Consider the following 57,671-nt stretch of genomic DNA (forward strand, 5'->3'; position numbering starts at 1 on the left):
GGCAGCGACATCGAGACCGATCCATATCTCCGGCACGCGCTGATGCTACAGACAGCCAGGATGAGACCCCATCCACAGTTCTTGACAATTTCTCACGGCCAGTTGGACTTCGTCCTCAAGTGGCAGCCGACCAACGCCAAGGACAACTCCCAGTCCGGCTACACCGGCAACACGATCCTGGACGGCGCCCGGCCCTCCCTGATCATGGCTCGCGGCTACTACACCCGAACGGTGATCGCGGCCTGGGACTGGCGCGGTGGCGCCTTCACCCGCCGCTGGACCTTCGACACCAACTCCTCCACCAACTCCGGCAAGGGGTACGACGGTCAGGGCAACCACCAGTTGTCGATCGCGGACGTCGACGGGGACGGCAGGGACGAGATCGTGTACGGCTCGATGACCGTGGACGACAACGGCTCCGGCCTCTGGACCACGAAGAACGGCCACGGCGACGCGATGCACGTCGGCGACCTCGACCCGTCGCGTGCGGGCCTGGAGGAGTTCAAGGTGGACGAGGACTCCTCGAAGCCGTCGTCGTGGCTGGCGGACGCGAAGACCGGTGCGATCATCTGGTCCACACCGGCCAACGGCGACAACGGCCGGGGTGTCTCCGGGGACATCTGGGCGGGCAGCGCGGGCGCCGAATCGTGGTCGGCGTCCGAGAGCGGCATCCGCGGCCCCAAGGGCACGGTGGTGTCGACCCGCAAGCCGTCCAGCACCAACTTCCTGTCCTGGTGGGACGGCGACCCGGTCCGCGAACTCCTCGACGGCACCCACATCGACAAGTACGGCACCGCCTCCGACACCCGCCTCCTGACCGGCGCCTCGGTCCACTCCAACAACAGCACCAAGGCGACGCCGTCCCTGTCGGGCGACCTCCTCGGCGACTGGCGCGAGGAGGTCGTCTGGCCGACGTCGGACAACACGGCGCTAAGGATCTACTCGACGCCGTACGAGACGACCACGAGAATCACGACCCTCCTCCACGACACCCAGTACCGCACGGCCCTGGCTTGGCAGAACACGGCGTACAACCAGCCCCCGCACCCGAGCTTCTTCATCGGCGACGGGATGGCGACGGCGCCTCGACCTGCGGTGTACGCGCCGTAGGGCGGCAGGAACGGGGTGCGTGCCGCAGTCGGGTGCGCACCCCGCTCGGTCAGACGACCGTGCAGTTCTGATCGCCCAGCTTGAACGACGTCGGTTTCGTGTTCGCCCCCGACCAACTGCCCGTGAAGCCGAAGCTCACGGACGAGCCGACGGCCACGTTCGCATTCCAGCCGAGGTTCCTCGCGGTCACGGCCGCGGCCGACTGCGTGTAGCCGGCGTTCCACAGCTGACTGACCTTCTGGCCGTCCGGGAAGGACCAGTCGAGTGACCAGCCGTTCCAGGTGGTTGATCCCGTGTTGGCCAGTTGCACATCCGCCTGGAAGCCGCCCGACCACTGGCTCGTGATCTTGTACGTCACCGTGCAGGCGCCTGTGGGAGTGGGATCGCCGCCTCCTCCACCACCGGGGTCGGACGTGTCGCCGTAGATGACGCCCCGGCCGTTCGTCGAGACGTACACCCGTCCGTACACCCGAGGGTCGCCGGTGATCGCCGCGCCCGTCCAACCCCACTGGTGGGCGGCGTCGTTGATGCGGGTCCAGGTCGTGCCCTTGTCCGTCGAGCGGAAGATGCCGCGTACGCCGGCGATCTTCGCGCTGGTGTAGAGGGTCTGGTACGAGGCACCCGGCGCCGCCTTGCCGAAGCCGACCGTGTCGGCCTGGTCGATGCCGGACAGCTTGGTGAAGGTCGCGCCGGAGTCCGTCGAGTGCCACAGTCCGTACGGGCCGTCCGAGGCGCCGCCGGCCAGCCAGATGTCGCCCTTCGTGCCGGGCAGCGCCTTGAAGCGGACGGTGTCGCCGCTCGGCAGGCCGGTGGCGGCGGAGGCGGTGAAGGTCGCGCCGCCGTCGGAACTGACGTAGAACGTGCCCGACTTGAAGCCGTAGAAGGTCTTCGCGTCGACCCGGTCCGATTCGATGACCGCGCCCGCCGGGACACCGCTGGACGCCGACCAGGACGAACCGAAGCCGGTCGTGTACTGCACGCCCGTGCCCGCCGGGCTCCAGACGAAGCGGCTGCCGTCGGACGCCGAGGCGACCGTGCCGCCGCCGCTGACGCCCGAAGGGTCGGCGCCCGCGAACCAGTTGGCGCCGTTGTCCGTCGAGAACGCGATGTGCGGACCGGAGTCGAGGTCGCCGACGCGGACCACCGTGCCGGGGTTCGTCTCGGCGAAGTCCAGGCTGGTGGTCGTGGTGAAGTTCGGGGACGTGTACATCATCGACGGCACCTTGCTGAGGTCCGTGTGCCGGAAACCGCCGATGTCCCCGAGGGCGCTGAGGAGTTGGGCGCCGCCCGACGGGGGAGCGGCGAGGTCGTTCACCGCCGTCTCCTCAAGGCCCTGCACCATGGGCTTCACGGTGAACTGGCCGCCGCTGTCCCAGTTCGTCAGATTCTCCGTGCCGTAGAGCGTCGCGCCCGTCCCGTACATCATCCGCGCGGAGTCGAACGGGTCGATCTCCAGCGACTCCGTCATCCAGCCCAGTTTCGGGGCCTGTTCGGGAGGTGAGGGGTTCGCGCCGAAGGTCAGCCAGGGGGAGGACGAGACGTCGATCGTGTAGCGGTTCGCGCGGTTGGGATACGACGTGTAGTCCCACGCCTTCGTCCAGGTGCCGCCACTGTCCGTCGTACGGAAGATCTGCGTGTCCGGCCACCAGGAGCTGTACGCCGTCGCCATGACCGTGCCGGGATGCTGCCGGTCGATCGTCAGCCCGCTGAACCCGTAGTAGGCGTCGGCGTCCGCGACCGGACTGACGTTGGTCCAGGCTCCGCTCGCCGTCGCGTACCGCCACAACTGGCCCTTGCCCCCGTCGTACGGCCCGCCCTTGTCGCTGTACGCGAGATAGAGGTAGCCGTTCCGCGCGTCCAACACGCCCTTGTGCGCGAGGAATCCGGTGGGCTGCCCGGCGACCCGGGACCAAGTCGCGCCGGCGTCCGTCGAGCGGTACACCGAGTTGGCGGTGTCGGCCACCCCCACGTAAATGGTCCTGGTCGCGCTCCCGGCGCTGCCGGTCGACTCGTCGAAGGTGACCCAGACGATCCCTTGGTTGTCGCTCGCGTACCCACTCGTGTCCGTCGGATCCTGCACGTAGTCACCGACGTTGGGGAAGTTCGTCACCTGCGCCCAGGTCACCCCGGAATCCGTCGACCGCCACAGCCCCTTGCCGCTGGGCGCGCCCAGGTACAGCACGCTGTCCTTGTTCGGATCGACGGCGAGCCGCTCGCCCATGCCCCGGCCGGGCATGTTGCCGCCCAACTTGAAGGGCAGGTCGGTCTTCTGCCAACTGGCGCCCCGATCACCGGACCTGAGCACGGCCCCATTGGTCGGGTCCCAACTGTTCGTGTACGTGCCGACAGCCGCGTACACCTTGTTCGGATCGACGGAGTCGGACGCGAGGCTCACCACACCGGTGTGCCCCCAGTCGTCCCATCCGACCGAGTCCAGCAACGGCGTCCAGGTCTTCGACGACTCCTCCCAGCGGTAGGCACCGCCGATGTCGGTGCGGGCGTAGGCGAGGTTCTTCTCGCTGCGGTTGAAGACGATCCCGGGGACGAATCCGCCTCCGTCGATCCGGGCGTTCTTCCAGGTGTAGGTATCGGCGGCGAGTGCCACGTTCGGGCTGCCGGCGGCGAGGGCAGGCGGGCTGCCCGCGAGCAGTCCGGCCGCGAGGGCCAGAACGGCCGTAAGAATGCGGGTTCTTCGCACGGGGGGTCCTTCCGGAAAGGGGGCGCGCGAGAACCGGGCGGCCCTCAGTGCGGGAGAGGGCCGCCCGGCCGATCGGCTCCGCCGTCAGGTGACGGAGCAACGTACGTGGAGCCTGAACGGACGCTTCCTGGAGAGACGTGACTCGCCACGTCCCTCTTGAGGGGCGCGGGGAACTGCGCGACCAGCCACGCACGGCCCGCAGCCGAAACACGACCTTCCCGAGAAGCGCCCGGCGAGGCAGCTATTCAAGAAGCTCCGCGTACGAACCCATGGCCATGGCGATGTCCGCCTGGGCCCAGAACCGGTGATACGTGAACGACGGCGCCGCGCCACCCGCGAGATACGCCTCGATCTTCGACCAGGCAGGGTCGTTCTTGTAGAAGGACCGCAGCGAGGCGAACGTCGACGAGGAGTTGACGACATCCCCGTTCGGCATCTTCCCGCTCCACCCACTCGGCACATACACCGAGTCGTCGAAGCGGTTGTAGTCGGCCCGCGTCTCCGGCACGGCGACACCGAGCCCGTCCTGATAGTTGGCCCACATGCCGTCCAGCAACGCCTTCGCCACCGACTTCGCCTCCGCGTCACCGGACTTCGCGCCGTAGTACGTCAACGTCTTGGCATACGCGGCAGCCACCCCGACGTCATCCGTGTAGTCGGCGACAGTGACGTGAAGTCCGCTGTTGGCGCCGGGACTTGACGCGTTCCACGTATCGGGCTGCCCCGACCACTGAAGCGTGGACGGAATCCGGTACGTCCCGTCCGGATTGATCGTGGTCTTGGACAACGCCCAGTCGACCCACTTGTCGAGAACCGCCTTGGCGCTCGCGTTCCCCGTCTGCTGGTAGTACTCGGCGACCCGCTCCATCGACCACGCCTGGAAACCGAACCACTGGTTGGACGGCGGGTCGTGGTAGACGGGCTGCTGGTCGTAGTACATGCCGTAGAAGGTCGACGTCCCGGCCGGCGGAGTCGCGTACCGCCCCGCCCAGCTGTTGGTCGCCCCACCCGCGATGGCCCCTTCGTTCGACTGCAGCCAGCGGTAGAACTCCAACTGCCGGGTCAGTGAGGTTCCCCAATCGGCCGCCCCCGTCGACGACTTGGGCTTCAGATCCGCGTACGCGCTGAGCGCATACGCGGCGAGCGGGTTCTGGTACCCGCCGTGCACATGGCTCGACCCGATCCGCCAGGCCCACCCCGCGCTCGTGTCCGTCGCGCCGCCCCACGCGTAGTACCAGGACAGCAGGTACGACGAGGCGTCCTTGCCGGTGCCGGCCGGACAGGTCGACGGGCCCACGCAGTTGCCGATTTTCTTGAAGTACTTGTCGTACATGGCGTAGCGCAGATAGTCGCCCATCTTCGCCGCCTTGCCGACGGTCGCGGAGACGTCACCGCCCTTGCCCTGCGCCTTGGCCCACACGTCCGCCCAGTACGCGGCCTGCACGGCACGCGCGTCGGCGTCCGGGGCGTCGGTGTACTTCCACTGCTTCGCGTACGACGAGTCACCGGTGAACAGGTCCAAGTACCCGTTCGTGCCGCCGTACTTGAAGGCGTCGCAGGTCGGCTGCGGCACCGTCTCCCACACCGACTCCTGCGCGCCGCGCTGGAAGGTGTTGATGTACGACGGTCCGTCGGCCGTGGGTCCGGCCTCGCAGCCGCCGCCGGGTGTGTCGCCGTACCCGTAGACGTTGTCGACGTCCTGGAGCCAGTGCATGCCGTACACGTCGTCCGTGCCGTACGCGCTCTTCAGCTCGCCCGCGATCGGGTCCGAGCCGACCGGGACCGACGGGTCGAGCTTCGCCGGGTACTCGTTCGGAGTGTCCAGTTCGGGCGCGTAGGTCGCCGGTTTCGACGCGTTGTAGAAGGAGTTGGTGGGCTGGTCGGCGTGGGTGGGGATCATGTACTTCTCCATGAGGGCCCACGCGCCGTTGAACTTGGACCAGTCACCGGTGACCTTGCCGTACATGGCCTGGAGCCACAGGAGGTAGCTGTACGCCTCCGACGTGGTCTCGTGGCCCTGGTCCGGCGCTTCGACGATCAGCGTCTCGACCGAGTGGTACGGGACGCCCTCGGGCGAGAAGTAGCCGTTCGCCGGGTTGGTGATCTTCCCGTAGAGATCCAGGAAGCGGGCGTCGTACGCCTTCGAGGCCGCCAGCTCCGTCACCGTGACCGCCGCCTTGGCGTGGCCGGTCGCCGACGACTCGAAGGAGGCCGAACCCGTGCCGGAGGCGTCCGCGGTGATCGTCACCGTCTGCGCCGTGCTCCAGTTGGCGGGCGTGAAGGTGAGCGTCGCGCCGCCGGTGACGGACAGACCGGTGGTGCCGCTCGCGCGGGCCGTCGTCACGGTGACATTGGCGGTCGGCTGCGTCGACAGCTTCACCGTGTACGTGCCCGACTTGCCCTGCTGGACACCGAGTTGGGTGGGAGAGGCGACCACCGCAGGGCCCGAGGCGACCGTGATGCCGACCGGCGTCGACGACGCGGACGCGCCCAGACTGTCGTACGCCTTCGCCACCAGGGAGTGGCTGCCCACGGCAAGACCGGTGGCCGAGAACGTGAACGGCGCGCTGGTGTCGGTGCCGAGCAGGGTCGTGTCGTCGTAGAACTCGACCTTGCTGATCGTCGCGCTGTCCGCGGCGGCGGCCGTCGCCGCGAGCGGGACCGCGGTGCCCTGCGTGTAGACCGCGCCGGCCGTGGGGCTGGTCAGCACGGTGACCGGCGGTTGGTGCGCGCCGACACAACTCGTGCCGTTGATCGCGAAGTTGCTCGGCGCGGTGTTGGTCCCGGAGTACGAGAACTGCGCGCCGGTGGAGACGGCCGCGCCCGCCGCGATCGTCCCGTTGTAGGAGGCGTTCTGCACGGTGACCGACTGGCCGGACTGCGACCAGGTGCCGTTCCAGCCGTTGGAGAGCTTCTGGTTGCCGGAGTAGGCGTACGTCAGCGTCCAGCCGCTGATGGCGTCCGTGCCCCGGTTGGTGAGCGTGAGGTCCGCGGTGAAGCCGGATCCCCAGTCGTTCGCCTTGTAGTCCACGCTGCACTGAACTGCCGCTGCCTGCGCGGGAGTTGTGCCGGTACCGAGCATCGTGAGGGGAAGCGCGAGGGCGGCCACGACGGCGGTCCACAGGCGCCGCGCGCGGCGGCGTCTCCTGCTGGGGTGCATGTGCTGGTCCTCCTTGCGGCTCTGAGGGGGGAGCTCTGAGAGGCGGCTCTGAAGGGGGTGGGGGTCGAGCAGCAACAAGCCTTGAACCAGTGGGAGCGCTCCCATAGTGGGGACGGGGGTGAGAGCGGTCAAGGTGCTTGAAGAGTCGAAAACATTCGACACGGGTGAACTGATGGAAAGTCAGCGAAAGTGTGAGACCCCTCTGTCCTTTGCCGTCACTTGGCGCTAGCTTCGTTGACACCAGTGGGAGCGACTCCATCAGTCGACGCGTCCGTCACGACGCGCCCGAGCTGCAAGGACTCGCTCATGCGACACCCTCCGCGTTCAGTACTTTTAGCCGTATCCGGAGCGGTCGCCCTTGTCGGGGCCATGACCATTCCGGTCGTCACGGCGCACGGAGCAACACCCGCCTGCACGGTGGAGTACGCCGTCACCGGTCAGTGGGACACCGGCTTCCAGGGCTCGGTGACGATCACCAACAACTCGGCGGCCGTGAGCAGTTGGAGCCTCGCCTTCGACTTCGCGAACGGCCAGAAGGTCACCCAGGGCTGGAACGCCAAGTGGTCCCAGTCCGGCACGACGGTGACCGCCGCCAACGAGAGCTGGAACGGCGCGCTCGGCACCGGCGCGAGCGTCGGCGTCGGGTTCCTCGGCTCCCGGTCGGGGACCAACGCCGTACCCACGTCGTTCAAGCTCAACGGGACTACGTGCAACGTCGATGCACAGCCGCCGACCGATCCGACGGACCCGACCGATCCACCGGATCCGGGTGACGGCACCGCACCCGCCCTGCACGTCTCCGGGAACAAGCTCGTGGACGCCGGCGGCGCCACCCGACGCCTCCTCGGCGTCAACCGGTCCGGCGGCGAGTTCATGTGCGTCCAGGGCTACGGGATCTGGGACGGTCCCGTGGACGACGCGGCGGTCAAGGCGATCGCCGACTGGAAGGCCAACACAGTCCGCATTCCGCTCAACGAGGAGTGCTGGCTGGGCCTTTCCAACATCAAGCCCGAGTACGGCGGCGCCAACTACATCGCCGCCGTCAAGGACCTGGTGGCCCGCGTCGAGGCGCACGGCATGACACCGGTCGTCGAACTGCACTGGTCCTACGGCCAGTACACCGGCAACTCGGCCGGCTGCTCCGACGTGCACGCCACCTGCCAGAAGCCGATGCCGGACATGCAGTACACGCCGTCCTTCTGGTCCTCGGTGGCGAGCACCTTCAAGGACGACCAGGCCGTCGTCTTCGACCTGTTCAACGAGCCTTACCCGGACCGCGCCACGTCCACGACCACCCAGGCGTGGCAGTGCTGGCGCGACGGCGGCACCTGCCCCGGCATCTCCTACGAGGTGGCCGGCATGCAGGACCTCGTCGACGCGATCCGCGGCACCGGCGCCGCGAACGTCATCCTGGCGGGCGGGCTGGCCTACTCGAACGACCTCAGCCAGTGGCTGACGTACAAGCCCACGGATCCCAAGGGCAATCTGGTCGCCGCCTACCACGTCTACAACTTCAACACCTGCGCGAGCGAGAGCTGCTGGAACTCCACGCTCGCCCCGGTCGCCGCCCAAGTACCGCTGGTGGCCGGGGAGATCGGCGAGAACACCTGCTCCCACGCCTTCGTCGACCAGGTCATGAAGTGGTTCGACGACCGGAACCTCTCCTATCTGGGCTGGACCTGGAACACCTGGGACTGCTCCTCGGGTCCGTCCCTGATCTCCAACTACGACGGCACACCCACGTCGTACGGCATCGGACTGCGCGATCACCTGCGCGCCCTCAACGGATAGGAAACCCGCACTCATGAGCCGTACCAGAACAGCGATACTCGCCGCCCTGGCGCTGATCGCCGGGGCCACCGGGACGGCGGCCGCCGTCGTGCCGGGCGACGCCGGGATCGCCGCGATCCCGTGCAGCGTCGACTACAAGGTGCAGAGCCAGTGGGACGCCGGCTTCACCGCCGCCGTGACGGTGACCAACAACGGTGCCGCCAAAAGCAGTTGGGCGGTGAAGTGGTCGTACGCCGGAAACCAGAAGGTCACCCAGGGCTGGAACGCGAAGATCAGCCAGAGCGGGGCGGCCGTCACCGCCGCCAACGAGACGTACAACGGGAGTCTGCCGAGCGGCGGTTCGGTCAGTTTCGGGTTCAACGCGTCCTACAGCGGCACCAACGCGCTGCCGACCACGTTCACGCTCGACGGCGTGACCTGCAACGTCGACGACGGGGGCGGTGGACCCACGGATCCGGGCGACCCCGGTGATCCGTCCACCAAGGTCGACAACCCGTACGCCGGCGCCAAGGTGTACGTGAACCCCGAGTGGTCCGCGAAGGCGGCGGCCGAGACCGGTGGCAGCCGGATCTCCAACCAGCCCACCGGCGTCTGGCTCGACCGCATCGCCGCGATCAACGGTGTGAACGGCGGCATGGGTCTGCGCGCCCACCTCGACGCGGCGCTCGCCCAGAAGGGCAGCGGCGAGGAAGTCGTCCAGTTGGTTGTCTATGACCTCCCCGGACGGGACTGCGCCGCCCTCGCCTCCAACGGTGAGCTCGGACCGACGGAGATCGACAAGTACAAGACGCAGTTCATCGACCCGATCGCGGCGATCCTCGCCGACAGCAAGTACGCGGGTCTGCGGATCGTCACGACCATCGAGATCGACTCGCTGCCCAACCTCGTGACGAACACCGGCAGTCGGGCCACCGCCACTCCCGCCTGCGACACCATGCTGGCCAACGGCAACTACGTGAAGGGCGTCGGCTACGCGCTGGCCAAGCTCGGCGCGATCCCCAACGTCTACAACTACATCGACGCCGGCCACCACGGCTGGCTCGGCTGGGACGACAACTTCGCCCCCTCCGCGACCCTGTTCAAGCAGGCGGCGACCAGTGAGGGCGCGACCGTCGACGACGTGCACGGCTTCATCACCAACACGGCCAACTACAGCGCCCTGAAGGAGAACAACTTCACCATCAACGACTCCGTGAACGGCACGTCCGTGCGCCAGTCCAAGTGGGTCGACTGGAACCGGTACGTGGACGAGCTGTCGTACGCGCAGGCCTTCCGTACGCAGTTGGTGTCGGTGGGCTTCAACTCCGGTATCGGCATGCTGATCGACACCTCCAGGAACGGCTGGGGCGGCACCGCGCGGCCCGCCGGGCCGGGCGCGACGACCAGCGTGGACACGTATGTCGACGGCGGGCGCTATGACCGGCGGATCCACGTCGGGAACTGGTGCAACCAGTCCGGGGCAGGTCTCGGTGAGCGGCCGAAGGCGGCTCCGGCGGCCGGGATCGACGCGTATGTGTGGATGAAGCCGCCGGGGGAGTCGGACGGGTCCAGCACCGCCATTCCCAACGACGAGGGGAAGGGGTTCGACCGGATGTGCGATCCGACGTACACGGGGAACGCCCGTAACGGGAACAGCATGTCTGGGGCGCTGGCGAACGCGCCGTTGTCCGGGCACTGGTTCTCGGCGCAGTTCCAGCAGCTGATGCAGAATGCGTACCCGCCGCTCTAGGCTTTGACGGGTGGGTTGAGTTTTGGCTGCGGGCCGGTTGTGGCTGGTCGCGCAGTTCCCCGCGCCCCTTGAGGGGCGTGGGGGTCAGCCTTTCTGGCATAGATCCCGGTGTCTTTGTTGCCGACACGGCAACTGTCGTTGCCGTTCTGTGGTGGGCCGGAGCAGTCTGGAGCCGTATCCGGACGAGAGGCTTCCTTCCATGGCGCACGACCACGGTCACGATCATCACCACCACACCGACCTCGACTGGGCCGCCATGGCGCCGCGGCTCGAAGCGCAGGCCGAGCTGTTCACGTCGTTGTACGAGCGGGCCATGGCCTGGCTGGCCGACAAGCAGACGGAACCCGGGCTGATCGTGGACGCGGGCAGCGGGCCGGGTGTCGTCGCGTGTCTGTTGGCCGAGGCCTTTCCGGGGGCCCGGATCGTCGCCGTCGACGGTGCCGAGCCGCTCCTCGACCGGGCCCGCGACCGCGCCGAGCGGCTCGGTGTCGGTGACCGCTTCGGCACGCTCGCCGGTGAACTGCCCGGTGTTCTGGAGGAGTTGGACTACCCCGCCGATCTGTTGTGGGCCAGCCGCAGCCTGCATCACCTCGGCGACCAGCGGGCCGCGCTCGCCGCCTTCGCCGCCCGGCTCGCGCCCGGCGGCACGCTGGCGCTGATGGAGGGCGGTCTGCCCGCGCGCTTCCTGCCGCGCGACCTCGGCTTCGGCCGCCCCGGGCTCCAGGCGCGGCTCGACGCGCTGGAGGAGGAGTGGTTCGCCGAGATGCGGGCGAACCTGCCGGGCGCCGTGGCCGAGGCGGAGGACTGGCCGGCGCTCATGGCCTCGGCGGGACTGCGCCCGACCGGCACCCGCACCTTCCTCCTCGACCTGCCCGCCCCGGCCAGGGACCGGGCCCGTGCCTACATCGCCGACACCCTCACCCGCCTCCGCGACGGCTTCGGCGACCACCTCGCCCCGGACGACCGCACGACCCTCGACCGCCTCCTCGACCCCGACGACAAGGCGAGCGTCCACCACCGCCCGGACGTCTTCGTGCTGGCCGCGCACACGGTGCACACGGCGGTACGGACCGCGTGAGTCGTACGACGCTCAGCAATCGCCCGGCCGTGCGTACACCGTGAGCCGCGCGCCCCGTAGCCGCCGTGTGCCGCACTCGACGAAGTCCTCCGCCAGCACCTCCCGCTTGGCAGCCTCCTGAGCCGTTCGGTCGACAGGCTCGCCCGCCGGATCGCGCAGAGCGACGATCCGGGTCGCGGCGCGCAGGCGGGCGCGGATGTCCGCCGCCGGCAGCTCCGTGCCGTAGAGCGTGCGGGAAGCGGCCGGGGAACCGGACAGGGCCAGGTCGGGCAGGCCGCGGAAGGGGGCCGGGTCGGGGAGGGACCACACCCGGCGGCGGGACGGGAGATAGACGATACCGTCCGCGCCCTGGCCGGCGCCGCGGACCGCCTCGGCGATCGCGGTGACATCGTCGGTACGGCTGTGCGGGGTGCGCAGGTCCAGGGTCACCGGCAGCAGGGCGAGCACCGCGGCCCCGGCCGCGAGCACGGCGCCGGCGCGGATGCGACCCCGTGCGCGGAACAGCCGGTCGAGGGCCGCACCGACCAGCAGGGCCGTCCCGGCGTGCGCGTAGAGGACGTAACGGTCCACGTACAGCGGTTTGACCAGCGAGAACAGGAGAAGCAGCAGGGGCGGGAGCACGAGGAGGGACAGCGCCGGCGCGATGGGCTCGCGGCGGCCCGCGCGGCGCAGCACCCCTGCGCAGGCCAGCCCGAGCGCCGACACTCCCGCGAAGCCCATATTCGCGCCCGCTCCGATCCCGCCGATCCACGCCACCTGTTCGGTCTGGCGTGTGCTCAGGACGACCAGGGGCGCGAGGCAGACACAGACGCCCGCCATGGTGCGCAGTCCGGCGGCGCGGGCACTCCTCGGCAGCGCCAACAGGTGTGCGGGCAGGGCGAGTACGGCGAACTCGTGCACCGCGCAGGCGGCGAGCGCGACGGCGCCGTAGGCGAACCAGGCCCGTCCGGTGCCCGTGCGCACGGCTCGCAGCAGCAGATACGTCGCCCAGACCACCAACGCGCAGACCAGCGCGTACGAACGGCCCTCCTGGGCGTAGCGCTGCACCGGCGGCAGGAGGACGAAGACGACTCCGGACAGCAGCCCCGTGCGCGGGCCCGCGAGGCGGTGGCCCAGCAGCGCCACCGTCCCGGCCGCCGCCGTGATCGCCAGCAGCGAGGGCAGCCGGAGCACGAGCAGCGGATCCGCCCCGCCGCACAGCGCGAACAGGCCGTGCATCAGCAGGTAGTACAGGCCGTGCACCGCGTCCGCGTGACCCAGCGTCGCCCACAGGTCGGGCAGCGAACGGCGTGCCATGTCGTACGTCACCGCCTCGTCCCGCCACATGCTGCCGCCGCGCGTCAGGCCCCACAGCCCGAGGGCGAGGGAGAGGACGACGGGGACCAGGGGCACGGCCGCGGGGGTGCGCGCGGGCCCGGCGGTGTGGGGGCGGGTGGCTGAGGGCCGGACGGGGGCGGCGAGTTGCTCGGGTGCGTGGATCGTGGCGATGGTCGGCTCCGGTGCGTTGCGGTGGTCGCGAACAGGCATGCGGCATCGCGAGGAGGCAGGCGGGGGTTCGCGAAGCGGCGCGTGTCACCGACGAGTTCAGAGGTCAGCGCGTTGTTGGGCAGCCCCCAACCGGCGCGCCGAACAATTCGACGAGCGGGTTGTTAGCGTGTGAAGCGACCGTGGCGAAGGGGGAACGCACATGGGCCGCAAGGAGAAACCGCTCGATCCGGGGGACGGCGTCGTCCAGCGGTTCGCCTACGAACTGCGCAAGCTGCGCGACGAGGCGAACAGTCCGACGTACCGCGAGATGGCGCGCCGCGCGGGCTACTCGGCCCCGACCCTGTCCGCGGCGGCGGGCGGTGAACGGCTGCCCAGCCTGCCGGTGCTGCTCGCCTACGTCACCGCCTGCGACGGCGATCCGGCGGAGTGGGAGCTGCGCCTGCGGGAGGCCGTCGCCGAGGCCGCCGACGCCCGCGCGAGCGACGACACGGACTCGGAGGGCAGCCCCTATCCCGGACTCGCCCGCTTCGAGACCGGCGACGGCGAGCACTTCCACGGCCGCGACGACCTGACCGCCGAACTGCTCCGGCTCACCGCGCGTACGAGGTTCGCGGCGGTCGTCGGCGCGTCGGGGAGCGGCAAGTCGTCGTTGTTGCGGGCGGGGTTGATACCACGGTTGCGGGAGCCGTGCGGAGCCCACTTCCGGGAGCCGGAGGGAGCCCGCCTCCGGGAGTTGCGGGGAGTCGACTTCCGCGAGCCGGAGGGGGCCGGCTTCCCGGAGTCCGGGGGAGTCGACTTCCGCCCCGCCGCCATCCGGCTCCTCACCCCGGGCCCCCATCCGGCCCGCACCCACGAAGCCCTCTTCACGCCCCACGACTCGCCCGGCGACACCCTGTTGGTCGTCGACCAGTTCGAGGAGGTCTTCACCCTCTGCGCCGACCCGGCCGAACGGGCCCGATTCCTCGGGCAGTTGCTGCGCGCGACCGACCCGGCGTCACGGCTGCGCGTCCTGCTCGCCGTGCGCGCCGACTTCTACGGCCGCTGCGCCGAACACGGGCCGCTCGCCGAGGCGTTGCGGGACGCGACGCTGCTGGCCGGGCCGATGACGGCGAGTGGGCTGCGGGAGGCGGTGGTACGGCCCGCCGCGGCCTGTCGGCTCGTCGTCGAGCGCGCGCTCACCGCCCGGATCGTCGCGGACGTGGTCGACGAACCGGGCGGACTGCCCCTCATGGCCCACGCCCTGCGTGAGGTCTGGCGCCGGCGCACCGGCAAGACGCTCACCCTCGCCGCGTACGAGGCCGTCGGCGGCATCCATGGCGCCGTCGCGCACACCGCGGAGGAGACCTACGCGCGCCGCACGCCCGCCGAGGCCGTCGCTGTCCGGGCCCTGCTGTTGCGGCTGGTGAACCCCGGCGAGGGCACCGAGGACACCCGACGGCCCGCGAGGCGGGCGGAGCTCGACGCCGACGGAACCACCGCCCATGTCCTCGAACACCTCGTCCGCGCGCGGCTGTTGACGGTCGACGGCGACACGGTCGACCTCGCCCACGAGGCACTGATCGGCGCCTGGCCGAGACTGCGCGCCTGGATCGACGAGGACCGCGAGCGGCTGCGCCTGCACCGCAGGCTCACCGAAGCGGCGGGCGCCTGGGCAGAGTTGGGCCGGGACGCGGGCGCGCTGTACCGGGGGAGACGGCTGTCCGAGGCCCGCGAGGCGTTCGGGGACGGACGCGAGGAGCAAAGTGGCGGGCGGACAGGGGAGTTGAACCCCCTGGAGCGCGACTTCCTCGCCGCCGGCGTCGCCGCGTACGAGCAGGGCGTACGGTCCGCCACGCGTGCCGCCCGCCGACTGCGCACGCTCAGCGGCGCGCTCGCCGTACTGCTCTGTCTGGCCGTCGTCGCGGGCGTGGCCGCCTGGCGGCAGGGCGGGGTCAGCGCACGGCAGCGCGACGAGGCCGAGGCCCGTCGGGTCGCCGGACAGGCGGACACGCTGCGCGCCACCGAGCCGCGCACCGCGATGCGCCTGGCCCTCGCCGCGTGGCGCACCGCCGACCTGCCCGAGACCCGGCAGGCGCTCAGGACGGCCGCCGCGCAGAGCGAACAGGACGAGTTCACCCAGCCCGAGGCGGGCGGCCGGGCCCTCAACGCCCCCGTTTGGCTCAGCCGGGACGGCCGGATCCTCTCAACCGTGGTGCACGACAAGGTCCTTCAGTGGGACGTGCCGACCCACCGGCAACTGCGCTCGGTGCCGCGCCGCGGGCTCTCCGCGAACGTGATCGACGTCAGCCCTGACGGACGGCTGGTCGCGTACCGGGACCCGGGCGGCCACGGCGTGCTGATCGGCGGACTCACCGACGGCAGCACACGTCGGCTCGGCACCGCCGCGTGGGACAGCTCCGACGGCGCGTTCGGGCCGAGCGGGCACACCTTCTTCCAACGCCGTCCCGGGCGTGGCGCGGCCGCAGGGCGCGCGACGCTGGAGATGTGGGACACGCGGACCGGACGGGTGCTGCTGCGGTACGAACGGGGCGACGACGACGGCGGGTTGCCGGTGCTGAGCCCCGACGAGCGTTACGTCGCCTGGTGCACGGACGCCGACGGAGAGCTGCGGGTCCTGGACGCCGCTCGGCGTCGCCTGGTGACGACACCGGTGCCCGCGGCCACCGAACGAGCCCTGTGCCGGGGTGACGAGCTGGTGTTCTCCGCCGACGGCCGGGCCGTGGCGACGGCCGCCTCCGACGGGATCGTGACCTGGGACCTCCGCACCGGCCGGGAACGGCCCCGGCTGCCGCTGTCCGGCGTGAACGCCGTGGAGTTCGCCGGTCCCTACGCCCTGACCTGGGGTTCGGGCACCCTCGCGCTGTGGCGCACCGACCTGCCGGATCCGCCGGACGACAGCCTCCGTGAACCACTGCTCACCTTCCCCGTCGCCTCCTCGTCCGTCGGCGACATCCGGCTCGACATCGCGGCCGGGGTGGTGCGCTACAGGGAGGGCGGCCGGACCAGTGTCGTACGGACCTTCTCGGCGCAGGGGTTGACCGGCGGGGCATGGCGGGAGAAGGCGGCGACCGTCGCCGCGTTCGACCGGCGGGGACGGCCGGTACCGCACGCGGCCCGCGCGAAGGACTCCGGACCCGTCGCGGTCGACCCGACCGGGCACACCGCGCTGACCGAGGAGGGCACGCTCGTCGACGCCGCAACCGGCAAGCGGCGCACGGGAGATGGGGGAGTCAAGGGCGAGGATCTGCTGACCGCCGGTGCCTTCAGCACCGACGGGCGGTACGTCGCGGTCGCCGACTTCCAGAACCGCGTCACCCTGTGGGACGCGCACGACTGGCGCCGGATCGCCGTGCTGAAGGCGGCCGGCACCACAAGGCACCAGGCCGCGCTGGCGTTCTCCGCCGACGGTTCGCTGCTCGTGGCCGGGGCGCCGGACGGCTCCGTCAAGGTGTGGGAGACGGCGACGCCCACCCTGCCCGCCGCGACGGTGCCGGCGGGGGACGGGCCGATACTCGCCACGGGCCTCACCCCGGGCGGCTCCCAGGTGCGCGTCGCCACGCCCCATCTGGCCGACCGGGCCCGCCCGTTGGCACCGGAGCGCGCCGCGGCCACGGTGTGCGAACGGGCGGAGGGCGGGTTGAGCAGGACCGAGTGGGACCGGTACTTCCCGTCGGCGGGCTACAAGGACACGTGCGGGACCTGAGGCGGGACGCCCGAGGCCGGACGCCTGTGGCGCCCGGTGTCGGACCGGTGCCCTGTCCGGTGTCGGACCGGTACGCGGCCCGATGCCGGACCGGTGCGCGGCCCGATGTAGGGCTGGCTGCCGTCCTTGACATCGAGCGCGCTCCAACTGATCTACTCCCCCCGTCACTGAGACACAGGGGGTACGCACATGACCGACTCACCGGTCGCACTCATCACCGGCGGCGGCAGCGGCATCGGCGCCGCCGTCGCGCGCCGACTGCTCGACGCGGGACACCGGGTGGCCGTCACCGGCCGCGGGGAGGCCCGGCTGCGCGGCTTCGCCGCCGAACTCGGCGACCCCGACGACCTGTTGACGCTCGTCGGCAACGCGTCCGACTACGACGACGTCCAGACGGCTGTCGCCACCACGATCAAGGAGTTCGGGCGGCTGGACACGGTCGTCGCCAACGCGGGCTTCGCCTCCCACGACACCGTGGCGGAGGGGGACCCGGCCGGCTGGACCGACATGGTGCTGACCAACGTGCTCGGCCCCGCCCTCCTGATCCGGGCGTCGATCGACGCCCTCAAGGAGACCCGGGGCCGGATCGTGCTGGTGGGCAGTGTCGCCGGCTTCGTGAATGGCCCGGGCAACATCTACGGGGCGACGAAGTGGGCGGTGACCGGTCTCGCCGAGAACACCCGGCGTCAGGTCACCGACTGGGGCGTCGGCGTGACGCTGATCGCCCCGGGCCGCGTGGAGACGCCGTTCTGGGACGGGAACGGACTGCCGCCGGGGCAGCTGCTGACCGCCGACCAGATCGCGGAGACGGTCGTGTGGGCCGTCCGGCAGCCCGACGGTGTCGACATCAACACCGTCGTCGTACGGCCGCTCGGACAGCCCAACTGACCTACGGTCCTTCCGGGTCGGCGGCTGCTAGTTGTTCGCCAGGAACTGCTTGGCCAGGCTGTCCCCCAGCGTGACCGCCGCGCTGTGGCTCTCGATGGGGGACACCTTGGAGTTCTTGAACAGGATGTAGGTGACGCCGGAGTCGGTGCCGCCGGTCTCGGGGTCGGGGTCGATACCGAGCGCCTGGGCGGTGGCGTAGGAGGCCTCGCCGATGATCTGCGTGGGACCGGTGTCGCCCACGACGGCGTACTCGACCTTGTTGTTGTAGATCACGGCGACCACGCCGCCGCCCTTGATGCCGGCACTGGAGTAGTTCCAGATGCTGCTGGTGCTGGGCACCACGACGTACGGCAGCGAATCGGCCCGCAGGGGCTGGCCGTTGGACTGGTGGAACGCCGTGTCGTCCTGGTACCAGGGGTCGGTGGACTCACTGCATTTCGCGGTGCGCTGGCCGTCGCAGTCGACGTCCATGTCGGCCTTCCAGAACACGGCGCCGTTCTTGCCGCACACCGGTACCGTGGCCGAAGTCTCCTCGTCCGTGCGGTACTTGCCGTTGGATATCTGCTGACACGACGTCACCTTGGCCAGCAGGGAGGCCGCGCTGACCGAGCCCTCCTGGGTGGACGCCGGACCTGCGGAACCGTTCGCCTGGGCCGGGAGCACACCGGCCGCGAGAAGTGCGGCACCGGAGGCCGCGGCGAGGGTCAGTGTTCGTATGCGCACTGGTGGGGGACCCTTCTGTTAGGAAAGTTTCCTTACCGGGTGCCGTACAAGGTGGCCCCATGGGCGTGTTCGCGTCAACCCCTTCGCGCGTCTTTTGGTACAGACCGGGTCTGCCGTACGGGTGAGGCCGTGACTGTCGCGCGGGTGAGAGCGCGCGAAAGGGCCGCCCGTCCTGGGTGGACGGGCGGCCCTTGAGGGGTCGGGTGCGGTCAGCCGGCGTTGAACGTCGACGGGTCCGGGCCCAGGCGACGGTCCTCGTTCAGTGCGCTGATTGCCGCCAGGTCCTCGGTGTCCAGGCTGAAGTCGAAGACCTCGATGTTCTCCTTGATCCGGGACGGCGTCACGGACTTCGGGATCACGACGTTGCCGAGCTGGAGGTGCCAGCGCAGCACGACCTGGGCCGGGGTGCGGTTGTGCTTCTGGGCGATGGCGATGATCGCCGGGACCTCCAGGAGGCCCTTGCCCGAGCCGAGCGGCGACCAGGCCTCGGTCGCGATGCCCTGCTCCGCGTGGTACTCACGCGCCGCGTGCTGCTGGAGCTGCGGGTGCAGTTCGATCTGGTCGACCGCCGGGATGACCGACGTCTCCGCGATGAGCCGCTTGAGGTGCTCCGGCTCGAAGTTGGAGACACCGATCGCGCGGACCCGGCCGTCGGCGAGGAGCTTCTCGAACGCCTTGTACGTGTCGACGTAGTTGTCCTTGGCCGGGGTCGGCCAGTGGATCAGGTACAGGTCGAGGTAGTCCAGGCCGAGCTTCTCCAGCGATGTGTCGAAGGCGCGCAGCGTGGCGTCGTACCCGTGGTCGGCGTTCCAGAGCTTGGTGGTGACGAACACGTCCGCACGGGGGACGCCGGAGGCGGCGATCGCCCTGCCGGTGCCCTCTTCGTTGCCGTAGATCGCCGCTGTGTCGATGCTGCGGTACCCGGCCTCGAGCGCGGTGGCGACCGCCCGCTCCGCCTCGTCGTCCGGCACCTGCCAGACGCCGAAGCCCAGCTGGGGCATCTCGACGCCGTTGTTGAGGATGATCGGGGGGACCTTGCTGCTCACGAGCTCTCGATCCTTACGGTTGTCGTCAGATGGCACTCCCATGGTCAACGATTACGGGCCGTGATGCATTCCTGACCGCAGAATCCGCGCAGAATCATCTCGAACTGACCGGCGATTCAGTTTCCGAGCCCGAGATTGGCCGGAAAGCATCCGATCTCCTGGGTCCGAACCATTGACCGTGCATCGCCATGCCGGGACTCTGGATCGCGCTGTCGGACGTATCGATGAACCCGGTGCATGCATGTGAACGCTGCCTGTGCTCGGGTTTTGCACGCTCCCAGACCCCCCACTCCCCTGGAGAGCAGGTATGCGCACATGAACGAGAACGTGTTCGCGGCTTCCCGAACGGAGCCGTCGATCAGGAGAACATCGGATGAAAGTGCCCGCCGGCGCAGGCGTCTACGGGCGGCGCTCACGGCGGTCGCGCTCACCACCGCCACCCTGACCGCGCTGCCGGCGGCCGTGCCGGTGTCGGCCGTGGCCGCTTCCGCGCCCTCCGCCACACCCTCCGTCGCCCCCGACTGGTCCACGGCGGTCGTCGACTCGACGATCGCACGCTACACGCCGAGCACCATCGGCGGCTGGTCCTACCCGGTCGGCCTCTACCTCTACGGCCAGTACCTCACCTACCAGCGCACCCACGACGCGCGCTACCTGACCTACATCAAGAGCTACGTCGACCGCTTCGTGAAGAGCGACGGCTCCATCGACCAGTCGTTCAACAGCCTGGACAGCATGCAGGCCGGACGGCTGCTGGTGATCCTGCACCACGAGACCGGCCAGGACCGCTACCGCAAGGCGGCCAAGAAGATCCGCGACCGCCTGACCACCTATCCGCGCACGAGCGACGGCGGTTTCTGGCACGCCGACACCAGCAGCCGGGCGCACCAACTGTGGGCGGACGGCGTCTACATGGTGAACCCCTTCCTCGTCGAGTACGGCAGGGAGTTCGGCGACCGCGCGTACACCGACGACGAGGCCGCCAAGCAACTCGCCGTCTACGGCGCCCACCTCCAGGTCGCGAACGGCCTGCTCAAGCACGCCTACGACGAGTCGAGGACCGTGGGTTGGGCGGATCCGCAGACCGGTCTCGCTCCCGAGCACTGGTGCCGGGCGGTCGGCTGGTACTCCATGGCGATCGTCAACGTCCTCGACGCGATCCCCGCGAACCAGCCGCGCAGGCCTCAACTCCTCGGCATCCTCCAACGGTTGGCGGCCGGCCTGGAGAAATACCAGGACCCGGCGAGCGGACGCTGGTTCCAGGTGATGGACAAGGGTGACCGGGCCGACAACTGGACCGAGACCTCCTGCTCCAGCATGTTCACCTACGCCCTCTCACGCGGCGCCCAACAGGGCTATCTGGACCCGCACTTCGCCACCGTCGCCCGGCGCGGCTACGAGGGCGTGCTGGCGCGGCTGTCGGTCGGCGCCGACGGCCGCACGAACCTGGCCGACATCACCATCGGCACGAACGTCGGCGACTACGCGTACTACATCGCCCGCACCCGGGCCACCAACGACTTCCACGGCCTCGGTGCCTTCCTGATCATGAACGAACAACTGCGGGGTGATTAGTGTCATGAGCACGTCCAGAAGGGCTCTTCTCGGGGCCGCCGTCGGCGGTGCGGCCGGCGCCGTCGTCGGGCTGCCCGCACCGTCGGCCTCGGCCGCCTCCTGGCAGCAGAAGTGGGCCCCCTCGGCGAGCGCCGACGGCCTCGGCGCCTTCGAGACGATCGAGGACGACCGCGCCGACTCGCACCCGGCCGGACAGCCCCACATCCGCGCCACGGGCGCCAACTGGCGCTTCGACATGCACACCGTCGACCGCGACACGTCGACCGACCGGCAGCGTCAGGAGGTCACCGGGCTGCGCAACGGCAGCGGCTCGAACTACCTCAAGTGGACCGCGGGCCAGACCTGGCGGCTCACGTACTCGATGTACATCCCGAGCTCGCTGAAGGCGACCACCACCTTCACGCACATCATGCAGATGAAGCAGCCCGGCAGCGGCACCTCGCCGATCGTCGTGCAGTCCCTGCGCCGGGTGAACGGCGTGCAGACCATCGAACTGAAGCTGGCCATCGACGACATCCTCGTCGGCCGCACCGACCTCGCCCCGCTGCACGACAGGTGGACCGACGTCGACTTCCAGATCAAGGTCGGCAACGGCACGGCGGGCTCGGTCCGTTGGATCCTCACGTCCGGCTCCACGACCGCGATCGACGCGTCGAGGACCGGCGTCGACACCTTCCTCGCCGACCGGGTCCGCCCCAAGTGGGGCATCTACCGCTCCCTCGGCGACACCTCCGGCTCGTTGCAGAACACCTACCTGCTGCTCACCAACCTCCGCGGCTACCAACTCGTCTGAGGAGCCGTCACATGCGACCCCCCACCCCCCGCACCCGTGGCGCGGCGACGATCGTCCTCCTGGTCCTCGCCGTCGTCCTCGGTCTCACTCATCCCACGACCGCTCTCGCGACCCTCCGACAGCCCGCCGCCACCTACGACGTACGCGACTACGGCGCCAAGGGCGACGGCTCGGCCAACGACACCCCGGCCATCAACAAGGCCATCGACGCGGCGAGTTCGGCGACCGGCGGCGGCACGGTCCGCTTCCCGGCCGGCGCCTACAAGTCCAAGAACACCATCCACATGAAGAGCCATGTGACGCTCCAGGTCGACCGGGGCGCCACGATCCAGGGCTCCAGCGCCGACACCTACGACAAGGCCGAGGCCAACCCGTACGACGACTACCAGGACTACGGGCACAGCCACTTCCACAACGCGATGATCTACGGCGACCGGCTGACCGACATCGGCTTCGTCGGCGAAGGCGTCATCGACGGCATGGGCAACCTGATCACCGGCAACCCCAAGTCCGGCGAGGCCGACAAGATCATCTCGCTGACCCGGTGCGACGGGCTGCGGATCGGCGACGGACTCACCCTGCGCCGGGGCGGCCACTTCGCCGCCCTCGTCAACGGCTGCAGGGACGTCACCTCGGACCGGCTGACCATCGACACCGCGAGCGACCGCGACGGCTGGAACATCATCTCCACGACGAACGTCACGGTGACGAACGCCAACATCAAGGCCAACGACGACGCCCTGGTCTTCAAGAGCGACTACGCCCTCGGCGCCAAGCTCCCCAACGGCCATGTCCGGGTGAGCGATTCGTATCTCTCGGCCAGGTGCTGCAACGCCCTGATGTTCGGCTCCGAGACCTGCGGCGACTTCTCGGACTACCAGTTCGAGAAGATCCGCATCGAGGGCGCCGACAAGTCGGGCCTCGGCATGGTCTCGATGGACGGCGCGAAGATCTCCGACGTCCACTACCGCGACATCACCATGACCGGCGTCCACTCACCGATCATGCAGAAGATCGGCACCCGGAAGCGGTGCGGGAACAGCCCCGGCATCGGCTCCATCAGCGACATCACCTACGACAACATCACCGCGACCGGCAACTCCCCGTCGTTCAGCCCGACTCTGTGGGGCGAGACCGGCCACCGGATCCACGGCGTCACGTTCACCAACGTCGACATCACCGTCCCCGGCGGCAACGGCACCATGTCCACCGGCGTGCCGGGCAACGACCCGAACGACTACAACCCCAAGGCCATCGGCACCCGGCCGGCCTACGGCTGGTACCTGCACAACGCCGACGACATCCGATTCACCGACAGCTCCGTGAAGTTCGCGGCGAACGACGGCCGTCCCGCCGTCATCGCCAACGCGGCGAGCGGCCTCCGCTTCACCGGCTTCACCGCCCAGCGGGGCAGCAACTCGCCCTACGACCTCGGCTTCCAGGACGTGAACGGCTACTGCGTGAGCGGCGCCGGCTCGCCGCGCGTGTCCAGCACCGGCTCCACCGAGAACTGCGCGCCCGCGAGCGCCCGCCCGCTCGACCTCGAGAACCCCCGCCAGGACTTCCTCCGCTCCTCCGTCGGCGGCCTCTTCCTGCACTGGGGTCTGCGCACCGCCCCCGCCCACACCAGTTGCACCGGGTGGGAGAGCGATGTCACGGGCGGCGGCTGGACGCCCGACTACTGGGTGAACGAGGCGCGGAAGCTGCACACCCAGTACCTCGTCCTCGCCACCTTCCACAGCCGCCTCGGCTACGCCCGCCCCTGGCCCTCGAAGATCCCGGGCTCCTGCGCCACCAAGCGGGACTTCCTCGGCGAACTGATCACCGCCGCCAAGGCCAAGGGGATGAAGGTCGTCCTCTACATGACCGACGACCCCCAGTGGCACGACGAGGGCGGCCACGAATGGCTCGACTCGGCCGCCTACTCCGCCTACAAGGGCGAGAACGTCGACCTGACCACCCGTGACGGCTTCGGGCGGTTCAGCTACGACAACTTCTTCGAGGTCATGAACCGCTACCCCGACCTCGGCGGCTTCTGGATCGACAACGACAACGCGTACTGGGAGAGCCACGACCTCTACCGGCAGATCTACGACAAGCGCCCGAACTACACGATCAGCAACAACAACGAAGACACGCCGATCATGGACATGATCAGCAATGAGCAGAAGACGGGGATGACCCCGGCCTACGACTACCCGCAGGCCGTCTACACCGCCCAACCCCGCCTGACCGAGGCCGACTTCAAGCTGCCCTCGTCCGGCGCCTGGTGGTACGACGGCTCCGATCCGGCCGTCGACAAGAAGCTCACCCTCGGCCGTCTGGTCACCAACGCGGGCTCGTCCGTGAAGGCGCTGATGGCCGAGACCGCCCAGGTCAACGGCAGGTTCCCGGCCAACCAGGCCGCCTTCAACACCTTCGCCGACTCCTATCTCGACCCGATCCGGGAGTCGTTGCACGGCACCGAGGGCGGCGGGTACATGTACGGCGGCCTCAAACCCGGCTTCTGGAACGACGGCGCGCACGGCGTGACGACGGTCAGCAGGACGGACCCGGACCTGGAGTACGTCCACGTCCTGACCCCGCCGTCCACCAGCACTCTGCGCATCCGTGACAACGGCTACCGCATCGCCTCCGTCACCAACCTCCGTACGGGAGCGGCCGTTTCGTGGTCGCAGTCCGGCGGTGTGCTCACCCTGACCGGCCTCGGCTCCTGGGACCCGTACGACACCGTCTTCAAGGTCACGACCGCCGGCCGGCAGGGCATCCTCGGCGGGGTCAAGGTGAGCGCGAGCGCCTCGGCGAGCGGGCATGCGGCGACGGCCGCCGGGGACGGCAGCTACCTCACCTACTGGGACAACGACAAGACCCTGCCCGTCAACCTCACCTTCGACCTCGGGGCGGCCAGGAAGGTGCAGTACCTCGGGCTCAACCAGCGCGAGGACTCCGTCGCCTACGCCCGCTCCGCCACCGAACAGTCCGCCCGCATCAAGGACTACAAGGTGTTCCTGAGCGACGACGGGACCACCTGGGGGAGCGCGGTCAAGACCGGCCGACTCCCCAGCCGCCGGGGCATCCAGGGCATCGACCTCACCGCCGCGAACGCCCGGTACGTACGCCTGGAGGTCGACACCACCTGGGCCGAGTCCACCGACACCACCCGCTACAAGCGACTGCGGATCGACGAGGCCTGGATCGGCGCGGCGTACGCCACCCCGGCGGCCTTCGGGCCGATGTCGGACAACGGCCAGTCCCTGCGCCCCGCGATGGGCTGGAGCAGCTGGAGCTTCGTGCGCCGCACGCCCACCGAGGCGAAGATCAAGGCGCAGGCGGACGCGATCGTGGCGAGCGGCCTCAAGGACCACGGCTTCGTGTACGTCAACCTCGACGACTTCTGGCAGAAGTGCGACTCCAACGGATTCACCGTGGACTCCTACGGCCGCTGGACCGTCGACACCGCCAAATTCCCGTCCGGCATCAAGGCGTTGGCCGACTACATCCACGGCAAGGGGCTGAAGTTCGGCTTCTACGTCACCCCGGGCATCGCCAAGAACGCGGTCACCGCCAACACACCGATCGAGGGGACCTCGTACCACGCGAAGGACATCGCGGACACGTCGAGGACGGAGAAGAACTACAACTGCAAGAACATGTACTACATCGACTACGGGAAGCCGGGCGCGCAGGAGTTCGTGAACTCGTGGGCGAAGCAGTTCGCCTCCTGGGGGGTCGACTACCTGAAGATCGACGGCGTGGGCAGTGCCGACATCCCGGACGTCCAGGCCTGGGACAAGGCGCTGCGGGCGAGCGGACGGCCCATCAACTTCGCGCTGTCCAACAACCTTCCGATCGCCGACGGGGCCACCTGGCGGCAGCTCGCGAACAGTTGGCGCACCCAGGGCGACGTCGAGTGCTACTGCGGGCCCGGTTCCAACGGCAGCGGCTATCCGCTGACCGACTGGTCCCACGTGTCCGCCCGTTTCAACTCGGCCGCCTCCTGGCAGCCGTACGCCGGTCCGGGCGGCTGGAACGACCTCGACTCGCTGGAGCTCGGGAACGGCGATCAGGTGGGCCTCACCGCCGACCAGCGCCGCTCGCACTTCACGCTCTGGGCGATGGCGGCCTCGCCGCTGCTGCTCGGCACCGACCTCACGAAGCTGGACGCCGTCGACAAGGCGATGCTGACCAACGACCGGCTGATCGGGGTCGACCAGGACGGGGTGGCCGCGAAACGGGTTGTGAACAGTGGTGTCAAGCAGGTCTTCAGCAAACGGGAGAACAGCGGTGCCTACGTGGTCGCGCTGTTCAACACCGGGACGTCCGGCAACTCGACGGTCTCCGTGAACTGGTCGCAGGTGGGATTCACCGGCTCCGGTGATGTCACCGACCTCTGGTCCGGCTCCCACAAGGGCGTGATCGCCGATTCATACAGCGCGACGCTGCGGCCGGGTGAAACACGGCTGATCCGTGTGAACCCGGTCAACAGCGAGCTGAGGGTACTGAGGGGACAATCATGAAACGCGACAGAGTTCTCGCCCGGGCCGTTCCGCTGGCCCTCTCCTTCGCCCTCGCCGTGCCCCTCGTCGGCCTGAGCCAGGGCACCGCGAACGCGGCCACCGACTACCAGGCCGAGGACGCGGCCATCTCGCAGGGCACGGTCGCCACCAACCACACCGGCTACACAGGCACCGGCTTCGTCGACTACACCAACATCAAAGGCTCCTATGTGGAGTTCACGGTGAGCGCGACCGCCGCCGGCAGCTCCGCGCTCACCCTCCGCTTCGCCAACGGCACCACCGTCGACCGGCCGATGGACATCTCCGTCAACGGCACGGTCGTGCAGTCCGCCGTCTCCTTCCCGGCCACCGCCGACTGGAACACCTGGACCACCAAGACCCTCAACGTCCCGCTGACCGCGGGCGCCAACAAGATCCGCGCCACCGCCACCACGGACAACGGCGGTCCCAACCTCGACCGCGTCAGCCTCGCCGCCGCGGCCGACACCCAGGCCCCGACCCGTCCCGGGCAGCCCAGTTGCTCGGACGTCGGCGAGGACGGGCTCACCCTGGCGTGGGGCGCGGCCACCGACAACGTGGCCGTCACGGCGTACGACCTCTACGAGCACGGCAACAAGATCGGGGAGGCGCCCGGGAGTTCGACGTCGAAGGCGCTGACCGGACTCACGCCGAACACCACCTACAACCTGACGGTCATCGCCCGCGACGCGGCCGGGAACACGTCTGCGGCCAGTCCGGTCGTCGACTGCACCACCGCGCCCAGCTCCGACACCACCCCGCCCACCAAGCCCGGCACGCTGTCCGCGACCGACATCACGGCGAACAGCGCCGCGCTCGGCTGGGGCGCCTCGACGGACGACCGCGCGGTCGTCGCGTACGACGTCCGCAGCGACACCACGGTCTACAAGACCGTCACCGGCGGTACGACGACCACGCTGACCGGGCTCGCCTGCAACAGCCCGTACAGCCTGAACGTCGTCGCCCGGGACGCGGCCGGCAACGTGTCCGCGGCGAGCAACACCGTCACCTTCACCACGAAGGCCTGCGCGACGGACGGCGGGGTGCCCTCCTCGGTCGCGTCGCTCTCCACCGGCTGGACCATCCCGTGGGGCACCTACTGGATGCCCGACGGGACGACCGCGCTGGTCACCGAGCGGGACGACTTCCGGGTCTGGAAGGTCACCAAGGACGGCGCCCGGACACAGGTCGGGACCGTGCCCGAGGCGGTGACCACGAACGGCGAGGGCGGACTGCTCGGCGTCGCCGTCGACCCCAAGTGGGAGACCAACCACTACGTCTACTTCATGCACACCGCGTCCGAGGGCAACCGGGTCGTCCGCATGACGTACGACGGCACGAACCTGACCGGCTACAAGATCCTGCTCCAGGGCATCAAGAAGAACCGCTACCACAACGGCGGCCGCGTCGCCTTCGGCCCCGACGGCTACCTCTACGTCTCCACCGGCGAGGCCCAGACACCCGATCTCGCGCAGGACAAGAACTCCCTCAACGGCAAGATCCTGCGCATGACGACGGACGGCAAGGCGGCCCCGGGCAACCCGTTCGGCAACTACGTCTACAGCCTGGGCCACCGCAACCCGCAGGGCCTCGCCTTCGACCGCAACGGCCGGCTGTGGGAGGCGGAGTTCGGCAACAGCTCCAAGGACGAGCTGAACCTGATCAAGCCCGGCGCCAACTACGGCTGGCCCACCTGCGAAGGGACGTGCAGCGTCGCGGGCATGACCAACCCCAAGGCCACCTGGAACGTCAACGAGGCCTCCCCGAGCGGCATCGCCATCGTCCGCAACGTCGTCTACATGGCGTCCCTGCGCGGCGAGCGGCTGTGGCGCATCCCGATCAACGGCGACAACGAGAGCGTCGGCACGCCGACCGCGTACTACGTGGGGACCTACGGGCGGCTGCGCACGGTCACCAAGGTGCCGGGCGCCGACCAGTTGTGGCTGTCGACCACCAACTGCGACAACAACGGAGGTGCGGCGGACGGGGCGGACAAGATCTTCCGCGTGAACATCAGCTGAGCGAGCGCCGGCTGACGGGCCGTTGATCGACGGTGCGTCAGCCGGCGGAGCGTCAGGCCTGGTAGAGCGCGTCGACCTCGTTGGCGTACGCGTTCTCGATGGCCTTGCGCTTCAGCTTCAACGACGGTGTCAGCAGGCCGTGTTCCTCGGTGAACGGCTGCGCCAGTATGCGGAACGTACGGATCGACTCGGCCTGGGAGACGAGGGTGTTGGCGGCCACCACCGCGCGCCGCACCTCCGTCTCCAGGTCGTTGTCGCGCACCAGCTCGGCGGGGGCCATCTGCGGTTTGCCGCGCATCGTCAGCCAGTGCTCGACGGCCTCCTGGTCGAGGGTGACCAGGGCCGCGATGTACGGGCGGTCGTTGCCGACGACGATGCACTGGTTGACCAGGGGATGGTCGCGGACGCGCTCCTCCAGCAGCCCCGGCGAGACGCTCTTGCCGCCGGAGGTCACCAGGATCTCCTTCTTGCGGCCGGTGATGGTGAGGTAGCCGTCCTCGTCGAGCGCGCCGAGGTCGCCGGTGGCGAGCCAACCGTCGTGCAGGGTCTCGTCGGTGGCCTTCTGGTTGTTGAGGTAGGCCTGGAAGACGTTCGGGCCGTGCAGCCAGATCTCGCTGTCGTCCGCGATGTGCACGGTGACACCCGGGATGGGCTGGCCGACGGTGCCGTAGCGGGTGCGGTCGGGCGGGTTGGCGGTCGCGGCGGCCGTCGTCTCGGTGAGCCCGTACCCCTCGTAGATCTGCACCCCGGCGCCCGCGAAGAAGAGTCCGAGCCGTCGGTCCATGGCCGACCCGCCGGACATGGCATTGCGGATACGGCCACCCATGGCCGCTCGAACCTTGGAATAGACGAGTTTGTCGAAGAGCTGGTGCTGCATGCGCAGTCCGGCCGACGGGCCGGGTCCGATGCCCCAGGCCTTCGCCTCCACCGCGTCCGCGTACTTCACCGCGACCTCGACGGCCTTCTCGAACGGACCGGCCTTGCCCTCCTTCTCGGCCTTGCGGCGGGAGGCGTTGAAGACCTTCTCGAAGATGTAGGGCACCGCGAGGATGAAGGTGGGCTTGAACGCCTGCAGATCCGGCAGCAGCGCGGCGGCGTTCAGCTGCGGCTGGTGCCCGAAGCGGACCCCGCCGCGGATCGCCGCGACCTCCACCATCCGCCCGAAGACATGCGCGAGCGGCAGGAACAGCAGGGTCGCCGCCTCGTCGCCCCGCTTCGAGTGGAACACCGGCTCCCAGCCCTCGATGACGGTGTCGGCCTCCCACATGAAGCTGCCGTGCGTGATCACACAGCCCTTGGGGCGGCCGGTCGTGCCCGAGGTGTAGATGATCGTCGCGGTCGAGTCCGGGGTGACCGCCTGTCTGTGCCGGTGCACCACCTCGTCGTCGATGGCGGCACCCGCGTCGTACAGCTCCTGCACCGCGCCCGAGTCCAGCTGCCACAGCTGGTGCAGCTGCGGCAGCCGGCCGATGACGGTGGCGATGGTCATCGCGTGGTCCTCGTGCTCCACGATCGCGGCCGTGCACTCGGCGTCGTAGAGCATCCAGAAACACTGCTCGGCGGAGGACGTCGGATAGATGGGCACCACTTGGGCACCGATCGTCCACAGTGCGTAGTCGAACAGGGTCCACTCGTAGCGGGTACGGGACATGATCGCGACGCGGTCGCCGAACCGGATGCCCTGGGCGAGCAGCCCCTTGGCGAGAGCCAGTACCTCGTCCCGGAACTCGGCGGAGGTCACGTCACGCCACTGACCTGCTTCGTCCTTGCGACCGAGGGCGATGTGCAGCGGGTCTTCCTGGGCACGTTCGAAGACGACATCGGCCAGACCGCCCACCGGCGGTGCCGACGCCAACGGAGGATTGGTGAACTCGCGCAAACCCCGCTCCCCGCCTCTGGTGACGCTCCGCAGCGCCGTGAAAGCTACCCCACCCGGCGACAGGGCGGGAGGGGGTCGGAAGCCGAGCAGTGTTCAGGTACTGGCAGGTCACCGCCGGAAAATGCGCCCACATGCGGAAGGGTCGGACACAAAGCTGACGGTTGAGTAAGTTTCGGCACCGTAATCTCCACCGAATCTGTACGACCCGGCTACGGGGCTCCCAGCCGGGTCACAGGGGCTGCTCCACGCGGGTCCCGACCGCCTCGCGCGCGACCGTGCGAGGGGCTTTGACCAAGGTCAGGACCAGTACGCCCGCCACCGTCGCCGTCACTCCCGCGAGCACCGCCGCCGTGTTCAGCCCCGAGGCGAACGCCGTGCGCAGCGCGTGCTCGGAGAAGGCACCGCGCAGCGCCCCGGCCGCGCCGCCCGCCAGCGCGTGGGCCGCGTCGTGCGGCAGCGTGTCCTGCATACGGGAGGTCAGCACGGTGCCGTACCCGGCGATGCCGAGCGCGTACCCCAGCTGCCGGAAGGTGTTGACCGCGCCGCCCGCCATGCCCGCCCGCTCCTGCGGTACGGCGGCCAGCGCCGCGCCCGCGATCCCGGGCGCCACCAGACCCGTACCGATACCCACGAGGACCAGACCCGGCACCAGCGCGGACGCCGTCGAGCCCACGCCCAGGAACGCCATGCAGAACTGCCCCGCACCGATCACGAGCAGCCCGCCCCCGACGGTGAACCGGGCCGGCACCCCGTGCAGCAGCCGCCCGCCGGCCGCCGCCACCACGAACGACGCCAGCGACAGCCACAGGAAGACGAGCCCGCCGCGCACCGGACTCATCCCGAGCAGCGTCTGCAGCCAGATCGAGTCGTACGCCAGCAGACTGAACGCCGCCGCGTTGAAGGCGAGCGCGCCCACCATGACGCCCGAGAACGCCGGCTTCAGGAACAGCCGCGGGTCCAACAGCGGGTCGGCGCCGCGCAGTTCGACGGCGAGGAAGCCGGCCAGCGCCACCGCGCCGGCCCCGAAGGTGAGCAGGGTGCCCGGCTCGCTCCAGCCCTGCTGTCCGGCGCGCACCGCCCCGTACGTCAGCGCGGCGGCGAAGGCGGCGAACGTCACCGTGCCCGCCCAGTCGACCTTCCGCTCGCGCGAGCCGTGCGACTCCGGCACCACCCGAAGGGTCAGCCACACCGCGATCACGCTCACCGGCAGATTGACGTAGAAGATCCACCGCCAGCCGGGTCCTGCGGTCAGCAGTCCGCCGAGCACCGGTCCCACGGCGGCCGCGGCCCCGCTGACCGCGCCCCACACGCCGAGCGCCACCGAGCGCTGCCGCCCCTGGTAGATCGAGCCGAGCAGCGGCAGCGTCGTCGCGAACATCGCCGCGGCCCCCAGCCCCTGCACCCCGCGCGCGGCGACCAGCATCCCCGGCCCGGTCGCGAGCCCGCACAGCAGCGAAGCCGCCGCGAACACCACCACGCCCACGGCATGCACCCGCCGCCGGCCCAGGATGTCGGCCGCGGCCCCCACCCCGAGCAGCAGCGCGGCCAGCGCCAGCGCGTACCCGTCCATCACCCACTGCAGATCGCTCAATGACGCGTGCAGCGACCGCGCCATGTCCGGCAGCGCGACCACCGCGATCGTGACGTCCAGCAACAACATGAACGTGCCCAGGCACACCGCCGTGAGCGGCCCCCATGTGCGCATGTCCTCAACTCCCTGTTCGACGGATGCGTATCGGTTCGTACGATGAGGAGTGCGCGGTCGATCGGAGCGGTAACCGGTGGCCGGGCGACGGAATCCGACGGGAGCAACCGGTATGCAGATGGAATCCCACACCCTTGACGAGCTCGATCTGCGGGTGCTCAGCGCCCTGGAGGCCGACGCCCGGGCGTCCTTCAGCCGGATCGGCGCGGTGCTCGGTGTCTCCGACCAGACCGTCGCCCGCCGCTACCGCCGGCTCCGCGCCGAGGTCGGGCTGCGGATCGTGGCCGTCCGGGACGGGGTGGCGCTGGGGCAGGACGACTGGACGCTGCGCCTGCGCTGCGTCCCCGACAGCGCCCTGGCCATCGCGGACGCGCTCGCCAAACGGCCCGACACCAGCTGGATCGCGATCGCCTCCGGCGGCACCGAGATCATCTGCGGCACCCGGCCGCGCAGCGCCGGCGACCGGGACGACCTGCTCCTGGGCAAGCTGCCGCGCACCCCGCGGCTGATGGAGATCCGCGCCCACCAGCTGCTGCACCGCTTCCACGGCGGCCCGGTGGGCTGGCTGCGCAATTTCGAGGCGCTCACCGAGGAGGAGCGGGCGGCCCTGCGCCCCGAGCGACTGCCCGACCCCGGACCGGCCCGCATCGACCCGGAGGACGAGCCGCTGCTCGCCGTCCTGGAGCGCGACGGCCGCGCCACCTACCCCGAACTCCAGCGCGCCACCGGCCGCTCCGAGTCCGCCGTCAAACGCCGCCTGGCCACCCTGCTCGCCTCCGGCGCGATCTACATCGACGTCGAGATCCGCCCCGAGGCCCTCGGTTACCCGGTCTCCGCGGTCCTGTGGCTGACCACCACCCCGGCCGCCCTCCACTCCGTCGGCGAGGCCCTCGCCACCCACGACCCCATCGCCCACGCGGCCGCCACGGCCGGCCCCAGCAATCTGATCGCCTCGGTGGTCGTGCGGACCACGGCGGACCTCTACGCCTACATCAGCGGCCCGCTCGGCCGCCTGCCGGGACTCCAGCACGTGGAGGCGACGCCGTATCTGCGCCGGATCAAACAGCTGACGTATCCGAAGCCGGTGCGGTAGCGCTCCGCGGGGCGGCGCGATGTGCCGTCGGCGCGCGGGGCAGGCACCCCGACCTGCTGAGCGCGTCCCGCCCGGGGGCCGGCTCGGCGACGTCCGCGATCGGGCCGGGAGCTCCAGGAGCTGACATCCGCGGGCCGGACGCGAGTGCGTGTCCGTGCGCGGGGCGGGAGCGTCAGGACGTGATGTCCGCGGGCCGGAAGCGAGCCGACGTCCGTGCGCCGGTCGGGAGTTGACGTCCGCCGACCCGCCGGAGGCTAACGCCGGTGCAGCCGGTCCCCGCCGCCCAGGATCGACTGCGCCAGAGCCTCCGCCGGGCCCGACGCGGACGTACGGCGGTGGCCGTGGACCAGGACGAAGTCGACGCGGCCGAGTTCGGGCAGGGCGAAACGGTCGGGGACGCGGACCAGGCCCGGCGGGACCAGGCCGCGGGAGTGGGCCATGACGCCGAGGCCGGCGCGGGCGGCGGCGATGAGGCCGTTGAGGCTGCCGCTGGTGCAGGCGATGCGCCAGGAGCGGCCCTGGCGTTCCAGGGACTCCAGGGCCAGGGCGCGGGTGATGCCGGGCGGCGGGTAGACGATCAGCGGTACCGGGCGGTCCGGGTCCAGGCGCAGTCGCTCCGCGCCGATCCACACCAGCTCGTCGTGCCAGACCAGTTCGCCCCGCGGATCCTCCGGGCGCCGCTTGGCGAGCACCAGGTCCAGCTTTCCGGCGGCCAGTTGCTCGTGCAGCGTGCCCGACAGCTCCACCGTCAGCTCCAGGTCGACCTCGGGGTGGTCGTGCCGGAAGCCCTCCAGGATCTCCGGCAGCCGGGTCAGCACGAAGTCCTCGGAGGCGCCGAAGCGCAGGCGGCCGCGCAGCCGGGTACCCGTGAAGAACGACGTCGCCTGCTCGTGCACCTCCAGGATCCGGCGCGCGAACCCGAGCATCGCCTCGCCGTCCTCCGTCAGCTCCACGGAGTGCGTGTCCCGGGTGAACAACTGCCGCCCGGTCACCTCCTCCAGGCGCCGCACGTGCTGGCTCACGGTGGACTGGCGCAGCCCGAGCCGCCGGGCGGCCTGCGTGAAGCTCAGGGTCTGGGCGACCGCCAGGAAGGTGCGCAGGTGAGAGGGGTCGTACACAGGGAACAGAGTAGCTCGTTATCGCAAAACGTGATGACAGTCAGAGCGGTATGACGGATTCCCGATCAAGGTCCGGAGGAGGACGATGGGCGGGGGACTCCTCGTCCCCGGAACGACCCTGGAACGTCCCCGTCCCGCCGACGGCAATGCGCACGCAACGAGCAAGTGGAGCACCGTGAAACGCCTGCAATGGCCGAGTTGGATGCCGATCGACCCGTACATCCTGGTGTTGCTCGGGACGGTGGGTCTCGCCGCCCTGTTGCCGGCCCGCGGGACCGGGGCGGACGTGGCCTCCGGCGCCTCCACGGCGGCGATCGCCTTCCTCTTCTTCCTCTACGGCGCCCGCCTGTCCACCCGCGAGGCGATGGACGGACTGCGCCACTGGCGGCTCCATGTCACGGTCCTGGCCTGTACGTTCCTCGTCTTCCCGCTGCTCGGCCTGGCCGCCCGCGGACTCGTCCCGGTGCTGCTGACCCACCCCCTCTACCAGGGCCTACTCTTCCTCACCCTGGTCCCCTCGACCATCCAGTCCTCCATCGCCTTCACGTCGATGGCCCGCGGCAACGTGCCCGCCGCGATCTGCGCGGGTTCCTTCTCCTCCCTCGTCGGCATCGTCGTCACCCCGCTGCTGGCGGCCGCCCTGCTCGGCAGCAGCGCCGGCGGGTTCTCGGCCGACTCGCTCGTCGAGATCGTGCTGCAACTGCTCGTGCCGTTCCTCGCCGGACAGGTGCTGCGCCGCTGGATCGGCGACTTCGTCGCCCGGCACAAGAAGGTCCTCGGCCTGGTCGACCGCGGCTCGATCCTGCTGGTCGTCTACACCGCGTTCAGCGAGGGCATGGTCCAGGGCATCTGGCACCAGGTGAGCGCGATCCGGCTCGGCGGCCTCCTCGTCGTCGAGGCCGTGCTGCTCGCCGTGATGCTCACCCTGACCTGGTACGGCGGCAAGGCGCTGCGCTTCAACCGCGAGGACCGGATCGCCATCCAGTTCGCCGGCTCCAAGAAGTCCCTGGCCTCCGGACTGCCCATGGCCAGCGTCCTGTTCGGCGCGCACGCCTCCCTGGCGGTGCTGCCGCTGATGCTCTTCCACCAGATGCAGTTGATGGTCTGCGCGGTGATCGCCAAGCGCCGCTCGCACGACCCGCAGGAGGAGGTCACCCCGGCTCCGTCAGCCGCAGCGTCACGAACCGCGGTCGGTACAGGGTCACGTTCGCGTTGATGCTCGCCGAAGCCCCCACCGTCTCCAACCAGTTGACGTCGTAGCTCAGCACCAGCCGCCCGCCGTCGCTGAGTTCGGGATGCGCCTGCGGGTTGTACGCGGCCACGCCGCCGTGCGGCAGCGCGGGGCTGAAGTCCTTCGTCGGGCCGTGCCAGGGCCCGGTGGGGGAACAGGCCCAGTAGGACGTCACGGTGGTCAGCCCCGCGGCACCCGCGGCCATCGTGAACAGCACGTACGTCCCCTCCGTCCGCACCACCGAGAACGCGCTGCCGACCTTGGCCCCGCGCACCGGCCGCGGTGCGCCGCCCCATCCCGAGCCGTTCCAGTACTTCCAGGCGCCCGGCTCGCCGAGCCGTCCCTCCGGCACCCGCGCCACGTACGCGGAGGAGGCCGGCCGGGACGCGGCCTGTCCGTCGTCGCCGCCGAACACGTACGTCCAGCCGTCCTCCTCGACCAACGTCGTGCCGAACAGCACCCGTTGGGAGGGATCGGGCACCAGCGACTGGTCCAGCACCTTCACGACCGACTCGACGCGCAGGTCGGGCAGCGAGAGCGTGGCGACCTCGGTGGCGGTGGGCACCCCGTAGATCCACGGCGACTGCCCGGCCGTCCGCACCCACAGCAGCACCCGGACGACCGACTCCGCGGAACCGGGGGAACGCGGCTCGACCCGGGCGGCCACCGGCCAACGCCACTGGTCCGGCGCGGGATCGGCGAAGAGCGGAGCGGGCAGCGTCCTCTCCAGCCGGCCCTCGCCGTCCATCACGACGGCCGAGTTGCGCACCAGCGGGGCGCTCGTGTCCCGCCACGCGTACGACTCGCCGACCGGGTTGGGCGGCCCGTGCACCTGGCCCAGATACGTGTCCGAGAACAGCCACAGCAGCCGCCCGTCCGGCAGCCGCACCGAGTGCGTGCCGTCGCCCCCGGTCCAGTCGTCACTGCGGCTCGCGTCGTCGCCGTACCGGGCGAACTCCCCGGTCAGTCCCGAGTCGGCCGACCAGGACCGGATCGCCCGCGCCGCGCACCCGGCCCCGCCCTCCGGTCCGTCGTCGTCCGGGAGGGCGCTGAGCAGCACGGCTCCGAGAACCAGCGCCAGCAGCACACCGAGCCCGGCCCCCACTCGCTGTCGTGCTCGTACGTCGTCGGGCACCCAGGGGACGTTAGTGGCTGTCGCTCGCGTGGTCCATGGGGCGATGGCCGCCCTCGAGGTCCGTGGCGCGGGGTCGGTGGAGCGAGGTCGGTGGAGCAGCGTCCGTCCGCGTGGTCGGTGGAGCAATGTCTGTCCGCTTCACGACGGTTGCCCGCGGCGGCCGCTCAGGGCACCGATGCCGATCCCGTCAAGTCACCGGTGCCGGGCCGGTGTTCGCGAGGACCGGCGTCTCCGAGGACGCCCCGACGCACGGCCGGCCCGCCCTTCTCCGCCGCCCCGTCGATGACCGCGTCTCGTGCGCCGCATCCGCCGACGCAGGACCGGCAGGACCGGAAGCAGCGCCGCGGGCCCTGGACTCGGTGCCGGTGCGACGGTGCCGGCCCTGCGGCAGACCAGGGCGTCGGGGTCGTTCGCGGGGGTCTGGAGGGAGTAGCCATCGGGACAGTCGGGGCCCGGCCGACCGCGCGGCCCGGGCTCGCCCTGCTCTCCTTGGGGCCCCTGGGCGCCCGGGGCTCCTTGACCGCCCCCGCCGCCCGCGGGACCGGCCGGACCGGTGGCGCCGTCGGTTCCCGCGGGGCCCGGGTCGCCGGTCGGACCGGTCGGACCCGGCGAGCCCTCCGGCCCCTCCGGCCCCGTCGGCCCGGAGGGGCCGGGTGCGCCGCTCGGCCCCTGGCCACCGGCGGCGCCGGGCGTCCCGCCCGCGCCCCGGTCCCCCTTCTCGCCCTTCGCGCCCCGCTCGCCGGGCACCGCGGCCGGCACCCGGATCCGGTCGAAGAGGTCGTCGACCGCGTCGGAGGGGTCGGGGGCCGCCGGGGTACCGCCGTGGGCCCGCACCTGGGCCCGCAGCGCGCGCACGTCCCGCGCCAGCGTCGACACGGCCCGGCCCCGGCGGTCGGCCTCGGTCTGCATCTGGTCGGCGCGGCGGTCCCCGGCGTCGATGCGGGCCCACAGGATCACGGCGACGCCGGAGAGGGCGATCAGCACGCAGACGAGGAAGACGCTGCGCCAGCGCGACGCGAGCAGCCGCTCGAAACGGGACCTCACCGCGCACCTCCGAGCCGGTCGATGTCGATCCTGAGCCGCGCGATCTCGGACTGGTCGGCGGCGTGCAGGGTGGCCAACTCGGTGATGCGCGTGTCCCGTTCGGCGACCTGCCGTTCGAGGCGGTCCCGCTCGGACTGCAGCTTCTCGGTCAGGCTGGAGTAGCCGCTGAGGGCGTTCTCGCCGCGCTTGCCCAGATACGCCACCACGGCCGCCCCCAGCACGCCCGTGGCCGCCAGCAGCGAGCCGAGCAGGGTGGTGCCGGCATCCAAGTGACTGCCTCCTACTCGTACGACGGGTCGCACACGACGCGGCCCGTTGAACTCAACAGAGGTAACGAGCCATGTGCCGGACGGGTGTGCCGGGGGTACGGACTACGTCGGACGGGTGGTGAGGGGGTGTCGGAGGTGACGCATAGATGCAGATTTCCGCTGCGGAGGCGTGAGACAACACGGTTCACCGCAACCCGGTTGATCAACTGAAAGATCCGTCAGATCGGTCGATAGTCACCAATCCGCACGGGCGGCCGTTCCGAATCCTCCAGCGTCAGGGAAGTTGGCATGGAGGACGGACGGAATGACACCTAACTCAAGGAGCGGTGCGGGGCGCAGGGGCCTCGCCACCCTCATAGCGGGTGCGCTGGCCGCCGGGGGACTCGCAGCCGCCGGTGTGGCCACGCTGGAACCGGGGGCGGCCTCCGCCTCCAGTCACCGGGAGGCCCCGCTGATCGCGGGAAACCCCCGGTACGACAACACGGACGTGTACGCGTTCGTGAGTCCCGACAGCCCGAAGACGACGACGATCATCGCGAACTGGATCCCGTTCGAGGACCCCTCGGGCGGCCCGAACTTCTACACGTTCGCGGACGACGCCCAGTACGACATCCACATCGACAACAACGGTGACGCGCAGGGCGAACTGCTGCTGCGCTACACCTTCAGGACCCACACGAAGAACAAGAAGACGTTCCTCTACAACACCGGCCCGGTCACCAGCCTGGACGACCCGGACCTGAACGTCACGCAGACCTACGACATCGAGTTGCTCAACCTGCACAACCAGCAGGTCGTCTCGAAGAAGAAGCTCGCCGACGACATACCGGTGGCTCCGTCGAACGTCGGCAAGGCGTCGATGCCGGACTACGGCACGCTGCGCGGCCAGGCCGTCCGTCAACTCGCCGGTGGGGGCCAGACGTTCGCCGGCCAGGCGGACGACCCGTTCTTCCTGGACCTGCGCGTCTTCGACCTGCTGTACGGCGGGAACCTCTCCGAGGTCGGCAACAACACCCTCAAGGGCTACAACGTCAACTCGGTCGCCCTGCAACTGCCCACCGACATGATCACCCAGTCGAAGCAGCAGCCGGTCGTGGGCATCTGGTCGACCACCCAGCGCAAGAACGCCCAGGGCTCCTACGAGCAGGTCTCACGGCTGGGCAACCCGCTGGTCAACGAGGTCGTCAATCCGCTGAAGGACAAGGACAGGTTCAACGCGGACTCGCCGTGGAACGACGGCCAGTTCCTGAAGAACGTCACCAATCCGGAGCTGCCGAAGCTCCTGGAGGCCATCTACAAGATCAAGGCGCCCGCGGAACCGCGCAACGATCTCGTCGACGTCTTCCTCAAAGGCGTCAAGGGCCTCAACCAGCCGCCGAACGTGCGGCCGGCGGAGATGCTGCGCCTGAACACCTCGATCAAGCCGACCGCGAACCCGAAGCGGCTCGGTGTGCTCGACGGCGACAACGCGGGCTTCCCGAACGGGCGTCGGCTCACCGACGACGTCGTGGACATCTCGCTCCAGGTCGTCGAGGGCGAACTGGTGGGCGCCAAGAACGACTTGGGGGACGCGGTCGACGCCGACGACCAGAAGGTCGGTGACTCCTTCCCCTACCTGGCCCAGCCCGTCTCGGGTTCGCGAGGTCCGCTCGCCAAGGGCACGACCGGTGGCAATGACGTCCGCAACCAGCTGGGCGACAGCCTGGAGCCGGCCGGCTCCACGGACGGCACGCCCAACACCGGCCTGATCGCCGCGTCGGCGGGCGCGGGCGCGGCGGGGATCCTGCTGATCGGCCTGGGTCTGGCGTGGTGGCGCCGGCGCATGCAGTAGACGAACTGACCGTCAGGGAGGGCGAGAAAGGGCGGGGGCCGGTGAGACCGGCCCCCGCCCGCTGCCGCGCCGGGCCGCCCACTTCCGTACTAGGTGCGCAGCACGACCTTCCCCAGATTCCCCCGCGACTCGATCACCGCATGCGCCCGCGCCGCGTCCGCCAACGCGAACTCCCCGTGCACGGCGGGCCGTAGCGCCCCCGCCGCGAACAGCGCCCACAGCTCGCGCCGCCACCGTTCGTACAACTCCGGCCGCCCGCGCGCGATCCGCGCCATCTGGAAGCCGATCACGGACTTGGCGCCCACGAGCAGGTCGTACGCCTGGATCGTGCCGCCGCCCGAGCTGTACGCCACCAGTCGCCCGCCGGGGGCCAGGGCGCCGACCGCCGGGGTGAGCAGCTCGCCGCCCACCGCGTCGAGGGCGTAGTCGACGGGTTCGCCCCAGCTCTCGTCGGCGTAGGCGATCACCTCGTCCACGCCGAGCGAGCGCACGAAGGCGGTTTTGGCCGGGTCGGACACGGCGGCCACCACCCGGGTCGCGCCCCGAACTCGGGCCAGCTGTACGGCGAGGTGACCGACTCCGCTCGCCGCGGCCGTGACCAGGGCCGACTCGCCCGGCTCGGGGTGCGCGGCGGCGAGGGCGCCGAGAGCGACCAGGCCGCTGCGGACGAGGGCGACCGCGTCGACGGCGGAGGCGGTCTCCGGGATCGGGGAGGCCATCGCCTCGTGCAGGAGCGCGAAGTCGGCGTAGCCGTGCCCGAAGCACAGGCCCGTGACCCGGTCGCCGGCGCCGAAGCGGTTGACGCCGGCGCCCACCGCCACGACCTCGCCCGCGATCTCGCCGCCCAGCGGGATCGGTTCGGCGGCCTCGGTGACCTTGCGGATGACCGGGAGCGTGACACCGATCGCCTCGCAGCGGACGAGGAGTTCACCGGGGCTCGGTTCGGGGACGGGGGCGTCCTCCAGGAACAGGGGGCCGCCGGTGGACTCGTAGCGGATGCGGCGCATCGCACCTCCGGGTGTCGCGGGTGTCGCGGGTGTCGACAGTGGCGTGGGGATCGTTGGGGCTCCCCACGGTTTCGTTGGGAGCCCCAACGGTAGACATGATTCATTGGGAAGTCCAACGACTTCTCGCTACCCTGTCCCCATGCCCGAAGCGCCCCTCGTCGCCATCCGCTCCCTGCCCAGCTGGCTGCTCGGCCGTGCGGCCGCCCACGGGCGGACCCTGGTGGCCCGGGCGCTGGCCGCCGAGGGGCTGAAGATGTGGCACCACGTCGTGCTCTCCGCCGTCCGCGACCTCGCCCCCGTGGCCCAGGCCGACCTCGGCCGCGGTGTGGGTCTCGACCCCAAGGACCTGGTCGGCGTCCTCAACGACCTCCAGGCCGCGGGCCACATCGTGCGCGAGCCCGATCCCAAGGACCGGCGCAAGAACGCGGTGTCCCTCACCGTGCAGGGCGCCTGGCTCCTGGAGCGCTGCGAGCGGGCCGCCCGCGCGGCCAACGACGAGCTGCTCGCCCCGCTCTCGGCCGCCGAACGCGACCAGTTCATGGACCTGTTGATCCGGATTTCCGGTACGGACGGCTGACGACGGATAACGTTCCGTCATGACCGCACCCCTAGCGCTCGACCCCGCGCGCAGCGCCCTCGTGCTCGTCGATCTGATGGACCGGATCGTCGCGCTGCCCCTGGAGCCCCGCAAAGGCACCGAAGTCCTGCACGCCGCCGAGGAGTTGACGACCGCCTTCCGAGCGGCCGGCGCACCCGTCGTGCTGATCCGGGTCGAGCGGCCCGGCGTCGCCGAACAGCCGGCCGGCAGCGAACTGGTGGCGGGGCTCGCCCAGGACGGCGACATCGAGGTCGTGAAGCGGACCATCGGCGGCTTCCAGAGCACCGACCTGCACGACCGCCTCCATGAACGCGGCGTCCGCACACTGGTGTTCGGCGGTATCGCCACCAACCTCGGTGTCGAGTCCACCGCCCGCGCCGCCGGAGACCTCGGCTACGACCTCGTCTTCGTCGAGGACGCCATGGCCGCGCTGACCGGCCCCGAGCACGACGCGTCCGTACGGCTGGACTTCCCGCGCCTGGGGACCGTGGTCACGGCGGCGGAGGTGCGGTTCGTGGCCTGAGCCCCCCCCGGAGCGCGGACGGCGACTCAGACCAGCGTCCCGCCGCCGTCCACCGTGACGACCGAGCCGGTGCTGTACCCGCCGCGCATCAGGTACAGGTACGCCTCGGCGATGTCCGCGGGCTCGCCCACCCGGCCGACCGGGAGCGACGCGGCAGTGGACGCGTACAGCCCCTCGCGGTCCTCCTGGGCCAGGTCCCGCCACAGCTCGGTGCGGACCACGCCGGGGGAGACCACGTTGACGCGGACCGGGGCCAGCTCCAGGGCCAGGGCCCGGGTGAGCGACTCCATCGCCCCGCACAGGCTCGCCGCGACGGTCGTGCCCGGCATCGGACGCTGCCCGGCCGTACCCGTCGTCAGGACGACGGAGCCGCCCGGACGGATCGACGGGGCGCCGTGCTTGACCGCCGTGTACGCGCCCCACAGCCGCGTGTCCAGGAAGCGCCGGGCCCGCCCCAGGTCCGACTCGGCGAGACTCCCCATGAGAATGGACTCGCCGGCCGTGTAGACGAGGTGGTCGAAGGCGCCGACCCGCGCGAAGAAGCCGCGTACGGAGTCCTCGTCGGCCGCGTCCAGGACGTGTCCCTCGGCACCGCCGGGCAGCCGCTTCAGCGCCGCGTCCACGCTCTCCTGCCGGCGCGAGGCGACGACCACGTCCGCGCCCTCCTGGACGGCGGCCTCCGCGACCGCCAGCCCGATCCCTCCCGTACCCCCGATGACGACGATCCGCTGTCCCTGCACGCTCATGACGTGTTCCTTCCGTGGTGTCAGGACTCCTGACGTCCTGACGTCGTCCAGCCTGTGGCCGACCGGGTCCCGCCGTCCAAGACCTCTTTCAGCTGTGGCGATACCCTGGAGGCATCGCCGAGGGAAAGGGCGGGCGGCATGGATCTCGACCTGCGCAAGGTCCGCTACTTCGTGGCGGTGGCCGAGCAGCTGCACTTCGGTCGGGCCGCCGACGGGCTGCACATCGCGCAGCCGGTGCTGAGCCGGCAGATCCGGGCGCTGGAGAAGGACTTGGACGCCACGCTCTTCGAACGCGACAGCCACGGCGTCATGTTGACCGGAGCCGGACGCCAACTCCTGGAAGACGCACGAGCGTTGCTCGCCGTCGCCGAGGCCGCTCGCCGCCGGACCCACCGGGCCGCGCGCGGACCGCGCCGGTTCGTCGTCGGCTTCCGGGCGGGTGTCGTCGTATCGCACGCCGTACGTGCCTTCGGTGCCGCGCACCCCGATGTCGCCGTCGAGGCCCGCCGGGTCGAGTGGGACGACCAGGAGGACCTGATCCTCGACGGCACCGTCGACCTAGCCTATCTGCGCCGGCCGATCCGGGAGCGGGGACTGAAACTGCTGCCGCTGTTCACCGAGGCACGGGTGGCGATGCTCCCCGCCGATCACCGGCTGGCCGGCAAGCAGGAACTGTTCACGGCCGACCTCGCGGACGAGCCCCGGCTGCGTTACGTCGACGCCGGTCCCGACCAGGTGCCGATCCGCACGATCGAGGAGAAGTTCGAGCGTGTGGTGGCGGGCCGGGGCATCACCCTGGTCCCGGTGTCGGTCGCCGAGCAGTACTCACGGCCCGACATCACCTATGTGCCGGTCGCGGACGCGGAGCCCGACGAGGTGATCCTCGCCTGGGACGCGTCCCGCCGGTCACCGCTGATCTCGGCGTTCGCGCAGGTCGCGAACGTCTGAGACGGGGCCCCTGCGGCGCAGGGGGCGCTCCCCGCCGGTCGGGGCCCCGCCGCCGTGTCGCGGAGAGCCGGTCACGCCTGGGCGGCCGCGGTCCGCAGGGCGATGCGGTGCTCGCCCGCGTACACGTTCATGGAGCTGCCCCGCAGGAAGCCCACCAGGGTCAGACCGGTCTCCGCCGCCAGATCCACCGCCAGCGAGGACGGCGCCGAAACCGCCGCCAGGACCGGTATCCCGGCCATGACCGCCTTCTGCGCCAGCTCGAAGGAAGCCCGCCCCGACACCAGAAGGAGCGTCCGGGACAGCGGCAGGTTCCCCTGCTGGAGGGCGCGGCCGACCAGCTTGTCGACCGCGTTGTGCCGGCCCACGTCCTCCCGGATGTCGACCAGCTCACCGTCCTCGGTGAACAGGGCCGCCGCGTGCAGCCCCCCGGTCCGGTCGAAGACCCGCTGGGCCGCGCGGAGCCGGTCGGGGAGGCTCGCGAGCAGGTCGGGCTCCACCCGGACCGGGGGAGTGTCGGCGATCGGCCAGCGGGCCGTCGTCCGCACCGCGTCGAGGCTCGCCTTGCCGCACAGGCCGCACGACGAGGTCGTATAGACGTTCCGTTCCAGCGTGATGTCCGGGATCCGTACACCGGGGGCCGTCCGCACGTCCACCACGTTGTACGAGTTCGAGCCGTCGACGGTCGCGCCCGCGCAGTACACGATGTTCTGCAGGTCGCTCTGCTCGGCGAGGACGCCCTCGCTGACCAGGAAGCCCGCGGCCAGCGCGAAGTCGTCGCCCGGGGTGCGCATGGTGATCGCGAGCGGTTTGCCGTTCAGCCGGATCTCCAGCGGCTCCTCCGCGACCAGCGTGTCCGGTCGGGTGGAGACCGCCCCGTCCCGGATGCGGATCACCTTGCGTCGTTCCGTGACTCGTCCCATGTCGTGCCTCAGTCCCGGTTCTGTACGTGCTGGTAGCCGAAACGGCCCTTGATGCAGAGGTTGCCGTGGGTCACCGGGTTGTCGTGCGGCGAGGTGACCTTCACGATCTCATTGTCCTGCACATGGAGTGTGAGGTTGCAGCCCACTCCGCAGTACGCGCACACGGTGGTCGTCTCGGTCTGCTCGGACTCGTTCCACGTACCCGCCGCCCGCATGTCGAACTCCGACTTGAACGACAGCGCGCCCGTCGGGCACACCTCGATGCAGTTGCCGCAGTACACGCACGCGGAGTCGGTCAGCGGGGCGTCGTGCTCGACCGCGATCCGGGCGTCGAAACCGCGCCCGGCGACGGAGATCGCGAAGGTGTTCTGCCACTGGTCGCCGCACGCGTCCACGCACTTGTAACAGAGGATGCACTTGTCGTAGTCGCGCACGTACAGATCGTTGTCGACCCTCGGCTCCTCGGCGAGACGGGCCGCGTCCGGGCCGAAGCGGTCCGGTTTCGCCTCGTACTCCTTGATCCACCCGGCGACCTGCGGGGTGGTCGACAGGTCGACCGAGGAGGCCAGCAGCTCCAGGACGATCTTGCGGCTGTGCCGGGCGCGTTCGGTGTCCGTGCGGACCTCCATGCCCGGCTCGGCCCTGCGCGAGCAGGCCGGGACCAGGGTCCGGGAGCCCTCGACCTCGACGACACAGACCCGGCAGGCGTTCTTCGGGGTGAGCGTGTCGCCCTGGCAGAGGGTCGGCACGTCCTTGCCCGCGGCCCGGCAGGCGTCGAGGATCGTCGCGCCCTCGGGTGCCCGGACGCTCTCCCCGTCGATCGTGAACTCCAGCAGCCGGCGGGGAATCCCCAGCGGTGTCACGGTCATTCGTACGCCCCCAGACGGTCGATGGCGGATTCCACGGCGTTCCACGCGGTCTGTCCCAGACCGCAGATCGAGGCGTCCCGCATCGCGCGGCCGACCTCTCGCAACAGGGCGATGTCATCGGCGGCGGCCGCGCCCGTGCGCTCGGCGATCCGGTGCAGCGCCTCCTCCTGCCGCACGGTCCCGACCCGGCACGGCACACACTGCCCGCACGACTCGTCGCGGAAGAACTCGGCGATGCGGAGCAGCAGTCGGGGCAGCGGGACCGTGTCGTCGAAGGCCATGACGACTCCCGAGCCGAGCGTCGTCCCCGCCTCCCGGGTGCCTTCGAAGGTGAGCGGGATGTCGAGTTCGTCCGGTCGTACGAAGCCGCCGGCCGCGCCGCCGAGCAGCACCGCCCGCAGCCCGTCGCGCACGCCGGCCTTCGTCAGCAGCTCACCGAGCGTGGCGCCGAAGGGGAGTTCGTAGACGCCCGGCCGCTCCACGCTCCCGGAGACACAGAACAGCTTGGGCCCGGTGGACCGTTCGGTGCCGATCGCCGCGTACGCCGGTGCGCCCATGGTCAGGATCGGCAGTACGTTGACCAGCGTCTCCACGTTGTTCTCGACCGTCGGCTTGCCGAACAGGCCCTTCTCCACCGGGAAGGGCGGCTTGGCGCGCGGCTCGCCCCGGTAGCCCTCGATGGAGTTGAACAGGGCGGTCTCCTCGCCGCAGATGTAGGCGCCTGCACCGCGCCGGATCTCGATGTCGAAGGCGTAGCCCTGACCGAGGATGTCATCGCCGAGGAAGCCGCGCGCGCGTGCCTGCGTGATCGCGTGCTCCAGGCGGCGCAGGGCGCGCGGGTACTCGCCGCGCAGATACAGGAAGCCCCGGTGGGCGCCGGTCGCGTACGCCGCGATGGTCATCGACTCGACGAGCGCGTAGGGGTCGCCCTCCATGAGGACGCGGTCCTTGAAGGTGCCCGGCTCGGATTCGTCCGCGTTGCACACCAGGTAGTGGGGGTGGTCGGGCTGCGACGCCGTGGCCTGCCATTTGCGGCCGGTGGGGAAGGCGGCGCCGCCCCGCCCGACCAGGCCGGAGTCGGTGACCTCGCGGATGACCCCGGCCGGACCCAGCTCGAAGGCCCGGCGCAGGGCAGTGTAGCCGCCGTGGGCGCGGTAGTCGTCGAGGCTCGACGGGTCCACGACACCGATGCGGCGCAGCAGGATCAGTTTCTCTTCAGGAGCCGAGGCCTGCGGCACCGCCAGCTGGGCCGACGGCTCCTCGCGCGCCGAGTCCGGAGCGCTCGCGGCGAGCACGGCCTCGTGGACGGTCGCCGGCGCCGAGACCGCCGTACGCACCGGGTCGCCCGCCTTGACCGCGAGGGCGGCCGGGGCCCGCTCGCACAGGCCCAGGCAGGGGCTGCGCTCTACGTGGACGCCGCTGCCGGGGCCGAGGCGGGACTCGATCCCCGCGCACAGGTCCGCGGCCCCGGCCGCCGCGCAGGCGAGGTCCGTGCAGACGTGCAGGACGGTGGCCGGACGGGGCTTGACGGAGAACATGGCGTAGAACGTGGCGACCCCGTACGCCTCCGCCGGCGGCACCGTGAGCCGGCGGCAGAGGTAGTCGAGGGCGCCGTCGCTGATCCAGCCGATCCGGTCGTTGATCGCGTGCAGCCCCGGCAGCAGCAGGTCGCGGCGGTCCCGGGCGGCGCGCCCGCCACGGGCCCAGCGCAGGTCCGCGACGCGCATCTCATCGCGGGCCGCGCCCTCCCAGGAGGACTCGGGAGGGCCCAACAGGGCTTCCACGGCCGCCCGTTCGTCGTCCGTCGGTTTGCTGTCACCGAAGTGCAGGTCCACTTACGTCACCTCACGATCGTCGCCACGGGAAGCTTCTCGATCCGGATCGCCGAGGCCTTGAACTCCGCCGTCCCCGCGATCGGGCAATTGGCCTCGATCGTCAGCTGGTTGGTGTCCACCTCGTCGGGAAAGTGCATGGTCATGAAGGCGAGCCCCGGCCGCAGCGCGGTGTCCACCCACACGGGCGCCCGCACCGAACCGCGCCGCGAGGACACCTGGACCTCCTCGCCGACCACGACCCCGTAGCGCTCGGCGTCCTCCGGGCACAGCTCGATGTACTCGCCGCGCCGCAGCGGGGAGGCGAAACTGCCGCTCTGCACACCGGTGTTGTAGGAGTCCAGGCGCCGCCCGGTGGTCAGCCGGATCGGGTACCGCTCGTCCGTGAGGTCGACCGGCGGGTCGTGCAGCACGATCCCGAAGGGCGCGAGCCGCCCTCGTTCGGCCGGGTCCGATTCCCACAACCGGCCGTGCAGATAGGTCGGTTCGATGTCCTCGGTGCTCGGGCACGGCCACTGGATGCCCTGGTGCTCGGCCAGCCGCTCGTACGTCATCCCGTAGTGGTCCGGGGACACCGAGCGCAGCTCGTTCCAGACGGCCTCGGCGTCGGCGTACTTCCAGTCGTGGCCCAGGCGCGCCGCCAGCTCGCAGAGGATGTCGATGTCCTCGCGGGCCTCGCCGGGCGGGGTGACCGCACGCCGGACCCGCTGAACCCGCCGCTCACTGTTGGTCGTTGTGCCGTCGGTCTCCGCCCAGCCGGCGGTGGCGGGCAGGATCACGTCCGCCAGCTCGGCCGTCTTCGTCAGGAAGATGTCCTGTACGACGAGGAAGTCCAGCTCCCGCATCCGCCGTACCGCCTGCTCGCTGTCGGCCTCCGACTGCGCCGGGTTCTCGCCGATGCAGTAGACGGCCTTGAGCGTGCCCTCCTCCATCGCCTCGAACATCTCGGTGAGGTTCAGCCCGTAGTGCGGCTGGATGACGGTGTCCCAGGCCGACTCGAACTTGAGGCGGGATTCCGGGTCGAGGATGTCCTGGAAGCCGGGCAGGCGGTTGGGGATCGCGCCCATGTCGCCGCCGCCCTGGACGTTGTTCTGTCCGCGCAGGGGCTGCAACCCGCTGCCGTAGCGGCCCACATGGCCGGTCAGCAGGGAGAGGTTGATGAGCGCGCGGACGTTGTCGGTGCCGTTGTGGTGCTCGGTGATGCCGAGGGTCCAGCACAGCTGGGCGCGCTCGGCGCGGGCGTAGGCGTGCGCCAACTCCCTTATGGCGGCGGCCGGTACGCCGGTCACCTTCTCGGCGAGGGACAGCGTCCACGGCTCGACGAGCGCCTTGTACTCCTCGAAGCCGCTGGTCGCCCGCTCGATGAAGGCCTCGTTGGCCAGGCCGGCGTGGATGATCTCGCGGCCGATCGCGTGGGCCATCGGGATGTCCGTGCCGACGTTGAGACCGAGCCAGCTCTCCGCCCACTCGGCGGTGGAGGTGCGGCGAGGGTCGACGGCGTACATCCGGGCGCCGTTCCTGATCCCCTTCAGGACGTGCTGGAAGAAGATCGGGTGCGCGAAGCGCGCGTTGGAGCCCCACATCACGATGACGTCGGTGTGCTCGATCTCCTCGTACGAGGAGGTCCCGCCGCCGGAGCCGAACGCGGCCGTCAGGCCCGCCACACTCGGGGCGTGACACGTCCGGTTGCAGGAGTCGACGTTGTTGGTGCCCATGACCACGCGGGCGAACTTCTGGGCCACGTAGTTCATCTCGTTGGTCGCGCGGGCGCAGGAGAACATGCCGAACGCGTCACGGTTGCGGGCGAGTCCTCGGGCCGCCCGGTCCAGGGCCTCCTCCCAACTCGCCTGCCGGAAGGGCTCGTCACGGGAGTCCCGCACGAGCGGGTGCGTGAGGCGGGTGTAGGTCTTCGGCTGCCGCTTCCTCATACGACGCTCCTCATGGGGCGCTCCTGGCTCCTCATGCCGCGCTCCTGAGCGCGAGCAGGTCCGAGATGGCGTGCACGGTGCGCAGGGTGGGCACCTCCATGCCGGTGATCTCCGCCAGCTCGACGACGGCCGCGAGCAGCACGTCGAGTTCGAGCGGCTTGCCGCGCTCCAGGTCCTGGAGCGTGGAGGTGCGGTGGTCGCCGACCTTCTCGGCGCCCGCGAGCCGGCGTTCGATGGAGACGCCGACCTCGCAGCCCAGCGCCTCGGCGACGGCGAGCGTCTCGGCCATCATGGTCTCGATGACCTTGCGGGTGCCGCCGTGCAGACACATCTGCCGCATGGTGGCACGGGACAGCGCGCTGATCGGGTTGAAGGAGATGTTGCCGAGCAGCTTGAGCCAGATGTCGTTGCGCAGGTCCGGCTCCACCGGGCACTTCAGGCCGCCGGCCACCATGGCCTCGCCGAACACCGTGCAGCGCGTCGAGACGCTGCGATCGGGCTCGCCGACGGAGAACCGGGTGCCTTCCAAGTGCCGTACGACTCCCGGCCCTTCGAGTTCGGTGGCCGCGTACACCACGCAGCCGATGGCCCGCTCGGGCGCGAGCACCGCACTGACCGCGCCGGCCGGGTCCACGCTCTCGACGCGGTGGCCGTCGTAGGGGCCGCCGTGTCGGTGGAAGTACCACCAGGGGATGCCGTTCTGGGCGGCTATCACCGCCGTGGTGTCGTGCAGCAGTGGCTCGATCAGCGGCCCGCACGCCGCGTACGAGTTGGCCTTCAGGCCCAGGAACACATAGTCGACCGGGCCGATCTCGGCCGGGTCGTCGGTGGCGTGCGCGTGCGCGGTGAAGTCGCCGCGCGGGCTGAGCACTCGTACTCCGTGCTGCCTCATGGCCGCCAAGTGCGGTCCACGGGCGACGAGATGGACGTCGGCGCCGGCGCGGTGGAGCGCGGCACCGACGTAGGCGCCGATCGCACCGGCGCCGAGAACTGCGACTTTCATGACGGGGGAGCTCCGTTCGGTCGAGGGTACCGAGGAACTTTTGATGTCTGTCGACGGAATATTGTCTACAGTATGGGACTTGGGGCGGCAAGGGTTCGCGCACGACCTGACCGAGCCTTGGACACCGGCTGCCGGTACGACCGTTCGTCGCGTGTCGCATACCGCTCACCGCATACGGTCGACGCGCGGCTTTTCAACTACCGCCGTACTGCTTACCGTCCGGGATCATGAGTCCCCCCGTCGCACCCGCCGGCTGGAGCCGGTGGCTCGTTCCCCCCGCCGCTCTCTCCGTCCATCTCTCCATCGGCCAGGCCTACGCCTGGAGCGTGTTCAAGCCACCGCTCGAATCCTCGCTCGGGCTGAGCGGCACGCAGAGCGCGCTGCCCTTCCAGCTCGCCATCGTCATGCTGGGTCTGTCGGCCGCGTTCGGCGGCACGTTCGTGGAGCGCAACGGACCGCGCTGGGCGATGACCGTCGCCCTGGTCTGCTTCTCGTCTGGCTTCCTGATCTCCGCGCTCGGCGCGGCCACCGAGCAGTACTGGCTGATCGTCCTCGGCTACGGCTTCGTCGGCGGCATCGGCCTCGGCATCGGCTACATCTCGCCCGTCTCCACCCTCATCAAGTGGTTCCCGGACCGGCCCGGCATGGCCACCGGCATCGCGATCATGGGCTTCGGCGGCGGCGCGCTCATCGCCTCGCCGTGGTCCACACAGATGCTGGAGTCCTTCGGCAGCGACAGCTCCGGGATCGCGCAGGCGTTCCTCGTGCACGGTCTGGTGTACGCCGTGTTCATGTCGCTCGGGGTGCTCCTTGTGCGGGTCCCGCGCACCGAGAAGCCCGTCGAGGGTGCGCCGAGCGCCCTCCAGGGGCCGCAGGTCTCCGCCCGCAACGCCGTACGCACCCCGCAGTTCTGGTGCCTGTGGGTGGTGCTCTGCATGAACGTGACCGCGGGCATCGGCATCCTGGAGAAGGCCGCCCCGATGATCACGGACTTCTTCGCGGACACCTCCACCCCGGTCTCCGTGTCCGCTGCCGCCGGCTTCGTCGCGCTGCTGTCCGCGGCCAACATGGCGGGCCGCATCGGGTGGTCGTCGACCTCCGACCTGATCGGGCGCAAGAACATCTACCGCGTCTACCTGGGCGCCGGCGCCGTGATGTACGCGCTGATCGCGCTGTTCGGCGACTCCTCCAAGCCGCTGTTCATCCTGTGCGCCCTGGTGATCCTGTCCTTCTACGGCGGCGGTTTCGCGACCATCCCGGCCTACCTCAAGGACCTCTTCGGCTCCTACCAGGTCGGCGCGATCCACGGACGGCTGCTCACCGCCTGGTCCCTGGCCGGTGTCCTCGGACCGCTGATCGTGAACTGGATCGCCGACCGGCAGGAGGACGCCGGCAAGCACGGCTCCGCCCTGTACGGGCTGTCCTTCATCATCATGATCGGCCTGCTGGTCGTCGGTTTCGTCGCCAACGAACTCGTCCGGCCCGTCGACGCCCGCCACCACATCCCCGCCCCGAGGGAGGAGACCGTCGATGTCGAACGACAGCAGTCAGAGTCCGCCTGACCGGCGCCCGCTGATCGCCTTCGCCTGGCTGTGGGTGGGGGCGCCGCTCGTGTACGGACTGTACGAACTCGTACAGAAAGCGACACAATTGTTCACCAAGTGAGTGCCCCGCTCACCGGGTGATTGTTCGGGAGGGGTTCGGGCGTCCGGCTCTAGGCCATGCGGCTGACAGAAGCCGACAACAGGGGCGCCCGAATCCTGTCGCCTTGGCTGCCGTCGTACCGGTGAGTCACTCCCCAGACTGGAGGATCCCGCAACTCAAGGCGACAACGAGGGGACCACCGAGATGAACGGCACGCGCATCGCCGCCGTCGGTCACTACCAGCCCGCGAAGGTACTCACCAACAAGGAACTCGCGGGCATGGTGGACACCAGCGACGAGTGGATCACGTCCCGGGTGGGCATCCGCACACGACACATCGCCGGTCCCGACGAGCCCGTCGACGAGCTGGCCGCGCACGCCGCCGCCAAGGCGCTCGCCGGCGCCGGGCTCTCGCCCGCCGACATCGACCTCGTCCTGGTCGCCACGTCCACCGCCGTGGACCGCTCGCCCAACATGGCCGCGCGCGTCTCCGCCCGGCTCGGCATCCCCTCGCCGGCCGCGATGGACGTCAACGTCGTGTGCGCGGGATTCACCCACGCCCTCGCCACCGCCGACCACGCGGTCCGTGCGGGTGCCGCGACGCGGGCCCTGGTCATCGGCGCCGACAAGATGTCCGAGGTCACCGACTGGACCGACCGCACCACCTGCGTGCTCGTCGGCGACGGCGCGGGCGCCGCTGTGGTCGAGGCGTGCGGGCCGGGCGAGGAGGCCGCCATCGGGCCGGTGCTGTGGGGCTCGGTGCCCGAGATGGGGCACGCCGTGCGGATCGAGGGCCAGCCCGCCCGGTTCGCGCAGGAGGGGCAGAGCGTCTACCGCTGGGCCACCACCCAGCTGCCCGCGATCGCCCGCAAGGCCTGCGAGAAGGCCGGGCTCGCGCCCGAGGAACTGGCCGGAGTCGTCCTCCACCAGGCCAACCTGCGGATCATCGAACCGCTCGCCGAGAAGATCGGCGCGGTGAACGCCGTCGTCGCCCGGGACGTAGTGGAGTCCGGGAACACCTCGGCGGCCAGCATCCCGCTCGCTTTCTCGAAGCTGGTCGAACAGGGCGCGCTCAGCACCGGCGACCCGGTCCTGCTGTTCGGCTTCGGCGGAAACCTGTCGTATGCCGGTCAGGTCGTCCGCTGCCCCTGACCTGGAAGTTCTCGCGGATGTGACGCAGTCGACGCCCGAACTCCCTGGCCGCTGTGCGCCGTAGACTGTAGACGAAAGACAATTCATACTGGCTTTCCGGCTGCAGTTGCCCCGCGCTGCCCAGGAGGGGGACGGACCGATGTTGTCGACAGGACTGCCGCAAGGCGCGGTGCCCAAGCTCGAACGGCCCGGCCCCTTGCGTGACCGCGTCTACGAGGCGCTCCTCGAACTGATCACCACGCGCGCCCTCCAGCCCGGCCAGCACCTGGTCGAGAGCGAACTCGCCGGGCATCTCGGCGTCTCGCGACAGCCGGTGCGGGAGGCGTTGCAGCGGCTGAACACCGAGGGCTGGGTCGATCTGCGGCCCGCCCAGGGCGCGTTCGTGCACGAGCCGACGGAGGAGGAGGCCGACCAACTCCTCACCGTCCGCACCCTGTTGGAGGCCGAGGCCGCCCGCCTCGCCGCCGCCAACGCGGGCAGCACCGGCATCAAGGTCCTCGAAGAGCTGTGCGCCGAGGGCGAGAAGGCTGTCGCCGCGGACGACGTGGACGGCGCCGTCGCGATGAACGCCCGCTTCCACGCGAAGGTGATGGAACTGGCGGGCAACACGGTCCTCGCCGAACTGGCCGCCCAGGTCGACCGCCGGGTCCGCTGGTACTACACCCCGATCGCCCGCCAGCGCGGCCACGAGTCGTGGATCGAACACCGGGCCCTGATCGCGGCGATCTCGGCCCGGGACGAACAGCGGGCGACGGCACTGATGCGGGAGCACACGGAGCACACTCGACGGTCGTATCACGCGCGGAGCAAGTGAGCGGGGCCGGAGGCAACGGCCAGGATGCCAGGGCGGGTTCAGACGCTGGACGAGGTGATCCTGGCGGGACCGCCCGTCACTTCCCCGAGGACTCGGTCCGCGCGCTCGCGAGCTGCACCCACGTGCCCATCTCGCGCTGCTCTATCCGGGTCACGCCGGCGGCGAGCACCTGGTCGCGGGTGGCGGGGTCGTCGTACGGCTCGGCGCCCGTGCGGTAGAGCCTGCGTTCCGCCTCGACGGCTTCGCGGGCCTCGCTGAAGCGCAGGTAGTCGTCCTGCCAGTGGAAGACGGCACGCAGGCCGGTGATCACTACCACGACACCACCCAGGACGGCGGGCACCTGCGCGTTCGAGGGGGCGATGACGGCGGAGACCGGGATCGCCGCGGAGAGCAGGAGTTGCAGAGCCTCGGTGAGCCGGAAGTAGCGGCGGGCCTTGATCGCCGCCGAGCGGTACCAGTCGTACGAGCCGTTCGCCACCTTCATCGCGTAACCGGGCTCGGTGCCGACGACGGTTCCGGCGTCGGCCTCGCCGGTGCCGATCCGTCCTGGCGATGGTTCCTGAGTCATTCGCGCTCCCCCCAAGCACTCCTGCACCGCAGCCAAAGGGTAGCCAACAACGGCCCTTTTCAACCCTCTTGGGGCCGGGAGACGTCCCACTTCCCTTTGTCCTCTCAGTGGAGAAAGTCGTCGGTAATTCGTGCACAGCTTCTTCCCAGGTTCGGCGCCCGCTGCTACGTTCCCCTCGAAAGCCCGAACAGAGGCGGCCGATTGAGGCGGGGAGGGGCCAGTGAGACGCATGACGGCACGACCCGCCAACGCCCATCAGGCCAGGCTCCTCAAGCTGTTGCGTGACGGAGGTCCCAACTCCCGTGCGCAGCTGGGCGATCAGATCGATCTGTCACGGTCGAAGCTGGCCGTGGAGGTGGACCGGCTGCTGGAGACGGGCCTGATCGTGGCCGACGGACTCGCCGCCTCGCGCGGTGGCCGGCGGTCCCACAACATCCGGTTGGCCCCGAACCTGCGGTTCCTCGGCGTGGACATCGGCGCGACCTCGGTCGACGTCGCCGTCACCAACGCCGAACTGGAGGTGCTGGGCCATCTCAACCAGCCCATGGACGTGCGCGAGGGCCCGGTCGCGGTCTTCGAGCAAGTCCTGTCCATGGCAGCGAAGTTGAGGGCCTCGGGGCTCGCGGAAGGGTTCGACGGCGCCGGTATCGGTGTCCCCGGACCGGTCCGCTTCCCCGAGGGCGTCCCGGTGGCGCCGCCGATCATGCCGGGCTGGGACGGCTTCCCGGTGCGGGAGGCGCTCAGTCAGGAACTCGGCTGTCCGGTCATGGTCGACAACGACGTGAACCTGATGGCCATGGGGGAGCAGCACGCGGGCGTAGCCCGTTCCGTGGGCGACTTCCTCTGCGTCAAGATCGGTACCGGCATCGGCTGCGGCATCGTCGCCGGCGGTGAGGTCCACCGCGGGGTGACGGGCAGCGCGGGCGACATCGGGCACATCCAGGCCGTGCCCGACGGACGTCCGTGCGCCTGCGGCAACCGGGGCTGTCTCGAAGCCCACTTCAGCGGCGCGGCCCTGGCCAGGGACGCGCTGGAGGCGGCCCAGCAGGGGCGGTCGGTGGAGCTCGCGACCCGGCTGGAGGCGACCGGCACCCTGACCGCCGTGGACGTCGCCGCCGCGGCCGCCGCGGGTGACGCCACATCCCTCGACCTGATCCGCGAGGGCGGCAACCGCACCGGCGAGGTCATCGCCAGCCTCGTCTCCTTCTTCAACCCCGGCCTGGTGGTGATCGGCGGCGGGGTGACCGGCCTCGGCCACACCCTGCTCGCCGCGATCCGCACCCAGGTCTACCGCCAGTCACTCCCGCTGGCGACCGGCAACCTGCCCATCGTCCTGGGTGAGTTGGGCCCCACCGCCGGAGTCATCGGCGCGGCCCGACTGATCAGCGACCACCTGTTCTCACCCGCGTAGACACGTTCCGCACCGCGTGGACGCGCGGTCCGCAACGGCCCACCCGTACAGCGCCCTGCTTCGCCCTGCCCAGAAGCTTCGCCCCGCGTGGACTCTCCTCCCCGCGCCGAATCTTCGCCCTGCCCTGAAACCGGCCCGCACGCCAGCCAAGGGGAACACCGATGGCACCAGAACCACCGCTGCTCAGCATGTCCGGCATCACCAAGTCGTTCCCCGGAGTCCGGGCCCTCGACGGCGTCGACCTCGACGTCCAGGCCGGCGAGGTGCACTGTCTGCTCGGCCAGAACGGGGCCGGCAAGTCCACGCTCATCAAGGTCCTGTCCGGTGCCCACCAGCCCGACACGGGCACCATCCACTGGCGCGGGGAGCCGGTCACCCTGCGCTCGCCGATCGCCGCCATGCGCCTCGGCATCGCCACCATCTACCAGGAACTCGACCTGGTGGAGCACCTGTCGGTGGCCGAGAACGTCCACCTGGGCCATGAACCCACGGCGGCCGGTTTCGTCGTACGGGGGAAGGCCGCCAAAGCGTCAACTGCCGCTCTGCTGAAGCGACTTGGGCACCCGGAGATCGATCCGGCGCGGCTCGTCGGGGCGTTGTCCGCCGCCCAGCAGCAGATCGTCTCCATGGCCCGCGCGCTCTCCCACGACGTACGCCTCATCGTGATGGACGAGCCGTCCGCCGCCCTCGATCCGGACGAGGTCGACAACCTCTTCCGGATCGTCGGCGACCTGACGGCCGACGGGGTCGCCGTCGTCTACATCTCGCACCGCCTGGAGGAGATCCGCCGGATCGGCGACCGCGTGACCGTGCTGAAGGACGGACGCGCGGTGGCGGTCGGACTGCCCGCAGAGTCGACGCCGACGCGCGAGGTGGTCGCCCTGATGACCGGCCGCAACGTCGAGTACGTCTTCCCCGAGCGGCCCACGGCACAGCCGCAGGGCACACCCGTCCTGGAGGTCCAAGGACTGGCCAGGGAGGGCGAGTTCGAGTCGCTCGACCTCAGCATCCAGCCCGGCGAGATCGTCGGACTGGCCGGACTCGTCGGCTCGGGGCGGTCGGAGATCCTGGAGACGATCTACGGCGCCCGCAAGCCCACCGCCGGTCAAGTCCGCGTCGACGGACGGGCGTTGCGGCCCGGCAGTGTGCGCGCCGCGGTCCGGGCCGGGCTCGGGCTCGCCCCCGAGGAGCGCAAGGCACAGGCCCTGCTGATGCTGGAGTCCGTCACCCGCAATGTCTCGGTCTCCTCCATGTCCCGCTTCTCGCGGGCCGGTTGGATCGACCGGGGAGCCGAGACGGGCGCCGCCCGGGCCGCGACGCGTGAGCTGTCGCTGCGGCCCGACAACCCGTCCGTCCCGATCCGCACCCTGTCCGGCGGCAACCAGCAGAAGGCCGTCCTGGCCCGCTGGCTGCTGCGCGGCTGCCGGGTGCTGCTGCTCGACGAACCGACCCGGGGCGTCGACGTCGGCGCCCGCGCCGAGCTGTACGCGGTGATCCGCCGGCTCGCCGACGAGGGCCTCGCCGTGCTCCTGGTCTCCAGCGAGGTGCCCGAGGTGCTCGGCCTCGCCGACCGCGTACTGGTGCTCCGCGAGGGCCGGGTCGTCCACACGGCGCCCGCCCGGGAGCTGGACGAACACCGCGTACTCGACCTGGTCATGGAAGGAAGCCCGGCGTCATGACGCAGCATGCCTCCCCACCGCGGGACAACACCGACAAGGTGCCGACGGTCGGCCAACCCCCTGTGTGGCGGGGCGTGTTCGCCCACGCCGACGTCCGCACCCTGTCCCTCCTCGGCGTGTTGGCGGTCCTGGTCCTGATCGGCGGGATCACCAAGCCCGACGAGTTCCTGGACACCCGCAACCTCCAACTCGTCCTCACCCAGGCCTCGGTGATCGGCGTCGTCACCGTCGGCATGACCTTCGTCATCACCTCCGGCGGCATCGACCTGTCGGTCGGCGCGATCGTCGCCCTGTCCTCGGTGTGGGCGACGACGCTGGCCACACAGGACTACGGCTTCGCAGGCGTCCTGTTCACCGCGGTGCTCGTCGGCATCGGCTGCGGCCTG

At 70.4% G+C, this 57,671-nt stretch carries 40 protein-coding genes and 1 pseudogene (1 of these 41 running past the window's edge); 22 read left to right on the forward strand and 19 right to left on the reverse strand.

Features of this window, described 5'->3' with window-relative positions:
• Positions 1-96: 96 nt before the first annotated feature.
• Positions 97-1,110 (forward strand): annotated as a pseudogene (locus ACIP6U_RS43580) (rhamnogalacturonan lyase); the annotation flags it as partial.
• Between the two features lie 49 nt (positions 1,111-1,159).
• Here the strand turns inward: ACIP6U_RS43580 and ACIP6U_RS43585 are convergent.
• Together ACIP6U_RS43585 and ACIP6U_RS43590 are read right to left on the reverse strand one after the other, a co-directional pair.
• A complete protein-coding gene (locus ACIP6U_RS43585) occupies positions 1,160-3,808 on the reverse strand; it encodes a cellulose binding domain-containing protein (RefSeq protein ID WP_401728562.1) in 2,649 nt (882 codons plus the stop codon).
• A gap of 241 nt (positions 3,809-4,049) precedes the next feature.
• The gene (locus tag ACIP6U_RS43590; RefSeq protein WP_401728564.1) at positions 4,050-6,968 is read right to left on the reverse strand and encodes a glycoside hydrolase family 48 protein; all 2,919 of its coding nucleotides are present in this window, start codon (positions 6,966-6,968) and stop codon (positions 4,050-4,052) included.
• 306 nt (positions 6,969-7,274) lie between these two features.
• Here ACIP6U_RS43590 and ACIP6U_RS43595 point away from each other — a divergent pair, with 306 nt between their 5' ends.
• The 3 genes from ACIP6U_RS43595 (at position 7,275) to ACIP6U_RS43605 (ending at position 11,566) form a co-directional block, all read left to right on the forward strand.
• Entirely contained in the window at positions 7,275-8,759 is a 1,485-nt protein-coding gene (locus ACIP6U_RS43595; protein WP_401728566.1) for a cellulase family glycosylhydrolase, read from the forward strand.
• A 13-nt stretch (positions 8,760-8,772) separates the two neighbouring features.
• On the forward strand, positions 8,773-10,488 hold the full coding sequence (locus ACIP6U_RS43600; RefSeq protein WP_401728568.1) for a glycoside hydrolase family 6 protein: 1,716 nt from the start codon (positions 8,773-8,775) through the stop codon (positions 10,486-10,488).
• Between the two features lie 199 nt (positions 10,489-10,687).
• On the forward strand, positions 10,688-11,566 hold the full coding sequence (locus tag ACIP6U_RS43605) for a class I SAM-dependent methyltransferase (protein ID WP_401728570.1): 879 nt from the start codon (positions 10,688-10,690) through the stop codon (positions 11,564-11,566).
• A gap of 12 nt (positions 11,567-11,578) precedes the next feature.
• Here the strand turns inward: ACIP6U_RS43605 and ACIP6U_RS43610 are convergent, their stop codons facing one another.
• Positions 11,579-13,093, reverse strand: a complete 1,515-nt coding sequence (locus ACIP6U_RS43610) for a glycosyltransferase family 39 protein (RefSeq protein ID WP_401728572.1) — start codon at positions 13,091-13,093, stop codon at positions 11,579-11,581.
• Between the two features lie 160 nt (positions 13,094-13,253).
• Here ACIP6U_RS43610 and ACIP6U_RS43615 point away from each other — a divergent pair, with 160 nt between their 5' ends.
• The gene (locus ACIP6U_RS43615) at positions 13,254-16,757 is read left to right on the forward strand and encodes a hypothetical protein (RefSeq protein ID WP_401728574.1); all 3,504 of its coding nucleotides are present in this window, start codon (positions 13,254-13,256) and stop codon (positions 16,755-16,757) included.
• 189 nt (positions 16,758-16,946) lie between these two features.
• A complete protein-coding gene (locus ACIP6U_RS43620; protein WP_401728576.1) occupies positions 16,947-17,645 on the forward strand; it encodes an SDR family oxidoreductase in 699 nt (232 codons plus the stop codon).
• 27 nt (positions 17,646-17,672) lie between these two features.
• Here ACIP6U_RS43620 and ACIP6U_RS43625 read toward each other — a convergent pair whose 3' ends face one another.
• The gene (locus ACIP6U_RS43625) at positions 17,673-18,368 is read right to left on the reverse strand and encodes a glycoside hydrolase family 75 protein (RefSeq protein ID WP_401728578.1); all 696 of its coding nucleotides are present in this window, start codon (positions 18,366-18,368) and stop codon (positions 17,673-17,675) included.
• A gap of 209 nt (positions 18,369-18,577) precedes the next feature.
• On the reverse strand, positions 18,578-19,414 hold the full coding sequence (locus ACIP6U_RS43630; protein ID WP_401728580.1) for an aldo/keto reductase: 837 nt from the start codon (positions 19,412-19,414) through the stop codon (positions 18,578-18,580).
• A 315-nt stretch (positions 19,415-19,729) separates the two neighbouring features.
• On the opposite strand from ACIP6U_RS43630, the gene ACIP6U_RS43635 reads away from it, so the two are divergent.
• The 4 genes from ACIP6U_RS43635 to ACIP6U_RS43650 are packed head-to-tail and all read left to right on the forward strand — an operon-like array spanning position 19,730 to position 28,338.
• A complete protein-coding gene (locus tag ACIP6U_RS43635) occupies positions 19,730-20,989 on the forward strand; it encodes a glycoside hydrolase family 105 protein (protein WP_401728582.1) in 1,260 nt (419 codons plus the stop codon).
• Between the two features lie 4 nt (positions 20,990-20,993).
• Positions 20,994-21,782, forward strand: a complete 789-nt coding sequence (locus ACIP6U_RS43640) for a Tat pathway signal sequence domain protein (protein ID WP_401728584.1) — start codon at positions 20,994-20,996, stop codon at positions 21,780-21,782.
• Between the two features lie 11 nt (positions 21,783-21,793).
• A complete protein-coding gene (locus tag ACIP6U_RS43645; protein ID WP_401728586.1) occupies positions 21,794-26,299 on the forward strand; it encodes a glycosyl hydrolase family 28 protein in 4,506 nt (1,501 codons plus the stop codon).
• On the forward strand, positions 26,296-28,338 hold the full coding sequence (locus ACIP6U_RS43650; RefSeq protein ID WP_401728588.1) for a PQQ-dependent sugar dehydrogenase: 2,043 nt from the start codon (positions 26,296-26,298) through the stop codon (positions 28,336-28,338). The genes ACIP6U_RS43645 and ACIP6U_RS43650 overlap by 4 nt, the downstream gene beginning before the upstream one ends.
• Positions 28,339-28,390: 52 nt before the next feature.
• Here ACIP6U_RS43650 and ACIP6U_RS43655 read toward each other — a convergent pair whose 3' ends face one another.
• Both ACIP6U_RS43655 and ACIP6U_RS43660 read right to left on the reverse strand, forming a co-directional pair.
• Complete coding sequence (locus ACIP6U_RS43655; RefSeq protein ID WP_401728590.1) at positions 28,391-30,217, reverse strand: AMP-dependent synthetase/ligase; 1,827 nt, start codon at positions 30,215-30,217, stop codon at positions 28,391-28,393.
• Positions 30,218-30,446: 229 nt separating this feature from the next.
• Positions 30,447-31,922, reverse strand: coding sequence for an MFS transporter (locus ACIP6U_RS43660; protein ID WP_401728592.1), 1,476 nt, complete (start codon positions 31,920-31,922; stop codon positions 30,447-30,449).
• A gap of 112 nt (positions 31,923-32,034) precedes the next feature.
• Here ACIP6U_RS43660 and ACIP6U_RS43665 point away from each other — a divergent pair, with 112 nt between their 5' ends.
• Positions 32,035-33,015, forward strand: coding sequence for an Lrp/AsnC family transcriptional regulator (locus tag ACIP6U_RS43665; protein ID WP_401728594.1), 981 nt, complete (start codon positions 32,035-32,037; stop codon positions 33,013-33,015).
• A 254-nt stretch (positions 33,016-33,269) separates the two neighbouring features.
• Here ACIP6U_RS43665 and ACIP6U_RS43670 read toward each other — a convergent pair whose 3' ends face one another.
• Positions 33,270-34,133, reverse strand: a complete 864-nt coding sequence (locus ACIP6U_RS43670; protein ID WP_401728596.1) for a LysR substrate-binding domain-containing protein — start codon at positions 34,131-34,133, stop codon at positions 33,270-33,272.
• Positions 34,134-34,335: 202 nt separating this feature from the next.
• On the opposite strand from ACIP6U_RS43670, the gene ACIP6U_RS43675 reads away from it, so the two are divergent.
• Positions 34,336-35,349 carry a bile acid:sodium symporter family protein gene (locus ACIP6U_RS43675; protein ID WP_401728731.1) on the forward strand — a complete coding sequence of 338 codons (1,014 nt, stop codon included), beginning with the start codon at positions 34,336-34,338 and terminating at the stop codon, positions 35,347-35,349.
• Here ACIP6U_RS43675 and ACIP6U_RS43680 read toward each other — a convergent pair.
• The 3 genes from ACIP6U_RS43680 to ACIP6U_RS43690 all read right to left on the reverse strand — a co-directional run bounded on the left by ACIP6U_RS43680 (position 35,285) and on the right by ACIP6U_RS43690 (position 37,812).
• Positions 35,285-36,499 carry a DUF4185 domain-containing protein gene (locus ACIP6U_RS43680; protein WP_401728597.1) on the reverse strand — a complete coding sequence of 405 codons (1,215 nt, stop codon included), beginning with the start codon at positions 36,497-36,499 and terminating at the stop codon, positions 35,285-35,287. The two genes, ACIP6U_RS43675 and ACIP6U_RS43680, sit on opposite strands and share 65 nt — an antisense overlap.
• Positions 36,500-36,691: 192 nt before the next feature.
• On the reverse strand, positions 36,692-37,543 hold the full coding sequence (locus ACIP6U_RS43685) for a collagen-like protein (RefSeq protein ID WP_401728599.1): 852 nt from the start codon (positions 37,541-37,543) through the stop codon (positions 36,692-36,694).
• Positions 37,540-37,812, reverse strand: coding sequence for a hypothetical protein (locus ACIP6U_RS43690; protein WP_401728601.1), 273 nt, complete (start codon positions 37,810-37,812; stop codon positions 37,540-37,542). Before ACIP6U_RS43690 ends, ACIP6U_RS43685 begins: the two co-directional genes overlap by 4 nt.
• A gap of 304 nt (positions 37,813-38,116) precedes the next feature.
• Between ACIP6U_RS43690 and ACIP6U_RS43695 the strand changes: the two genes are divergently transcribed.
• Positions 38,117-39,643, forward strand: coding sequence for a DUF4331 domain-containing protein (locus ACIP6U_RS43695; RefSeq protein WP_401728602.1), 1,527 nt, complete (start codon positions 38,117-38,119; stop codon positions 39,641-39,643).
• An 89-nt stretch (positions 39,644-39,732) separates the two neighbouring features.
• Here the strand turns inward: ACIP6U_RS43695 and ACIP6U_RS43700 are convergent, their stop codons facing one another.
• On the reverse strand, positions 39,733-40,650 hold the full coding sequence (locus ACIP6U_RS43700) for a zinc-binding alcohol dehydrogenase family protein (protein WP_401728603.1): 918 nt from the start codon (positions 40,648-40,650) through the stop codon (positions 39,733-39,735).
• A gap of 139 nt (positions 40,651-40,789) precedes the next feature.
• Between ACIP6U_RS43700 and ACIP6U_RS43705 the strand changes: the two genes are divergently transcribed.
• Together ACIP6U_RS43705 and ACIP6U_RS43710 are read left to right on the forward strand one after the other, a co-directional pair.
• Positions 40,790-41,227 (forward strand): MarR family winged helix-turn-helix transcriptional regulator, encoded by a 438-nt coding sequence (locus ACIP6U_RS43705; protein ID WP_401728605.1) that lies wholly within the window; start codon positions 40,790-40,792, stop codon positions 41,225-41,227.
• Between the two features lie 19 nt (positions 41,228-41,246).
• On the forward strand, positions 41,247-41,771 hold the full coding sequence (locus ACIP6U_RS43710) for an isochorismatase family protein (protein ID WP_401728606.1): 525 nt from the start codon (positions 41,247-41,249) through the stop codon (positions 41,769-41,771).
• A 26-nt stretch (positions 41,772-41,797) separates the two neighbouring features.
• Here ACIP6U_RS43710 and ACIP6U_RS43715 read toward each other — a convergent pair whose 3' ends face one another.
• Positions 41,798-42,517 (reverse strand): SDR family oxidoreductase, encoded by a 720-nt coding sequence (locus tag ACIP6U_RS43715; protein WP_401728607.1) that lies wholly within the window; start codon positions 42,515-42,517, stop codon positions 41,798-41,800.
• A 138-nt stretch (positions 42,518-42,655) separates the two neighbouring features.
• On the opposite strand from ACIP6U_RS43715, the gene ACIP6U_RS43720 reads away from it, so the two are divergent.
• Entirely contained in the window at positions 42,656-43,465 is an 810-nt protein-coding gene (locus tag ACIP6U_RS43720; RefSeq protein WP_401728608.1) for a LysR family transcriptional regulator, read from the forward strand.
• 71 nt (positions 43,466-43,536) lie between these two features.
• On the opposite strand, the gene fdhD is transcribed toward ACIP6U_RS43720, so the two are convergent.
• From fdhD to ACIP6U_RS43745, 5 genes are read right to left on the reverse strand one after another with little or no spacing between them, the layout of a single operon-like run.
• Positions 43,537-44,385 (reverse strand): formate dehydrogenase accessory sulfurtransferase FdhD, encoded by an 849-nt coding sequence (fdhD, locus tag ACIP6U_RS43725; protein ID WP_401728609.1) that lies wholly within the window; start codon positions 44,383-44,385, stop codon positions 43,537-43,539.
• 8 nt (positions 44,386-44,393) lie between these two features.
• The gene (locus ACIP6U_RS43730) at positions 44,394-45,254 is read right to left on the reverse strand and encodes a 2Fe-2S iron-sulfur cluster-binding protein (protein WP_401728611.1); all 861 of its coding nucleotides are present in this window, start codon (positions 45,252-45,254) and stop codon (positions 44,394-44,396) included.
• A complete protein-coding gene (locus tag ACIP6U_RS43735; protein WP_401728612.1) occupies positions 45,251-47,089 on the reverse strand; it encodes an NAD(P)H-dependent oxidoreductase subunit E in 1,839 nt (612 codons plus the stop codon). The genes ACIP6U_RS43730 and ACIP6U_RS43735 overlap by 4 nt, the downstream gene beginning before the upstream one ends.
• Before the next feature lie 5 nt (positions 47,090-47,094).
• Positions 47,095-49,014: a molybdopterin oxidoreductase family protein gene (locus tag ACIP6U_RS43740; RefSeq protein WP_401728613.1), complete on the reverse strand. Its 1,920-nt coding sequence runs from the start codon at positions 49,012-49,014 to the stop codon at positions 47,095-47,097.
• Between the two features lie 31 nt (positions 49,015-49,045).
• Positions 49,046-50,017 (reverse strand): 2-dehydropantoate 2-reductase, encoded by a 972-nt coding sequence (locus ACIP6U_RS43745; protein ID WP_401728615.1) that lies wholly within the window; start codon positions 50,015-50,017, stop codon positions 49,046-49,048.
• A 227-nt stretch (positions 50,018-50,244) separates the two neighbouring features.
• On the opposite strand from ACIP6U_RS43745, the gene ACIP6U_RS43750 reads away from it, so the two are divergent.
• From ACIP6U_RS43750 to ACIP6U_RS43760, 3 genes are all read left to right on the forward strand, one after another.
• The gene (locus tag ACIP6U_RS43750) at positions 50,245-51,579 is read left to right on the forward strand and encodes an OFA family MFS transporter (protein ID WP_401728616.1); all 1,335 of its coding nucleotides are present in this window, start codon (positions 50,245-50,247) and stop codon (positions 51,577-51,579) included.
• 286 nt (positions 51,580-51,865) lie between these two features.
• Positions 51,866-52,813, forward strand: coding sequence for a beta-ketoacyl-ACP synthase III (locus ACIP6U_RS43755; protein WP_401728618.1), 948 nt, complete (start codon positions 51,866-51,868; stop codon positions 52,811-52,813).
• A 139-nt stretch (positions 52,814-52,952) separates the two neighbouring features.
• Positions 52,953-53,627 (forward strand): GntR family transcriptional regulator, encoded by a 675-nt coding sequence (locus ACIP6U_RS43760; RefSeq protein ID WP_401728619.1) that lies wholly within the window; start codon positions 52,953-52,955, stop codon positions 53,625-53,627.
• Between the two features lie 76 nt (positions 53,628-53,703).
• Here ACIP6U_RS43760 and ACIP6U_RS43765 read toward each other — a convergent pair whose 3' ends face one another.
• Positions 53,704-54,195: a DUF4231 domain-containing protein gene (locus ACIP6U_RS43765; protein WP_401728621.1), complete on the reverse strand. Its 492-nt coding sequence runs from the start codon at positions 54,193-54,195 to the stop codon at positions 53,704-53,706.
• A 229-nt stretch (positions 54,196-54,424) separates the two neighbouring features.
• On the opposite strand from ACIP6U_RS43765, the gene ACIP6U_RS43770 reads away from it, so the two are divergent.
• The 3 genes from ACIP6U_RS43770 to ACIP6U_RS43780 form a co-directional block, all read left to right on the forward strand.
• Positions 54,425-55,606 (forward strand): ROK family protein, encoded by a 1,182-nt coding sequence (locus ACIP6U_RS43770; protein ID WP_401728622.1) that lies wholly within the window; start codon positions 54,425-54,427, stop codon positions 55,604-55,606.
• Between the two features lie 161 nt (positions 55,607-55,767).
• Positions 55,768-57,285, forward strand: coding sequence for a sugar ABC transporter ATP-binding protein (locus ACIP6U_RS43775; protein WP_401728623.1), 1,518 nt, complete (start codon positions 55,768-55,770; stop codon positions 57,283-57,285).
• A protein-coding gene (locus tag ACIP6U_RS43780; RefSeq protein ID WP_401728625.1) for an ABC transporter permease crosses the window boundary here: on the forward strand, positions 57,282-57,671 show its 5' end (the start). Its footprint extends 630 nt past the window's final position; 390 of the gene's 1,020 nt are visible here — the first part of the coding sequence; its start codon is at positions 57,282-57,284; the stop codon falls past the right edge of the window. Before ACIP6U_RS43775 ends, ACIP6U_RS43780 begins: the two co-directional genes overlap by 4 nt.

The sequence above is a fragment of the Streptomyces sp. NPDC088794 genome (assembly GCF_044750545.1).
Classification (GTDB): Bacteria; Actinomycetota; Actinomycetes; order Streptomycetales; family Streptomycetaceae; genus Streptomyces.

What these genes read in the sequence shown, in the direction of transcription:
- ACIP6U_RS43765 (WP_401728621.1), bottom strand. Translation starts at nt 54,195, where the DNA reads ATGACTCAGGAACCATCGCCAGGACGGATCGGCACCGGCGAGGCCGAC.
- ACIP6U_RS43720 (WP_401728608.1), top strand. Translation starts at nt 42,656, where the DNA reads ATGGATCTCGACCTGCGCAAGGTCCGCTACTTCGTGGCGGTGGCCGAG.
- ACIP6U_RS43610 (WP_401728572.1), bottom strand. Translation starts at nt 13,093, where the DNA reads ATGCCTGTTCGCGACCACCGCAACGCACCGGAGCCGACCATCGCCACG.
- ACIP6U_RS43665 (WP_401728594.1), top strand. Translation starts at nt 32,035, where the DNA reads ATGCAGATGGAATCCCACACCCTTGACGAGCTCGATCTGCGGGTGCTC.
- ACIP6U_RS43675 (WP_401728731.1), top strand. Translation starts at nt 34,336, where the DNA reads ATGCCGATCGACCCGTACATCCTGGTGTTGCTCGGGACGGTGGGTCTC.
- ACIP6U_RS43740 (WP_401728613.1), bottom strand. Translation starts at nt 49,014, where the DNA reads ATGAGGAAGCGGCAGCCGAAGACCTACACCCGCCTCACGCACCCGCTC.
- ACIP6U_RS43620 (WP_401728576.1), top strand. Translation starts at nt 16,947, where the DNA reads ATGACCGACTCACCGGTCGCACTCATCACCGGCGGCGGCAGCGGCATC.
- ACIP6U_RS43730 (WP_401728611.1), bottom strand. Translation starts at nt 45,254, where the DNA reads ATGACCGTGACACCGCTGGGGATTCCCCGCCGGCTGCTGGAGTTCACG.
- ACIP6U_RS43760 (WP_401728619.1), top strand. Translation starts at nt 52,953, where the DNA reads ATGTTGTCGACAGGACTGCCGCAAGGCGCGGTGCCCAAGCTCGAACGG.
- ACIP6U_RS43715 (WP_401728607.1), bottom strand. Translation starts at nt 42,517, where the DNA reads ATGAGCGTGCAGGGACAGCGGATCGTCGTCATCGGGGGTACGGGAGGG.
- ACIP6U_RS43600 (WP_401728568.1), top strand. Translation starts at nt 8,773, where the DNA reads ATGAGCCGTACCAGAACAGCGATACTCGCCGCCCTGGCGCTGATCGCC.
- ACIP6U_RS43595 (WP_401728566.1), top strand. Translation starts at nt 7,275, where the DNA reads ATGCGACACCCTCCGCGTTCAGTACTTTTAGCCGTATCCGGAGCGGTC.
- ACIP6U_RS43750 (WP_401728616.1), top strand. Translation starts at nt 50,245, where the DNA reads ATGAGTCCCCCCGTCGCACCCGCCGGCTGGAGCCGGTGGCTCGTTCCC.
- ACIP6U_RS43770 (WP_401728622.1), top strand. Translation starts at nt 54,425, where the DNA reads ATGACGGCACGACCCGCCAACGCCCATCAGGCCAGGCTCCTCAAGCTG.
- ACIP6U_RS43605 (WP_401728570.1), top strand. Translation starts at nt 10,688, where the DNA reads ATGGCGCACGACCACGGTCACGATCATCACCACCACACCGACCTCGAC.
- ACIP6U_RS43695 (WP_401728602.1), top strand. Translation starts at nt 38,117, where the DNA reads ATGACACCTAACTCAAGGAGCGGTGCGGGGCGCAGGGGCCTCGCCACC.
- ACIP6U_RS43755 (WP_401728618.1), top strand. Translation starts at nt 51,866, where the DNA reads ATGAACGGCACGCGCATCGCCGCCGTCGGTCACTACCAGCCCGCGAAG.
- ACIP6U_RS43650 (WP_401728588.1), top strand. Translation starts at nt 26,296, where the DNA reads ATGAAACGCGACAGAGTTCTCGCCCGGGCCGTTCCGCTGGCCCTCTCC.
- ACIP6U_RS43660 (WP_401728592.1), bottom strand. Translation starts at nt 31,922, where the DNA reads ATGCGCACATGGGGGCCGCTCACGGCGGTGTGCCTGGGCACGTTCATG.
- fdhD (WP_401728609.1), bottom strand. Translation starts at nt 44,385, where the DNA reads ATGGGACGAGTCACGGAACGACGCAAGGTGATCCGCATCCGGGACGGG.
- ACIP6U_RS43645 (WP_401728586.1), top strand. Translation starts at nt 21,794, where the DNA reads ATGCGACCCCCCACCCCCCGCACCCGTGGCGCGGCGACGATCGTCCTC.
- ACIP6U_RS43745 (WP_401728615.1), bottom strand. Translation starts at nt 50,017, where the DNA reads ATGAAAGTCGCAGTTCTCGGCGCCGGTGCGATCGGCGCCTACGTCGGT.
- ACIP6U_RS43615 (WP_401728574.1), top strand. Translation starts at nt 13,254, where the DNA reads ATGGGCCGCAAGGAGAAACCGCTCGATCCGGGGGACGGCGTCGTCCAG.
- ACIP6U_RS43700 (WP_401728603.1), bottom strand. Translation starts at nt 40,650, where the DNA reads ATGCGCCGCATCCGCTACGAGTCCACCGGCGGCCCCCTGTTCCTGGAG.
- ACIP6U_RS43775 (WP_401728623.1), top strand. Translation starts at nt 55,768, where the DNA reads ATGGCACCAGAACCACCGCTGCTCAGCATGTCCGGCATCACCAAGTCG.
- ACIP6U_RS43710 (WP_401728606.1), top strand. Translation starts at nt 41,247, where the DNA reads ATGACCGCACCCCTAGCGCTCGACCCCGCGCGCAGCGCCCTCGTGCTC.
- ACIP6U_RS43590 (WP_401728564.1), bottom strand. Translation starts at nt 6,968, where the DNA reads ATGCACCCCAGCAGGAGACGCCGCCGCGCGCGGCGCCTGTGGACCGCC.
- ACIP6U_RS43635 (WP_401728582.1), top strand. Translation starts at nt 19,730, where the DNA reads ATGAACGAGAACGTGTTCGCGGCTTCCCGAACGGAGCCGTCGATCAGG.
- ACIP6U_RS43640 (WP_401728584.1), top strand. Translation starts at nt 20,994, where the DNA reads ATGAGCACGTCCAGAAGGGCTCTTCTCGGGGCCGCCGTCGGCGGTGCG.
- ACIP6U_RS43705 (WP_401728605.1), top strand. Translation starts at nt 40,790, where the DNA reads ATGCCCGAAGCGCCCCTCGTCGCCATCCGCTCCCTGCCCAGCTGGCTG.